The 56133-nt window shown below is 66.5% G+C and carries 54 protein-coding genes, 1 tRNA gene and 1 riboswitch (2 of these 56 cut by a window edge); of the genes, 28 read left to right on the forward strand and 27 right to left on the reverse strand.

From position 1 onward, the window contains the following. Positions 1-883: the start of an indolepyruvate ferredoxin oxidoreductase family protein gene (locus CAL26_RS24260; RefSeq protein WP_094849220.1), read on the reverse strand. Its footprint begins 2834 nt before the window's first position; only the first 883 of its 3717 coding nucleotides appear in the window; its start codon is at positions 881-883; the stop codon falls past the left edge of the window. A 228-nt stretch (positions 884-1111) separates the two neighbouring features. On the opposite strand from CAL26_RS24260, the gene mutY reads away from it, so the two are divergent. Continuing rightward, positions 1112-2185, forward strand: coding sequence for an A/G-specific adenine glycosylase (mutY, locus tag CAL26_RS24265; protein WP_094849221.1), 1074 nt, complete (start codon positions 1112-1114; stop codon positions 2183-2185). Here mutY and rodA read toward each other — a convergent pair. The 5 genes from rodA to CAL26_RS24290 form a co-directional block, all read right to left on the reverse strand. After that, the gene (gene rodA, locus CAL26_RS24270) at positions 2175-3311 is read right to left on the reverse strand and encodes a rod shape-determining protein RodA (RefSeq protein ID WP_094849222.1); all 1137 of its coding nucleotides are present in this window, start codon (positions 3309-3311) and stop codon (positions 2175-2177) included. The genes mutY and rodA overlap by 11 nt on opposite strands. Next, positions 3308-5425, reverse strand: a complete 2118-nt coding sequence (gene mrdA, locus CAL26_RS24275) for a penicillin-binding protein 2 (RefSeq protein WP_094849223.1) — start codon at positions 5423-5425, stop codon at positions 3308-3310. The genes rodA and mrdA overlap by 4 nt, the downstream gene beginning before the upstream one ends. A gap of 15 nt (positions 5426-5440) precedes the next feature. Beyond that, positions 5441-5908: a rod shape-determining protein MreD gene (gene mreD, locus CAL26_RS24280; protein WP_179283525.1), complete on the reverse strand. Its 468-nt coding sequence runs from the start codon at positions 5906-5908 to the stop codon at positions 5441-5443. Positions 5909-5981: 73 nt separating this feature from the next. After that, positions 5982-6881, reverse strand: coding sequence for a rod shape-determining protein MreC (mreC, locus tag CAL26_RS24285; RefSeq protein WP_094849224.1), 900 nt, complete (start codon positions 6879-6881; stop codon positions 5982-5984). Positions 6882-6964: 83 nt separating this feature from the next. Further along, positions 6965-8008, reverse strand: coding sequence for a rod shape-determining protein (locus CAL26_RS24290; RefSeq protein ID WP_057653883.1), 1044 nt, complete (start codon positions 8006-8008; stop codon positions 6965-6967). A 216-nt stretch (positions 8009-8224) separates the two neighbouring features. Between CAL26_RS24290 and gatC the strand changes: the two genes are divergently transcribed. From gatC to gatB, 3 genes are read left to right on the forward strand one after another with little or no spacing between them, the layout of a single operon-like run. After that, a complete protein-coding gene (gene gatC, locus CAL26_RS24295) occupies positions 8225-8533 on the forward strand; it encodes an Asp-tRNA(Asn)/Glu-tRNA(Gln) amidotransferase subunit GatC (RefSeq protein ID WP_094849225.1) in 309 nt (102 codons plus the stop codon). A 2-nt stretch (positions 8534-8535) separates the two neighbouring features. Then, entirely contained in the window at positions 8536-10095 is a 1560-nt protein-coding gene (gene gatA / locus CAL26_RS24300) for an Asp-tRNA(Asn)/Glu-tRNA(Gln) amidotransferase subunit GatA (RefSeq protein WP_094849226.1), read from the forward strand. 1 nt (position 10096) lies between these two features. Beyond that, positions 10097-11551, forward strand: coding sequence for an Asp-tRNA(Asn)/Glu-tRNA(Gln) amidotransferase subunit GatB (gatB, locus tag CAL26_RS24305; RefSeq protein ID WP_094849227.1), 1455 nt, complete (start codon positions 10097-10099; stop codon positions 11549-11551). Between the two features lie 42 nt (positions 11552-11593). Here gatB and pyrE read toward each other — a convergent pair whose 3' ends face one another. Continuing rightward, complete coding sequence (gene pyrE, locus CAL26_RS24310; RefSeq protein WP_094849228.1) at positions 11594-12274, reverse strand: orotate phosphoribosyltransferase; 681 nt, start codon at positions 12272-12274, stop codon at positions 11594-11596. Between the two features lie 127 nt (positions 12275-12401). Between pyrE and CAL26_RS24315 the strand changes: the two genes are divergently transcribed. Then, complete coding sequence (locus CAL26_RS24315; RefSeq protein WP_094849229.1) at positions 12402-13184, forward strand: exodeoxyribonuclease III; 783 nt, start codon at positions 12402-12404, stop codon at positions 13182-13184. Between the two features lie 70 nt (positions 13185-13254). Here CAL26_RS24315 and CAL26_RS24320 read toward each other — a convergent pair whose 3' ends face one another. The 6 genes from CAL26_RS24320 to metX all read right to left on the reverse strand — a co-directional run bounded on the left by CAL26_RS24320 (position 13255) and on the right by metX (position 20696). Further along, complete coding sequence (locus CAL26_RS24320) at positions 13255-15345, reverse strand: putative bifunctional diguanylate cyclase/phosphodiesterase (RefSeq protein WP_094849230.1); 2091 nt, start codon at positions 15343-15345, stop codon at positions 13255-13257. 246 nt (positions 15346-15591) lie between these two features. Then, entirely contained in the window at positions 15592-16437 is an 846-nt protein-coding gene (locus CAL26_RS24325; RefSeq protein WP_094849231.1) for a universal stress protein, read from the reverse strand. Between the two features lie 99 nt (positions 16438-16536). Next, complete coding sequence (locus tag CAL26_RS24330; protein ID WP_094849232.1) at positions 16537-17418, reverse strand: universal stress protein; 882 nt, start codon at positions 17416-17418, stop codon at positions 16537-16539. 98 nt (positions 17419-17516) lie between these two features. After that, on the reverse strand, positions 17517-18755 hold the full coding sequence (locus tag CAL26_RS24335) for a muropeptide transporter (RefSeq protein WP_256988682.1): 1239 nt from the start codon (positions 18753-18755) through the stop codon (positions 17517-17519). 37 nt (positions 18756-18792) lie between these two features. Beyond that, a complete protein-coding gene (metW, locus tag CAL26_RS24340) occupies positions 18793-19395 on the reverse strand; it encodes a methionine biosynthesis protein MetW (protein ID WP_086067131.1) in 603 nt (200 codons plus the stop codon). Further along, on the reverse strand, positions 19392-20696 hold the full coding sequence (metX, locus tag CAL26_RS24345) for a homoserine O-succinyltransferase MetX (protein WP_094849234.1): 1305 nt from the start codon (positions 20694-20696) through the stop codon (positions 19392-19394). Before metX ends, metW begins: the two co-directional genes overlap by 4 nt. Beyond that, a riboswitch (SAM riboswitch) is annotated at positions 20686-20764 on the reverse strand. (Overlaps the previous gene by 11 nt.) Before the next feature lie 219 nt (positions 20765-20983). Here metX and CAL26_RS24350 point away from each other — a divergent pair. Next, positions 20984-21214, forward strand: coding sequence for a helix-turn-helix domain-containing protein (locus CAL26_RS24350; RefSeq protein ID WP_094849235.1), 231 nt, complete (start codon positions 20984-20986; stop codon positions 21212-21214). Positions 21215-21230: 16 nt separating this feature from the next. Here the strand turns inward: CAL26_RS24350 and CAL26_RS24355 are convergent, their stop codons facing one another. After that, on the reverse strand, positions 21231-21791 hold the full coding sequence (locus CAL26_RS24355) for a hypothetical protein (RefSeq protein ID WP_094849236.1): 561 nt from the start codon (positions 21789-21791) through the stop codon (positions 21231-21233). Between the two features lie 187 nt (positions 21792-21978). Between CAL26_RS24355 and gshA the strand changes: the two genes are divergently transcribed. The 3 genes from gshA to CAL26_RS24370 all read left to right on the forward strand — a co-directional run bounded on the left by gshA (position 21979) and on the right by CAL26_RS24370 (position 24708). After that, positions 21979-23547, forward strand: coding sequence for a glutamate--cysteine ligase (gene gshA / locus CAL26_RS24360; RefSeq protein ID WP_094849237.1), 1569 nt, complete (start codon positions 21979-21981; stop codon positions 23545-23547). 298 nt (positions 23548-23845) lie between these two features. After that, a complete protein-coding gene (locus CAL26_RS24365) occupies positions 23846-24232 on the forward strand; it encodes a DUF6152 family protein (protein WP_094849238.1) in 387 nt (128 codons plus the stop codon). Then, on the forward strand, positions 24229-24708 hold the full coding sequence (locus CAL26_RS24370) for a DUF2214 domain-containing protein (protein ID WP_094849239.1): 480 nt from the start codon (positions 24229-24231) through the stop codon (positions 24706-24708). The genes CAL26_RS24365 and CAL26_RS24370 overlap by 4 nt, the downstream gene beginning before the upstream one ends. Positions 24709-24761: 53 nt before the next feature. Here CAL26_RS24370 and leuB read toward each other — a convergent pair whose 3' ends face one another. The 4 genes from leuB to CAL26_RS24390 form a co-directional block, all read right to left on the reverse strand. Next, positions 24762-25838, reverse strand: coding sequence for a 3-isopropylmalate dehydrogenase (gene leuB / locus CAL26_RS24375; protein WP_094849240.1), 1077 nt, complete (start codon positions 25836-25838; stop codon positions 24762-24764). A 25-nt stretch (positions 25839-25863) separates the two neighbouring features. After that, positions 25864-26469: a 3-isopropylmalate dehydratase small subunit gene (gene leuD, locus CAL26_RS24380; RefSeq protein WP_094849241.1), complete on the reverse strand. Its 606-nt coding sequence runs from the start codon at positions 26467-26469 to the stop codon at positions 25864-25866. 3 nt (positions 26470-26472) lie between these two features. Beyond that, a complete protein-coding gene (gene leuC / locus CAL26_RS24385; RefSeq protein WP_094849242.1) occupies positions 26473-27897 on the reverse strand; it encodes a 3-isopropylmalate dehydratase large subunit in 1425 nt (474 codons plus the stop codon). Between the two features lie 76 nt (positions 27898-27973). After that, positions 27974-28933, reverse strand: coding sequence for a Bug family tripartite tricarboxylate transporter substrate binding protein (locus CAL26_RS24390; protein WP_094849243.1), 960 nt, complete (start codon positions 28931-28933; stop codon positions 27974-27976). Between the two features lie 228 nt (positions 28934-29161). Between CAL26_RS24390 and gcvA the strand changes: the two genes are divergently transcribed. Beyond that, on the forward strand, positions 29162-30070 hold the full coding sequence (gene gcvA / locus CAL26_RS24395) for a transcriptional regulator GcvA (RefSeq protein ID WP_179283472.1): 909 nt from the start codon (positions 29162-29164) through the stop codon (positions 30068-30070). A 31-nt stretch (positions 30071-30101) separates the two neighbouring features. Here the strand turns inward: gcvA and CAL26_RS24400 are convergent, their stop codons facing one another. Then, on the reverse strand, positions 30102-31091 hold the full coding sequence (locus tag CAL26_RS24400; protein ID WP_094849245.1) for a Bug family tripartite tricarboxylate transporter substrate binding protein: 990 nt from the start codon (positions 31089-31091) through the stop codon (positions 30102-30104). Positions 31092-31122: 31 nt separating this feature from the next. Beyond that, positions 31123-31599, reverse strand: a complete 477-nt coding sequence (locus CAL26_RS24405; RefSeq protein ID WP_094849246.1) for a MaoC family dehydratase — start codon at positions 31597-31599, stop codon at positions 31123-31125. Positions 31600-31657: 58 nt separating this feature from the next. Between CAL26_RS24405 and CAL26_RS24410 the strand changes: the two genes are divergently transcribed. From CAL26_RS24410 to CAL26_RS24425, 4 genes are all read left to right on the forward strand, one after another. Next, positions 31658-32554 carry a LysR family transcriptional regulator gene (locus CAL26_RS24410; protein ID WP_094849247.1) on the forward strand — a complete coding sequence of 299 codons (897 nt, stop codon included), beginning with the start codon at positions 31658-31660 and terminating at the stop codon, positions 32552-32554. Positions 32555-32798: 244 nt separating this feature from the next. Further along, positions 32799-33545 (forward strand): SDR family oxidoreductase, encoded by a 747-nt coding sequence (locus CAL26_RS24415; protein WP_094849248.1) that lies wholly within the window; start codon positions 32799-32801, stop codon positions 33543-33545. Positions 33546-33648: 103 nt separating this feature from the next. Further along, positions 33649-33918 carry a helix-turn-helix domain-containing protein gene (locus CAL26_RS24420; protein ID WP_094849249.1) on the forward strand — a complete coding sequence of 90 codons (270 nt, stop codon included), beginning with the start codon at positions 33649-33651 and terminating at the stop codon, positions 33916-33918. Further along, complete coding sequence (locus CAL26_RS24425; protein ID WP_094849250.1) at positions 33908-35128, forward strand: type II toxin-antitoxin system HipA family toxin; 1221 nt, start codon at positions 33908-33910, stop codon at positions 35126-35128. The genes CAL26_RS24420 and CAL26_RS24425 overlap by 11 nt, the downstream gene beginning before the upstream one ends. Positions 35129-35406: 278 nt before the next feature. Here the strand turns inward: CAL26_RS24425 and CAL26_RS24430 are convergent. Then, a tRNA-Arg gene (locus tag CAL26_RS24430) sits at positions 35407-35481 on the reverse strand. 249 nt (positions 35482-35730) lie between these two features. Between CAL26_RS24430 and CAL26_RS24435 the strand changes: the two genes are divergently transcribed. Continuing rightward, a complete protein-coding gene (locus CAL26_RS24435) occupies positions 35731-36648 on the forward strand; it encodes a c-type cytochrome (protein WP_094849251.1) in 918 nt (305 codons plus the stop codon). A gap of 360 nt (positions 36649-37008) precedes the next feature. Here CAL26_RS24435 and CAL26_RS28415 read toward each other — a convergent pair whose 3' ends face one another. Then, positions 37009-38244, reverse strand: coding sequence for a hypothetical protein (locus CAL26_RS28415; RefSeq protein ID WP_179283473.1), 1236 nt, complete (start codon positions 38242-38244; stop codon positions 37009-37011). 83 nt (positions 38245-38327) lie between these two features. Here CAL26_RS28415 and CAL26_RS24445 point away from each other — a divergent pair, with 83 nt between their 5' ends. Then, on the forward strand, positions 38328-38789 hold the full coding sequence (locus tag CAL26_RS24445; RefSeq protein WP_094849252.1) for a helix-turn-helix domain-containing protein: 462 nt from the start codon (positions 38328-38330) through the stop codon (positions 38787-38789). Positions 38790-38871: 82 nt separating this feature from the next. Here the strand turns inward: CAL26_RS24445 and CAL26_RS24450 are convergent, their stop codons facing one another. Beyond that, positions 38872-39525 (reverse strand): SecDF P1 head subdomain-containing protein, encoded by a 654-nt coding sequence (locus CAL26_RS24450; protein WP_094849253.1) that lies wholly within the window; start codon positions 39523-39525, stop codon positions 38872-38874. 306 nt (positions 39526-39831) lie between these two features. On the opposite strand from CAL26_RS24450, the gene thiC reads away from it, so the two are divergent. Then, entirely contained in the window at positions 39832-41745 is a 1914-nt protein-coding gene (gene thiC / locus CAL26_RS24455; protein WP_094849254.1) for a phosphomethylpyrimidine synthase ThiC, read from the forward strand. Between the two features lie 135 nt (positions 41746-41880). Continuing rightward, positions 41881-42726 carry a DUF1444 family protein gene (locus CAL26_RS24460; protein ID WP_179283474.1) on the forward strand — a complete coding sequence of 282 codons (846 nt, stop codon included), beginning with the start codon at positions 41881-41883 and terminating at the stop codon, positions 42724-42726. Here the strand turns inward: CAL26_RS24460 and CAL26_RS24465 are convergent. The 3 genes from CAL26_RS24465 to CAL26_RS24475 all read right to left on the reverse strand — a co-directional run bounded on the left by CAL26_RS24465 (position 42714) and on the right by CAL26_RS24475 (position 45288). Continuing rightward, positions 42714-43550, reverse strand: coding sequence for a helix-turn-helix transcriptional regulator (locus tag CAL26_RS24465; protein WP_094849256.1), 837 nt, complete (start codon positions 43548-43550; stop codon positions 42714-42716). The genes CAL26_RS24460 and CAL26_RS24465 overlap by 13 nt on opposite strands. A gap of 68 nt (positions 43551-43618) precedes the next feature. Beyond that, positions 43619-44284 (reverse strand): RraA family protein, encoded by a 666-nt coding sequence (locus tag CAL26_RS24470; RefSeq protein WP_094849257.1) that lies wholly within the window; start codon positions 44282-44284, stop codon positions 43619-43621. A gap of 26 nt (positions 44285-44310) precedes the next feature. Then, the gene (locus CAL26_RS24475; RefSeq protein ID WP_094849258.1) at positions 44311-45288 is read right to left on the reverse strand and encodes a Bug family tripartite tricarboxylate transporter substrate binding protein; all 978 of its coding nucleotides are present in this window, start codon (positions 45286-45288) and stop codon (positions 44311-44313) included. Positions 45289-45358: 70 nt separating this feature from the next. Between CAL26_RS24475 and CAL26_RS24480 the strand changes: the two genes are divergently transcribed. From CAL26_RS24480 to speB, 10 genes are all read left to right on the forward strand, one after another. Further along, complete coding sequence (locus CAL26_RS24480; protein ID WP_094849259.1) at positions 45359-46030, forward strand: GntR family transcriptional regulator; 672 nt, start codon at positions 45359-45361, stop codon at positions 46028-46030. Next, complete coding sequence (locus CAL26_RS24485; RefSeq protein WP_094849260.1) at positions 46027-46947, forward strand: DMT family transporter; 921 nt, start codon at positions 46027-46029, stop codon at positions 46945-46947. Before CAL26_RS24480 ends, CAL26_RS24485 begins: the two co-directional genes overlap by 4 nt. Before the next feature lie 224 nt (positions 46948-47171). Then, entirely contained in the window at positions 47172-48002 is an 831-nt protein-coding gene (locus tag CAL26_RS24490) for a transporter substrate-binding domain-containing protein (RefSeq protein ID WP_094849261.1), read from the forward strand. 10 nt (positions 48003-48012) lie between these two features. Further along, a complete protein-coding gene (locus tag CAL26_RS24495) occupies positions 48013-48726 on the forward strand; it encodes an amino acid ABC transporter permease (protein WP_094849262.1) in 714 nt (237 codons plus the stop codon). Beyond that, positions 48723-49379 (forward strand): amino acid ABC transporter permease, encoded by a 657-nt coding sequence (locus CAL26_RS24500; RefSeq protein WP_094849263.1) that lies wholly within the window; start codon positions 48723-48725, stop codon positions 49377-49379. Before CAL26_RS24495 ends, CAL26_RS24500 begins: the two co-directional genes overlap by 4 nt. A gap of 46 nt (positions 49380-49425) precedes the next feature. After that, complete coding sequence (locus tag CAL26_RS24505; protein ID WP_094849264.1) at positions 49426-50250, forward strand: amino acid ABC transporter ATP-binding protein; 825 nt, start codon at positions 49426-49428, stop codon at positions 50248-50250. After that, positions 50247-51680, forward strand: coding sequence for a M20 family metallo-hydrolase (locus CAL26_RS24510; protein ID WP_256988579.1), 1434 nt, complete (start codon positions 50247-50249; stop codon positions 51678-51680). The genes CAL26_RS24505 and CAL26_RS24510 overlap by 4 nt, the downstream gene beginning before the upstream one ends. An 11-nt stretch (positions 51681-51691) precedes the next feature. Then, positions 51692-52393 (forward strand): DUF1989 domain-containing protein, encoded by a 702-nt coding sequence (locus CAL26_RS24515; protein ID WP_094849265.1) that lies wholly within the window; start codon positions 51692-51694, stop codon positions 52391-52393. A gap of 9 nt (positions 52394-52402) precedes the next feature. After that, positions 52403-53005: a cupin domain-containing protein gene (locus CAL26_RS24520; protein ID WP_094849266.1), complete on the forward strand. Its 603-nt coding sequence runs from the start codon at positions 52403-52405 to the stop codon at positions 53003-53005. Positions 53006-53013: 8 nt separating this feature from the next. Next, complete coding sequence (gene speB / locus CAL26_RS24525; protein WP_094849267.1) at positions 53014-53964, forward strand: agmatinase; 951 nt, start codon at positions 53014-53016, stop codon at positions 53962-53964. Positions 53965-54565: 601 nt separating this feature from the next. Here speB and metH read toward each other — a convergent pair. Next, positions 54566-56133, reverse strand: the end of a protein-coding gene (gene metH / locus CAL26_RS24530; RefSeq protein WP_094849268.1) for a methionine synthase. 2209 nt of this gene lie beyond the right edge of the window; only the last 1568 of its 3777 coding nucleotides appear in the window; its start codon lies off the right edge, out of view; it ends in the stop codon at positions 54566-54568.

Raw genomic sequence — 56133 nt, forward strand, 5'->3', positions numbered from 1 at the left:
ACGTCATGATGCCGAAGCGCGCGGCTTCCGCCGGCACGTGCCATAGCTCGCGATTCAGGCCGTTGGCCCGCGCATAGGCCAGGGCGGCATACAGTTTGTAGTCCAGCAGGCGCGCCTCCTGTTCCAGGGGCGTATCGGGCATGCGGATGTTCAGGCCGTCCGCCGGCATCCTGAAATCTTCCGGCAGGAGGATACGGACGCGCTCGGGGTCGACCTCCACCGACGCGGAGACTTCCACGATGTCGGTGATGCATTTCATGCCGACCCATACCCCCGCGTAGCGGCTCATGGCCCAGCCATGCAGGCCGTAATCCAGGACTTCCTGGACGGTGGACGGGAACAGCACGGGAATCAGGCAGGCCTTGAGCAGATGGTCGCTTTGATGCGGCAGCGTCGACGACTTGGCCGGGTGATCGTCGCCGGCCACGACCAGCACGCCGCCGTGGCGCGAGGTGCCCGCGCCATTCGCATGCTTGAAGACATCGCCGCAGCGATCCACGCCCGGGCCCTTGCCGTACCACATGCCGAACACGCCATCGTAGCGGGCGCCGGGGAACAGATTCACCTGCTGGCTGCCCCACACAGCGGTGGCGGCCAGGTCTTCGTTCAAGCCGGGCTGGAAGACGACGTGGTGGGCTTCCAGGTACTTGGCAGCCTTCCACATGTTCAGGTCCACCCCGCCCAAGGGCGAACCGCGATAGCCGGAGATGAAGCCCGCCGTGTTCAGTCCGACCCGCATGTCCCGCGTGCGCTGCATCATGGGCAGGCGCACCAGGGCGTGGATGCCACTCATCCAGGCACGGCCGGTTTCCAGGGAGTATTTGTCGTCCAGCTGGACGGATTGGAGCGCGGCGCGCTGCGCCGGCGTCAGGGGGGCGTTCATGCAGTCTCCGTTTGTCTTGGATGGCTCACGCCGGCTGGGCGTTTGCCTCTTGTGAAGGCGTGCCTGCCGGCATAAACAGTGAACCAGGCTTTTTCATCCTTGCCTGTACCGGTCTTTTACTCCTGGCGCCGCGGCGGCGCAATTGGTGTTCCCGCCGAGATCCGGCCCAGGTTCCGCCCGCGGGCTCGCATTCGGACGTTTACCCAGGGCGGAATGCAATAATCGCGCATGGACTTTGCAACCCGTATTGCGACCTGGCAACAGCGCCATGGACGCCACGACCTGCCCTGGCAGAACACCCGCGATCCGTACCGCATCTGGCTGTCGGAAATCATGTTGCAGCAGACCCAGGTGAGCACGGTCATCCCCTACTACCAGCGCTTCCTGGAACGCTTTCCCGACCTGCAAGCGCTGGCCGGCGCCGAACAGGAAGACGTCATGCCCTATTGGGCGGGCCTGGGCTACTACGCGCGCGCCCGCAACCTGCATCGCTGCGCGCAGGAGATCGTGCGCGACTGGGGCGGGCGCTTCCCGCCCGATGCGGCGGCCATCGCGACGCTGCCCGGCATCGGCCGCTCCACCGCGGCCGCCATCGCGGCCTTCGCCTACGGCGAACGCTCGCCGATCATGGACGGCAACGTCAAACGGGTGTTCGCGCGCCATTTCGGCATCGACGGAGACCCCACCCGCCGCGAGACCGAGATCCGCCTGTGGAACCTGGCGGACGCGCAACTGGCGGACGGCGCGGGGCATGAGGTCGACATGGGCGCCTATACCCAGGGCCTGATGGACCTGGGCGCGACGCTATGCGTGCGCGGCAAGCCCTTGTGCGACCGCTGCCCCGTCAGCGAGACCTGTATCGCGCGCCGCGAAGGGCGCCAGGCCGAGCTTCCCACGCCCAGGGCGCGCAAGGCGTCGCCGGAGCGCAGCACGGGCATGCTTGTGCTGCAACACCGCGATCGCATCCTGCTGCAACAGCGCCCGTCGCCGGGCATCTGGGGCGGATTGTGGAGCCTGCCGGAATTCGATCCCGCGCTGAACGCGGCGGCGGCCTGCCGCGAGCTGGGCGCGACGCCGGCCACGGTCTACGAACTGGCGGCGTTCGCGCATACCTTCACGCACTTCCGGCTGCACGTGCGGCCCTGGTACGTCGTCGTGGCGCAAGCGCCCGATCTGGACGGCAAGCCTTGGCAGTGGGTCGACGCGGCCGGCCTGGCCGCGGTGGCCCTGCCGGCGCCGGTGCGCAAACTGGTCGACGGTCTGTTCGCGGCCGACCTGGCGGCGCTGGCGCCTAGGTCTTGACCGAGCGATGGCGGTTGATGCTCATCAGCATCCCGCAGGCGATGCCCACGGTCAGCAGCGCGGTGCCGCCATAGCTCATGAAGGGTAGCGGCACCCCCACCACGGGCAGGATGCCGGTCACCATGCCGATGTTCACGAACACGTAGATGAAGAACATCATCGTCAGCGAACCGCTCAACAATCGCCCGAACTGCGAGGTGGCGCGGGTCGCGATGGTCAGGCCGCGGGCGATCAGCAGGCCATACAGCACCAGGATCAACACCCCGCCGTAGAGCCCGAATTCCTCCGCATAGACGGCGAAGATGAAGTCCGTCGTGCGTTCGGGAATGAAGTCCAGGTGGGTCTGTGTCCCCTTCATATAACCCTTGCCGTACAAACCGCCGGAACCCACCGCGATCATGGACTGGATTGTATGGAAGCCCTTGCCCAGGGGATCGGTACTGGGATCCAGCAGGGTGCACACGCGGTGCTTCTGGTAGTCGTGCAGGACGACCCAGTCGACTTCCGGCTGGCACAGCTGGTCTTCATAACTGACCAGCGTTCCGATGCCGATGACGGCCGCCAGCACCACCGGTATCAGCAGCTTGAACGACAGGCCGGCGAAATAGATGACGCAGAAACCCGCGCCGAACACCAGCAGCGCGGTGCCCAGGTCGGGCTGGCGCACGATCAGCAGGAAGGGCACGCCCAGCAGCAGGCCGGCGAACAGGAAATCGCGTATGCGGACCTGGCCTTCGTGGCGCTGGAAGTACCAGGCCAGCATCAGGGGCAGCGCGATCTTCATCATTTCCGAAGGCTGGATGCGCGTCACGCCCAGGTTCAGCCAGCGCGTCGCGCCCTTGCTGGTTTCGCCGAAAAGCTCGACGGCCAGCAGCAGCGCCACGCCCAGCACGTAGGCCGGCGGCGCCAGCTTCATCAGCCACTTGGGAGGCATCAGCGCCACCGCCCACATGGCGAAGAACGCGATGACGAAGTTGCGCGACTGGTCCGCGAAGCGCCAGTCGGTGCTGCCCACCGCCGAGTGCATCACCGTCAGCCCCAGGGCCGTCAACAGGACCAGGATGCACAGCAGGGGCCAGTCGAACGCCGTCACGACGCGCAGGAGGATCAGGGCCAGGCGCTTCATCGATCGGTCCCCGTGGTCGGCGTGGCTTCCGTGCGGACCGCGACCACCGGTTGGCGCGGCGGCGCGTCCGCCTGGTTGCGCGAGGCGTCCGGCCGGCGCGGCGGCGTGTCGGGCTGCCTGCCGGCGACGCGGGATGTGGCGGGAGGCGTGACGGGAGGCGTGGCGAGCGGCTTGGCGGGAGCCGCGGCGGATGGTTTGGCGAGAGGCGCGAGGGCCGGCGCGCCGGTCTCATTCGCCGCGACGCTGGGCTGTTTCGGGGGCATGTCGGGTTGATCCTGAAGCAGCCACGCATCGAATACCTTGCGTGCGATCGGTGCGGCGGCGCTGGCGCCCCAGCCGGCGTTTTCCACGATCAGGGCGACCGCGATGCGTGGATGATCGGCCGGCGCGAAGCCCATGAACAGGGCGTGGTCGCGCAGCCGCTCGTCCACGGCGCTGGCGTGATAGCGCGCGCCACGCAGGCTGTAGACCTGCGCGGTGCCGGTCTTGCCGGCGGCCTGGTAGGCCGCGCCGCGAAAAGGCTGCCGCGCCGTGCCCACACGCACCACGTCGGCCATGGCGCCCTTCACCACGTCCAGGTTGGCCTGGTGCAACGGTATCTGGTAGTTCGGCGTGCTGGGCGTGGTGACGAACAGGCCCGTGCGCGGATCTTCCACCGAGTGCACCAGGTGCGGCTTGCGGTACAGCCCGTTGTTCGCCAGCGTCGACGTGGCTTGCGCCAGCTGCAGGATGGTAAAGGCGTTGTAGCCCTGACCCACCGCCACCGACACGGATTCGCCGGCATACCAGCGCTGCTTGTCCTTGTCCTTGTACGCGCTGCGTTTCCAGGCCGTGGACGGCAGCACGCCGCGCTTTTCGCCGTCCAGGTCGATGCCGGTGATCTGGCCGAACCCGAACTGCTTGGTGAAGTCGTGCAGCGCGTCCACGCCGATTTCAGGCCCGAGCGAAAAGAAATAGGTATCCGACGACACCACCAGTGCCTTGTGCATGTCGGTGGGACCGAAGACCGCGCCCGCCGCGTTGCGGAATTTCTGTCCGCCGAATTCGAAATAGCCGGGATCCGGAATGCGATCGGTGGCGCGGCGCTTGCCCAGCTCCAGCGCGGCCATGGCGACGAAGGGCTTGTAGGTGGACCCGATGGGATAGGTGCCGTAGATGGGCCGGTTGATCAAGGGATGATCCGGCGATTCGTTCAGCATGCGCCAGTTGTCGACGTCGATGCCGTCGACGAAGAGATTGGGATCGTAGGAAGGCTGCGACACGAAGGCCAGCACTTCCCCGGTGTCCGGGTCGATCGCCACCAATGCGCCGCGCTGGTCGCCGAAGGCTTCCTCGGCCACCTTCTCCAGCCGCATGTCGATGGACAGCTTGATGTCCGAACCCGGCACGGGATCGATGCGGCGCAAGGTGCGCACGGGGCGCCCGCCGGCGGTGACTTCCACTTCCTCCAGCCCGGTGCGGCCGTGCAGCTGCGTTTCCCAGCTTTTCTCTATGCCTTTCTTGCCGATGACGTCGGTGCCGCGGTAATTGCCCAGCTGGCCGCTGGCCTCCAATTCCTCGATATCGCCATCGGAAATCCGGCCGATATAGCCGACGACGTGCGCCGCCGCCTTGCCTTCGGGGTATTCGCGCACCCAGCGGGCGCGCAGCTCCACGCCGGGAAACTGGAATGCGTGCGCGGCGAACCAGGCGGCTTCGGTGTCGTTCAGGTTGTCGCGCAGCGTCAGCGTGGCGTACCGGCTGTTTTCCGCGATGCGCCGCTTGAGCCGGCGCTGGTCGGTCGGGCTCAGGTACACCACCGGCGTCAGGGCCTTGAACAGCGCATCGATATTGCCCACCTGCGCGGGCACGATGTCCAGCGTATAGGTGCGGTAGTTGCGCGCCAGCACGACGCCGTTGCGATCCAGGATCTCGCCGCGGCGCGGCGGGATGGGCACCACCGCGATGCGGTTGCGGTCGGCGCGCTCGGACAGACCTTCGTAGCGGTCCACCTGCAGCATCCAGAAACGGCCGACCAGCAGGCCGAAGCACAGGATGGCGGCCGCGCCGCCCACCCATGCCCGCAACCTGAAGCGCTGTTTCTGCTGAGCGCCGGTTTTTTTGAATTCAAACATGTCGAAAAAAAACGATCAGACCGATGCCGACTCGGCATCGTCGGCACCGCGCGTCGGCAGGTGCAGCAGCCAGCCCGCGACGGGCCACAGGGCCGCGGTAATGGCCGCGCCCACGGCCCAGTCCCAGCCCGGCCATTTGCCGGCTATCCAGGCTTTGATCAGAACGGTCACGAGACGCGCGATCAGGAAGATGGGCAGCATGTGCATGGCCTGGCTCAGCAGGTCGAAGCGCTGCAGCCGGCGATGGAGAATGACGGCGCCATAGGCAACCAGGGTATAGGAAAGCGCATTGCCGCCCAGCACGCCGGCGTCATGCACGTCCATCAACAGGCCGAACACGAACGCCGTCACCATCCCGATGCGGCGCGGTTCGTGCACGCACCAGAACGCGATGACCAGGATCAGGATGTCGGGCGCCTGCCCCCACAGCCGCCAGGGCAGCAGGGAAATCAGCCAGACCAGCAGCACCGAGCCCCACACCATGACGGCGTGCGCCGGACGCGCGACCCGTTCGGGCTCCACCGTCCTGCGCGGGCGCAGCACCCCGCTTTGGGGTTCACTCCGGTTTATCGGACTCACTGGAGTCTGCCTCCTGGCGGTTGACTTCGGCGCGCTTGACGTCGACCTGCAGAACGAGGAAATGGCGATACCGCTCGGGGTGGGCCAGCGGTTCGCACAGCGCGCGGGCGAAGCCCGAGGCGGTATCGCGCTCCACCTTGGTTACTTTCGCCACCGGCAGGCCCGCGGGGAACAGACCGCCCACACCGCTGGTGATAATAGTATCGCCCTCTTTGATGTCGGCGTTGGCGGCAAGGTAGCGCACTTCCATCTTGCCCGGCTGATTACCGCCGAAGGCAATCAGGCGCAGGCCATTGCGCAGGATCTGCACGGGGATGGAGACCTGCTCGTCGGTGACCAGCGCGGCCTCCGCCGTCATGGGCGTCGTGCGCACGATCTGCCCGACCACGCCGCCTTCGTCGATGACCGGCATGCCGGGGGCCAGGCCCTGGCTGCTGCCCTTGTTGAAGACCAGGCGCTGGTTGAAGGCATTGGGCGGCTCGTACAGCACCTCCACCACCACCGCCTGTTGCGACAGGGTATCCGTCACGCCCAGCAGGCGGCGCAGCTGCGCGTTTTCGGCAGCCATCTGGGCCGCATGCGTGGCCACCTGCGCCAGTTCGATGCGCTGGCGCTGCAGCGCTTCGTTTTCCGTGCGCACCAGGTTGGCGGCGTTGTACCACTCGTTGACCTGCTGGACCATGTCGCGCGGCAGCAGGACGGCGCGCTGGAAGGGATACAGGGCGACGGAAACGTAGCGCCGCACGGGCTCCAGCACGCGCCACTGCGAATCGCCCACCAATAGCGCCAGGGCCAGAACGACCAGGATCGCCAGCTTCGCCTCGGCGGGCAGGCCGTGTCGGAACAGCCGCGGTGTGGTGGCGTTAAGTTGAGGCATGGATACTCACGGGCGTAAGGCGCCCGGTGCCGGCCGCCCACCCGTAGCCACCATGATGCGGCGGCCGCGGCCAGGCGTAGGAATCAGTCGTTGATGAAAATGGCGCCGAGCTTTTCCAGATGCTCGAGCGCTTCGCCGCAGCCCCGCACCACGCAGGTCAGCGGGTCATCCGCCACCACTACGGGCAGACCGGTTTCCTCTTGCAGCAGGCGGTCCAGATCGCGCAACAGCGCACCGCCCCCGGTCAGCGCAATGCCCTTGTCGGTAATATCCGCGCCCAGTTCGGGCGGGGTTTGTTCCAGGGCTATCTTCACCGCCGACACGATCTGGTTCAACGGATCGGTCAGCGACTCCAGGATTTCATTGGACGATACCGTGAAACTGCGCGGCACGCCTTCGGCCAGGTTGCGGCCCTTGACTTCGATTTCACGGACTTCCGAACCGGGGAAGGCGGAACCGATCTGCTTCTTGATCAGTTCGGCCGTCGGTTCGCCGATCAGCATGCCGTAGTTGCGGCGGATGTAGTTGACGATGGCTTCGTCGAACTTGTCGCCGCCGACACGGACCGAACCCTTGTACACCATGCCGCCCAGCGAGATGACCGCGACTTCGGTCGTGCCGCCGCCGATGTCCACCACCATGGAGCCGCTGGCGTCGGAAACCGCCAGGCCGGCGCCGATGGCGGCGGCCATGGGTTCTTCGATCAGGTAGACATGCGAGGCGCCCGCCCCCAGCGCGGATTCGCGGATCGCGCGCCGTTCCACCTGGGTCGAACCGCAGGGCACGCAAACGATGATACGCGGGCTGGGCGCCAGCATGTTGCGGGGGTGCACCATGCGGATGAACTGCTTGAGCATCTGCTCGGTGACGGTGAAGTCGGCGATCACGCCGTCCTTCATGGGACGTATGGCTTCGATGTTGCCGGGCACCCGGCCCAGCATCTGTTTCGCTTCATGGCCAACGGCCTGGATGATTTTCTTGCCGTTCGGGCCGCCTTCATGGCGGATCGCGACTACCGATGGCTCATCCAGCACGATGCCTTTGCCGCGAACGTAGATCAGCGTATTGGCCGTGCCGAGATCGATCGCCATATCGCTGGAAAAATAACTACGCAGGAATCCGAACATGGATATAGGCTCAGCTAGATCAGAGAATTTGGGACATGACTGCGACCGGACGCCAGCCAAGAACGGCGCGCCTGCGGGTGCAGCGATTAAACCGTGAATGATAACTTATAATTTCAGGGGAAATAGACCCCAATTCCCGGCTATTCCAGGCTTTGTAACCACTGCTGGCCTGTCATGTAACGGCATCACCAGCAGCTCCACATTTTTTACACTCCCATGGCGCTAAACGAAGAAGACGTGGCCCGCATTGCCCGGCTGGCCCGAATCGAGCTCACCCCGGAACGCCGCGCGCATGCGCTGCAGGAGCTCAACGGCATGCTCCACATCATCGAGCGCCTGCAGCAGGAAGACACCGCGGGTGTCGAGCCCATGGCGCATCCCCTGTCCGCGCTGGACGAGGTCGAATTGCGCCTGCGTGAAGACAAAGTGACGGAATCCGGCTCCGAAGCCGAGCGCGTGGCCCTGATGAGCAACGCGCCGGAAGCGCAGGCCGGCCTGTTCCTGGTCCCCAAGGTGTTGGAGTAACCATGAGCAAATCCGCCTTGCACACACAATTCGCCGACATCGCGGCCCTGCGCCAGGCGCTGGACCGGCGCGACGTCAGCGCCGTCGAACTGGCGTCCAGCGCGCTGGACGCCGCCCAGTCGGCCGCCAGCCTCAATGCCTTCCTGCACATCGACGCGGAACTCACCCTGGACCAGGCGCGCGCCGCCGATGCCGCCCTGGCGTCGGGCACGGCCGGGCCCCTGACGGGCGTGCCCATCGCGCACAAGGATGCCTTCGTGACGCGCGGCTGGCGCACGACCGCCGGCAGCCGCATGCTGGACGGCTACGTCAGCCCCTTCGACGCCACCGTGGTCGAGCGCCTGCAACAGGCCGGCGCGGTGTCCATCGGCAAGCTGAACTGCGACGAATTCGCCATGGGGTCCGGCAACGAGAACTCCGCCTACGGCCCGGTACGCAATCCCTGGGACACGGATGCCGTGCCCGGCGGTTCGTCGGGCGGATCGGCGGCCGCGGTGGCGGCGCGCCTGGTGGCCGCGGCCACCGGCACCGATACCGGCGGCTCGGTGCGGCAGCCCGCCGCGCTGTGCGGCGTCACCGGCATCAAGCCCACCTACGGCACGGTATCGCGCTTCGGCATCGTGGCCTTCGGCTCCAGCCTAGACCAGGCCGGTCCGCTGGCAGCCAGCAGCCGCGACGCCCTGGCCCTGCTGGACGTTATGGCGGGCTTCGATCCGCGCGATGCCACCAGCGTCGAACGCTGCGGCAAGGACACCAACGAACCGGGCCGCGTGCGGCGCGACTTCGATACGGCCCAGACGGCCTATGACGCCGCCGGCGCCCGGCCCTTGGCCGGCTTGCGTATCGGCGTGCCGGCGGAATACCTGGGCGACGGCCTGGCCGACGACGTCCGCGCCGCCGTGGAAGCGGCCCTGGCGCAGTTCGTCGCGTTGGGCGCGCAGCGCGTGGATATTTCGCTGCCGCGCACCGAACTGGCGATTCCCGCCTATTACGTCATCGCGCCGGCCGAAGCGTCCAGCAACCTGGCGCGCTACGACGGCGTGCGCTATGGCCATCGCGCCGCGCAGTACGGCGACCTGACGGAAATGATCAGCCGTTCGCGCGCCGAAGGCTTCGGCGACGAAGTGCGGCGCCGCATCCTGATCGGCACCTATGTGCTGTCGCACGGCTATTACGACGCCTATTACCTGCAGGCCCAGCGCCTGCGCCGCCTGATCGCGCAGGACTTCCAGCGCGCACTGACGCAGTGCGACGTCATCATGGGCCCGGTGGCACCCACGGTGGCGAAGAACATTGGCGACAACCGCGACGATCCCACGGCGGACTGGCTGGCGGACGTTTACACCCTGGGTGTCAGCCTGGCCGGACTGCCCGCGATGTCGGTGCCTTGCGGCTTCGGCGCCGGCGTGCACGCCAGCCGGCCGGTGGGCCTGCAGATCATCGGCAACTACTTCGACGAAGGCCGCCTGCTGGCGATCGCCGATCGCTATCAGCAGGCAAGCGACTGGCACCGCCGGTCCCCCGGCGATCAGCGCGCCGGCAGCACGGTGGAGCACAACTGACATGAACTGGGAAATCGTCATCGGACTGGAAACGCATACGCAGCTTTCCACCGAATCGAAAATCTTCTCCGGCAGCAGCACGCGCTTCGGCGCGGCGCCGAACACGCAGGCCAACCTGGTCGACCTGGCCTTGCCGGGCAGCCTGCCGGTGATGAACCGCGCGGCCGCGGAGCGGGCGATCCGCTTCGGGCTCGCCGTGGGCGGGCGCATCGCGCCGCGCTCGATCTTCGCCCGCAAGAATTATTTCTACCCCGACCTGCCCAAGGGCTACCAGATCAGCCAGTACGAAATCCCGGTGGTCAGCGGCGGCTCGATCTCGTTCTTCGTCGGTGAAACGGCCAAGACCGTGCAGTTGACGCGCGCGCATCTGGAAGAAGACGCCGGCAAGTCGCTGCACGACGAGTTCCACCTGGCCAACGGCGCGCCGGCCAGCGGCATCGACCTGAACCGCGCCGGCACGCCTCTCCTGGAAATCGTCAGCGAACCGGAAATGCGCTCGGCCGCGGAAGCCGTGGCCTATGCCCGCGCCCTGCACAGCCTGGTGGTCTGGCTGGGGATCTGCGACGGCAACATGCAGGAAGGCTCGTTCCGCTGCGACGCCAACGTGTCGGTGCGCCCGGTCGGGCAGAAGGAATTCGGCACCCGCGCGGAGATCAAGAACGTCAACTCTTTCCGCTTCCTGGAACGCGCCATCGTCTACGAAGCGCGCCGCCAGATCGAACTGATCGAGGACGGCGGCACGGTGGTGCAGGAAACCCGCCTGTACGACGCCGACCGCGACGAAACCCGCAGCATGCGCAGCAAGGAAGACGCGCACGACTACCGCTACTTCCCCGATCCGGACCTGCCGCCGCTGGTGATCGCATCGGCCTGGGTCGAAGAAGTACGCGCCACCATGCCCGAACTGCCGGCCGACAAGCGCGCCCGCTTCGAAACGCAGTATGGGCTGTCGGCCTACGATGCGGCGCAATTGACCACCAGCCGCGACATGGCGGACTATTTCGAGGCGGTCGCCCGCGCGCTGCCGGAAGGCCAGGCCAAGCAGGCGGCCAACTGGGTGATGGGCGAACTGGCCGCGGCACTGAACCGCTCGGAAATCGACGTCGCCGCGTCGCCCGTCGCCGCGCCCGCGCTGGCGGCGCTGATCGCGCGCATCCTGGACGGCACGATCTCCAACAAGATCGCCCGTGACGTGTTCGCGGGAATGTGGGCGGGCGAACAAGGCGGCCAGGCCGACGCGATCATCGAGGCGCGCGGACTCAAGCAGATCAGCGATACGGGCGCCATCGGCGCCATGATCGACGAGGTCCTGGCGGCCAACCCGGCCGTGGTCGACGAGTATCGGGCGGGCAAGCAGAAGGCCTTCAATTCCCTGGTGGGGCAGATCATGAAAGCCGCCAAGGGCAAGGCCAATCCGCAGCAGGTCAACGACCTGCTGAAGCAGAAGCTGGGATAGCGGGCGGGCGCCGTCTTGCGCCGCCATCCCGCGGCGCCGGGCTCAGCCCGTCACGCCGTACTTCTGCCGGTATGCCAGCACGGCCTGCCGGTGTTCGGCGAATTCCGGCGCGTTTTCGAGCAGGGCCAGGATATCGGTCAGCGACGCGATGCTGACCACGGGGATGCCGTAGGTGCGCGCCACGTCCTGCACCGCCGAATGCGTGGACAGGGCGTCGTCCGGCCCCGCGCGTTCCATGCGATCCAGCGCGATCAGCACCGCCGCGGGCTCGGCGCCGGCGGCGCGGATGATGTCCACGGATTCACGAACCGACGTACCCGCGGTGATCACATCATCGATGATGACGACCTTGCCCTTGAGCGGCGCGCCGACCAGCGTGCCGCCTTCGCCGTGGTCCTTGGCTTCCTTGCGGTTGTAGGCAAAGGGAATGGCGCGGCCGCCGCCGCGCGGGTCGGCCGCCAGCGCCATGGCCGTCCCGGTGGCCAGGGGGATGCCCTTGTACGCGGGCCCGAACAGCATGTCGAAGGACAGTCCGGAATCCAGCAAGGCGCCGGCGTAGAACGCCCCCAGCCGGTTCATCGACGCACCGTCGCTGAACAGGCCGGCATTGAAGAAATAAGGACTCATGCGTCCCGACTTGACCTTGAAGCTGCCGAAGCGCAACACGCCCTGATCCAGGGCGAAACGGACGAATTCGACGGACGGAGCGGCAGTAGCGGTCATACGGTCACCGGGAAGCAAAGGGATAACGGGGCAAACCGGAATTATGCCTGCTCCCCGCCGGCGCCGCCGAGCACGTCCGCCCCCATTTCTAGTACCCTAGCGGCCATCCCCAGATCGACAGGCAGCCATGCTCCGCATCATTTCCGCCAACCTGAACGGTATCCGGTCCGCCGCCAACAAGGGCTTCTTTCCCTGGATCGCCAAGCAGAACGCCGATTTCATCTGCCTGCAGGAACTCAAGGCGCAGGCCGCCGACATGACCCTGGAAATGCTCAATCCGCCGGGGCTGTACGGGTACTTCCACTACGCCGAGAAAAAAGGCTATAGCGGCGTGGGCGTCTACGCCCGCACGCAGCCGCTGCAGGTGATAGAAGGCCTGGGCGTGCCGGAAATCGACAGCGAAGGACGCTACCTGGAACTGGTCTACGACCGGCTCTCGATCATCTCGGTCTACCTGCCATCCGGGTCCAGCGGCGAACACCGGCAGACCGCCAAGTTCGCCTTCATGGAGCATTTCTACAGCCACCTGGCCTCGCTCGTGAAGTGCGGCCGGCAGGTCGTGCTGTGCGGCGACTGGAACATCGCGCACAACGAGATCGACCTGAAGAACTGGAAAGGCAACATGAAGAACAGCGGCTTCCTGCCGGAAGAACGCGCCTGGCTGACCAAGGTGTTCGCCGACCTGGGCTGGACCGACGTCTATCGCGGCCTGCATCCCGAGACCACGGGCGAGGCCTATACCTGGTGGAGCAACCGCGGCCAGGCCTGGGCCAAGAACGTCGGCTGGCGCATCGATTACCAGATCGCCACGCCGGACATTGCCGGCACCGCCAGGGCCGCGTCCATCTACAAGGACGAACGATTCAGCGACCACGCGCCGCTGACGATCGACTACGACACCACGCTGTAGGCGCCGCGCGCCTCCTGCCCCGTCCTCCCCCGTCCAAGCCCCATCCTGCCCGCCTTGCCGGCGTCCTGTCCTAAGCCAGGCGCAGGCCCTGCTGCACCCCGACGGTTTCCATGAAGCGATCGGGCGACACCGGCCGGCCCAGCAGGAAGCCCTGCAGCGAGTTGCAGCCCAGGCGCGTCAGGAACTCCTGCTGTTCGCGGGTTTCGACGCCTTCGGCGACGATCTGCAGGTTCAGCGTCTGCCCCAGCGCGACGATGGCCGACACGATGGCGGCGTCTTCCGTATCGTTCTGCAGTTCGCGGACGAAGCCGCGGTCGATCTTCAGCTCGGTGGCGGGCAGGCGCTTCAGGTACATCAGGCTGGAATAGCCCGTGCCGAAATCGTCGATCGATATCCGCACGCCCATCTCGTGCAGCTGGCGCAGCGTGACCAGCGTGCTTTCCACATCGCGCATCGCGGTGGACTCGGTGATCTCCAGCGTCAGGCTGCTCGCCGCCAGGCCATGCCGGGCCAGGGCGCCGGCCACCGCCTGCACCAGCCCGGCGTGATTGAACTGCTGCAGGGACAGGTTCACCGCGACGGACCATTCGGTATGGCCTTCGTCGTACCAGATCTTCATCTGCCGGCAGGCTTCATCGAGCACCCAGTCGCCGATCTGGATGATCAGGCCGGTCTTTTCCGCCAAGGGGATGAACACCGCCGGCTGCACCAGGCCACGCGCCGGATGCTTCCAGCGCAGCAGCGCTTCGGCGCCAATCACAGCGCCCGTGCCGGCATCGAACTTGGGCTGGTACTGCAGCAGCAACTCGTCACGGGCCAGGGCATGGCGCAGGTCGCGCAGCAGCTCGACCTGGTTCTGCACGTCGCGGTTCATCGATGCTTCAAAATAGCAATACGTGTTGCGCCCCGACGATTTGGCGAAGTACATCGCCGCGTCGGCGTTGGCCAGCAACTGCTGCTGGTTGTCGCCGTCGCCGGGGTAGACCGCGATGCCCATGCTCGCGGACACATGCAACTGGTGGCCGTCGATATCGAAGTCGTTCTCCATGATCCTGACCAGCTTGGCCGCCACCGTCGACGCATCGGCGGGCTCGTCGATCTGGGCGATCAGCACGAATTCGTCGCCGCCCAGCCGCGCCACCGTATCCTGGGCCCGCACGTTGGCGCGGATGCGCGCCGCGACTTCGATCAGCAGGCGGTCGCCGGTGTGATGCCCATAGGCGTCGTTGACCGCCTTGAATCCATCCAGGTCCATGAACATCACGGCGAAATACCCGCGTTCGCGCGTCGCGGTGTGGATGGCCTGCTGCAGCCGGTCCTCCAGAAGCAGGCGGTTGGGCAGCTTGGTCAGGTTGTCGTGCAGCGCCAGATAGGTCAGTTCCTCGTTGGCTTCCGCCAGCGACGACGCCAGCACGGACGTGCGGGCCTCCATGCGCAGGTCCAGCACGGACGTGATCAGGGCGATGGCGATCACGGCCAGCGTGACGACGATGATTACGATGGCCAGCCAGTTGTTGTCCAGGCCGCGTTCGGCGCCGCCGGCGGCCAGGCAGATGCTGCCCAAGGGGAATCGGGCGGCCGCCATGCCCGTATAGTGCATGCCGACGATCGCGCCGCCCATCACCAGCGACGCGCCCGTCCGCAGCAGGTGCGGGTGGCGTCGGTCATGGCGCAGCCGGAAGCCGATCCACATGGCGCAGCCCGATGCCACGACCGCGATCAGCACGGAAGCGATCACCAGCAAGGGCTGGTAGTCGATACCCGGCGACATGTGCAACGCGGCCATGCCGGTGTAATGCATGCCCGCCACGCCCGCCCCCATCAACAGCGCGCCGCCGGCCAGGCGCCCCCAGGACAGCGTGGCCTGGCAGATCTGCCACAGGGCAAAGGCAGCCGACACGATCGCGATAAGCAGCGACAGCGCCGTCAGGCCGGGCGCGTAGTCCAGGGGGATGGGCAGGCTGAAGGCCAGCATGCCGACGAAATGCATGGACCAGATGCCGACGCCGATCGCGACGGCGCCGCCCGCCAGCCACCAGCGCGCGGCCGCGCCGCGTGCCGACGCGATGCGGGCGGTCATGTCCAGTGCCGCGTAGGAGGCAAGGACCGCCACCACCAGCGAACATAGCACCAGCGCGGTGTTATAGCTGCCCACGTACATTTCCGATCCCTTTGAGAAACGGCTTGCAGCGTCCCGGGGCGCGCCCTCCGCACGCTTGGCGGGGATTACCGTTTACGGGATATCGGATGGAATCATGAAGAATTAAGGCGAATTTACAGAATGTAGTAATTCAGGCCGGCCCGGGAGCGGGTCACGGCGCGGGGTTCGCCTGCCGCGGCCCGCTGTCGGGCGCTGTGCCGGGCGCCGGGCGCTGCCGGGATCCGTGGCGGGTACGCGGACCGAGGCCTAGCGCGCGGGCTGCCGCACCACCAGGACGTCGCACGGCGCCTTCTCCATCAGTGCATCCGCCACGCTGCCGATCGCCGTGCGGATCAGGCCGGTGCTGCCGTGCGTGCCGGTGACCAGCAGATCGCAATCCGTCTGCTCGGCATAGGCGATCAGGACCCGCTCCGCCAAGCCGGCCGCGACCTGGATCTTCGGCTTTTCGGCGCCATGCAGCTCCGGCGTGTCTTCCAGGAACTGGGCCGCCGCCTCCTCCGCCGTCCGCTGGAAGCCCTTGGAATTCAGGTCGTCCCTGCGATTCCCCGGCAGATCGAAGGCATGGAACAGGGTCAGCCCCGACACCGGCAACAGCGACAGGGCCGCGCGCAGGGCCGGCCGCGAGGCCTCGGAAAAATCACTCGCGACCACCGCGTCGCGATACGGCCGCCGCGCGCGCCGCCTGACCACCAGCACCGGGGTCGGCGATTCCCGCACCAGCCGTTCGACCGTGGTCCCCAGCAGGATGCGGCCCAGGGTTTCGTCGCGCGCCACGCCCGCGACGATCAGGGAGCAGGCGTTTTCTTCCGCGGCCTGTCGCAGCAGCCGGACCGGTTCGCCGCAGCGCACCACGACGTCGACGTCGACATCGACGTCTTCCATATCCCTGAGCAGGGCGCGACGCGCCTGAGATTCACGCTGGGTGACGGAAGGCTGCGACGTCAGCCGCGCGCGGGACTGCGACTCGATGACGTGCAAGGCGATGACGGACGTTTCGAACTGGCGCGCCAGCAATATCGCGCGATCCAGGGCGCGGTCGCCACGCGCGCTCAGGTCCGTGGCAAGCAGGATAGGCCCCGCAAAGGTGTGCATGATTGTCTCCCGGAATGGAATAATCCCCGCCCCCGCGTCCATTCTCGTTTTTTGTCGCGCGGCGCCTGCCGTGAGCACGCCGCGCGCCCGGCACGCCTGCTAGGGTGCCGTCTGGCCACGCACCAGCATGACATCGCTAGGCAGCGACTCCAGCAGGCGTTCCGCCACGCTACCCACCATCGCGCCCATGATGCCCTTCATGCGCTGCGCCCCGGCGACCACCAGATCGCAGCGCTGCTGGAAAACATACTCCGACAAGACGGTTTCGGGCTCTCCGTACTGCACCACGGTGTCGGCCGGCACGCCGGGCGGCAGATCGCCATGGGCCTCGAGAAACCGGTGCATCTCGTTGTCCAGGTCCCGCTGCAGCGCCTCCGGCGCATGGGCGGCGTCGCCGGGCATGCCCAGCACCGTGTCGCAGGCGTGGAACAGCGTGAGCGGCGTGCCGGGCAGCAGCCCCGCCGCCAGCCGCAGCGCATGGCCCGATTCGGGCGAAAAGTCGGTGGCGACGATGCCCTTCGGATACGGTCCGTGCGGACGGTTCTTCACCACCAGCACCGGCGCGGCCGATTGGCGCACCAGCTTGCGCACGGTGGAGCCGAGCAGCAGCTTGCCCAGCGATTCGTTGCGCCCGACGCCGGTGACGACCAGGCCGCAGGACGATGCCTGCGCCGCCGCCAGTATCTGTTCCGCGGCATCGCCGCTTTCCACGCGGATATCGCAGTCGATGCCGGCGGCATCCAGGTCCAGGCCCAGGCGATAGCGTGCCCATGCCCGATGGTCTTCGCTCAGCCGATGCCAGGCCGGCGCGCCGCCGGCGCCAGCTGGCATGCCGGGCTCCATCACGTGCACGGCGATCAGGCGGGCGCCCTGTATCCGGGCCAGCGCCACGGCGCGATCCAGGGCACGATCGCCCTGGGCGCTGAGGTCGGTAGCCACCAGGATGGGGGCGGCGGGCTGGGAATGCGCATACGTCGACATGAATGGCCTCCGTGAGCAACGAAGCCATTATGACCGCGCAGGAATCAAAACGACAATGCGCCGAAGGAATCGGGGTGCGCGAAAAACCGATAGGGAGGCTAGGCCTGGTCCAGCGCCTGGATTTCACGCCGGCGCAGGTACAGCAGCACCAGCCCGGGCAGCGCGATCAGCACCGTGACCAGGAAGAACGGCGCCCAGCCCATCCGGTCGACCAGGACCGGCGTCAGCGGTCCGGCCAGATAGGTGCGGCCCACCGCCGCCATCGCCGACAGCAGCGCGAACTGCGTGGCCGAAAATTCCTGCTTGCACAACGCCATGACCAGCGCCACGAAGGACGCCGTGCCCAGCCCGCCGCACAGGTTTTCCAGGCCCACGGCGGCCGCCATCAGGGGCAGGCTGCCGGGCTTGAGCGCGACCAGCCAGTAGCCCAGGTTGGACACCGCCTGCAGCACGCCGAACAGCATCAGCGACCGGTAGAGGCCCATGCGGGCCATGATGGATCCGCCAGCCAGCGCGCCCACGATGGTGGCCGCCAGACCCAGCAGCTTGTTCACCGTGCCGACTTCGGTCGGCGTGAAGCCGCCCCCGCGCAGCAGGAAGGTGGTGGACAGGGCGCCGGCGAACGCATCGCCCAGCTTGTACAGCACGATCAGGACCAACAGGCTGATGGCGCCGCGGCGCGAGAAGAACTCCCGCAGGGGCTCCACCACCGCCTCCAGCAGCGAGGGCGGCGACGGCGCGGGACGCTCGGGCTCCGGCGCCCATAGCGTGGCCAGCACGCCGATCGCCATCAGGCCGCCCATCAGCACATAGGTATTGCCCCAGCCCAGCCAGCCATCGGCCAGGATCAGGGCCAGGCCGCCCGATACCAGCATGGCGATGCGGTACCCCAGCACCTTGACGGCCGCGCCGCCGCCCCGCTCGTCCTTATGCAGGACGTCGGTGCTGTAGGCGTCGAAGGCAATGTCCTGCGTCGCCGACAGAAAGGCGACCACCACCGCCAGCAGGGCCAGCGGCATCAGCGCGCTGTCCGGCGACAGCATGCCCATGGCGGCGATGCCCACCGCCAGGGCCAATTGCGTCGCAAGCATCCAGCCGCGCCGGCGTCCCAGGATGGGTACGGCATAACGATCGATCAGGGGCGCCCACAGGAACTTGAGAGTGTAGGCCGTGCCCACCAGCGTCAGGAAACCGATGTCCTGCAGCGATACGCCGGCCACCGTGGCCCAGGCCTGCAGCGTCCCGCTGGTCAGCGCCAGCGGCAGTCCGCTGGAAAAACCCAGCGCCAGCATGGGCGCGACACGGCGGCTTGTGTAAAGGCGGGCGGCGGACGAAATACCTGGTCTCCGTGACAGCGGGCCTGCCGGCCGGCATTCAACCGGCGGCGAAGCGATAGACCGCCAGCGTGCTGCGCCATCCGGGCAACAGCTTGACTTCGCGGTCGTCGTTGAACGTGGCCCGCTGCAGAATGCGCAGCCCCAGCTTGGCGGCCAGGTCCTCGAAATCGCGCAGCGTGCACAAATGAATGTTGGGCGTGTTGTACCACTCGTAAGGCATCTGTCCCGTCACCGGCATGCGCCCGCGCAGGATGGACCAGCCGTGCGGCCAATAACCGAAGTTGGGGAAGGATACGACGCCGTACTTCGCCACGCGCGCCATTTCCCGCAGGATATGCTCGCTGCGATGCATGGACTGCAGGGTCTGCGACAGGACCACCGTATCGAACTGGCCGGCGTCGAACAGCGCCAGGCCATCTTCCAGGTTTTGCTGGATCACGTCCACCCCGCGGCGCACGCATGCGATCACGTAATGGTCGTCGATTTCGACACCGGCGCCGCGCACCTGGCGCTGATCGCGCAGCCACGCCAGCAATTCGCCGTCTCCGCATCCCAGGTCCAGCACGCGCGAACCCGGGTTGATCCAACTGGCGATGCGCGCCAGGTCGGCGCGCAGTTCCGTGCGGGCACCCGCTATCATTCGGCCCCCCTGGGTTCGAGCGCGCGGGGCGGCAAGCCCAGCTCATGCGCGATCCGGTCGTAATAGGCGCGCACCACCGCGTGATAGCGCGCGTCGTCCAGCAGGAAGGCATCGTGGCCGTGCGGCGCGTCGATCTCCGCATAGGTGACCGGGCGGTTGTTCTTCAGCAGGGCCCGCACGATCTCGCGCGATCGCTCCGGCGGGAAACGCCAGTCCGTGCTGAAGGACACCAGCAGGAAGCCCGCGCTCGCCGCCGCCAGCGAACGCGCCAGGTCGCCGCCATGCGTGCGCGACGGATCGAAGTAATCCAGGGCGCGCGTAATCAGCAGATAGGTGTTGGCGTCGAAATAGCGCGAGAATTTTTCGCCCTGGTAGCGCAGATAGGATTCGACTTCGAATTCGACGTCGTAACCGTAGCGGTACTCGCCATTGGCGCCGGGTTCGCGCTGCGTGCGGCCGAACTTCTCCGCCATGTCGTCCTGCGACAGATAGGTGATGTGCCCGAGCATGCGCGCGACCGCCAGGCCCCGATGCGGCACCGTGCCATGGGCGTAATAATCGCCGCCATGGAAATCGGGGTCCGTGATGATGGCGCGGCGCGCCACTTCGTTGAACCCGATGTTCTGCGCCGACAGGCGCGGCGTGCTGGCGATGACCACGCAATGCGCCACGCGGTCGGGACATGCGGTGGCCCAGCTCAGGGCCTGCATGCCGCCCAGCGAACCGCCCATGACGGCGGCGAACCGGCCGATGCCGAAATGGTCGGCCACGCGCGCCTGGGCGTGCACCCAGTCTTCGACCGTGAGCACCGGGAAGGCGGCGCCCCAGGGCTTGCCGGTTTCCGGATTGATGCTGGCCGGCCCGGTCGAACCGAAGCAGGAGCCCAGGTTGTTGATGCCGATCACGAAGAAGCGCTCGGTATCGACGGGCTTGCCCGGACCGACCATGTTGTCCCACCAGCCGATATCCTTGGGGTCGTCCGCCGAGATGCCGGCCACGTGGTGCGAGGCGTTCAGCGCGTGGCATACCAGCACCGCATTGCTGCGCTCGGCGTTCAAGGTGCCGTAGGTTTCCACCGCCAGTTCGTAGCTGGGCAGGGACTGGCCGTTGGCCAGCAGCAGGGGCTCGGTGAATTTCAGGAAGACGGGCGCCACCACTCCGACGGAATGGGACGCCGGGGGCGGCGCGGCGGGCGGGACGCCGGCGGCTACGGCCGACGTGGATACGGGGGCGGCAGCGCGTTGACCGGCAGGTTGCGCGGATACGCCCGCGCCAGCGGATTGCTCGATGGTTGCAGTCATGCAGACCTCTTTAGCTGGATTTATCAGGCGCCCGCAAGCGGATCAGGCAAATCGGCGCCACCGAAATGAAGGGCTGATTCTAGCACTCGGCCGGAACCCTGCAGACCCAAGGGGCCCCGGTCGGCCGCGGGCCGCGCCCTCGGACCTGCCGCCACGGTCCCGCCGGAGCGGAATCGCCGCCGCAATTCCCATTCGGGTCATCGCTGGGCCGCGGCCGACGGCTATCGCACCATCGCCGGCATTCCCGCCTTCCCGCTTCATCCCGCCGTCACGGCAACGATGCACCGATGCCAGAAAAGAAGTTGTCAGAACGCGAGGCTGCCTGCCTGCAATGGGCGGCAGCCGGCAAGACCAGCCGGGAAACCGCCATGATCCTCGGCGTTACCGAGCGGACCGTGAATTTCCACCTGCAGAACGCCTGCCGCAAGCTGTGCGCGCGCAACCGCCGCGCCGCCGTGGCCACGGCGCTGACCTGCGGCCTGCTGGCCGCCTGCCGCGTCGACGGCGGCGAGCACTGAGCGGGCGCCCGGCCGTTCAACGGCCATTGAAACGCAGCGAGCCGACGAACTCGCGCGCCTGCGCCTCCGGCAGTCCCCGTTCCGACCCGGTGGCGACCGCTTCCACCAGCATCCCGTCGTGGACCCACACCCGCGCCAATGCCCATACGGGGTGGCCGCCCACCTGGCCGCGGACCGTCACGTCCACGCCATAGTCCGGCGCCACGGCCGGCGGCGTGGCGTGCAGGTTCTCATGCAGGGATCTCACCAGGTCCGCCGCCAGCGCGCGCTGGCCGGCCGGGTCGCCGGCCAGGTCCGGCGGCAAGGGGGCGTATCCCACGGCGAACACCGCGTCGTCCACCCTGGCCGACGTCAGGGAAAAGCGCAGCATGCGGCCGCCCAGGCCGATGCTGCGCGTATCCGTGTCGGGACGCGCGGGAAAATTGGCGCGGGCCGCGCCGTCGGCGATCTGCACTTCGCGCCAGTTGTAGGTCGGCGTGCAGGCGCCGAGCAGCGTCAGGCACAGCGCCACCAACGCCACGGACCAGCAGCCCTGCCCGGCCGGAAAGTGGCGCCTGTTGTATCGTCCTCGCGGCATCGTTGTATCGCTCCCCCGACCGATCGGCGTATAACGGTCATGCGTCATTGTCGCCCAAGCCCGGGACCGGGCCGCCGCCAGCGGGCGCCAGGATAGGCCCTGGCCGGCACGGGTTACTCGACGCACCCATGGACGCAACCCGTAAAATCAGCCTCCATCAACCTGGATCATAAGAAAGAAGCCTGCCGTGACCGATATTTCCGCCCGTCGATACGCCCGCCTGGACGCCAACCGGGATCTGCTTACCCGTACCCTGCGCGGCATCGAAAAAGAGGGCCTGCGGGTCGACGACCACGGGCATCTGGCGCGTACGCCGCATCCGGTCGCGCTGGGTTCGGCGCTGACCAACGAACACATCACCACCGACTATTCCGAAGCGCTGCTGGAGCTGATCACCGGCACCCACCGCGACATCGGCAGCCTGTTGGGCGAACTGGCGGACATTCATCGTTTCGTCAACGCCAACCTGGGCGGCGAACTGATCTGGAACCAGTCCATGCCGGCGGCCCTGCCGTCCGAGGCGGACATTCCCATCGCCTGGTACGGCAAGTCCAATACCGGCATGCTCAAGCATGTCTACCGCCGCGGGCTGGCGCATCGCTACGGCAAGACCATGCAGTGCATCGCCGGCGTGCACTACAACTTTTCGCTGGACGACGGCATCTGGACCTTGCTGGAGCCGCCGGGCGCCAGCGAGCAGGAACGCCGCTCGGCCGGCTACATCGGCCTGATCCGCAATTTCACGCGCTATTCCTGGCTGTTGATGTACCTGTTCGGCGCCGCGCCGGCCCTGTCCAAGGACTTCCTGCGCGGCCGCGAACACCCCTTGCAATCGCTGGACGCCGATACCCTGTACCTGCCCTACGCCACCAGCCTGCGCATGGGCGACCTGGGCTATCACAATCCGGCGCAGTCCCAGCTCAAGCCCTGCTACAACGATCTGTCGACCTTCCTGCAACGCCTGTACGCGGCGGTGACGATGCCCTGGCCCGCCTACGAGGCCATCGGCACCAAGCGCGACGGCGAGTGGATCCAGCTGAACACCAACGTCCTGCAGATCGAAAACGAGTACTACTCGAGCATCCGGCCCAAGCGCGCCACCGGCCGCTGCGAGCGCCCCATCACCGCGCTGGCCGAGCGTGGCGTCCAGTACGTGGAAGTCCGCTGCCTGGACATCGATCCCTTCGAGCCCGTCGGCATCGCCGCCGACACGGCGCGGTTCGCCGATGCCTTCCTGCTGTTCTGCGCCACCAGCGACAGCCCGTATTTCGACGACGCCGGCTTCTGTAGCACCAGCGCGGGCAACTTCAACCGTGTCGTCAACGAAGGCCGCCGGCCCGGACTGGAACTGGTGCGCGAAGGCGCGTCCGTGTCCCTGCGCATCTGGGGCAAGGAACTGCTCGACCGCATCCTGCCGTATGCCGAATTGCTGGACGCCGCGTATGGCGGGACGGCCTACCGGCAGGCGGTGGCCGCGCAAGCCGGCAAGCTGGACGAACCGCAGTCCACGCCGTCGGCGCGCCTGCTGGATGAGCTCAAGCGCAGCGGCGCCAGCTTCCTGGAATACACCTTGCGGCAGAGCCGCCAGCATGCCGATACCCTGCTGGCCTCGCCGCTGGAATCCGGCAAGGCGGCGCGGTACGCCGAAACGGCGCGCGCCTCGCTGGCCGACCAGGCCGCGATCGAGGCCGGCGACACGATGGATTTCGATACATACGTCGCACGCTACCACCAGGCCCTGAAGCCGCCCAAGTGACCCGCGCGGGCAGCGACATTCCGCGCGTATGATCGGAACCGGCGCCGGACGTTTCGTCCTGGCGCGCCTGCATCCTGGGCAAGTGGTACGAAATCGCCCGACTGCCTACGCCGCAGCTTCCCACGGCGGCGCTGGACAAGGCCAGGTCGATCGCCCGCGCCGAAGGCTATCCGGTTGATGAACTGGTCTACACCACGCAAAGCGACGCCAGGCTGAACGCCCGGTAAGCGGCGCGTCCCCAGCGGCCGCCACGTCGCGGGCGTGGCCGGCCACCATAAAAAGCAGAGGAGTCAGCCCCATGAACCGCTATTCATCCATCGCCACCGGCATCACGGCGCTCGCATTGCCGCTCGTGTTTTCCGCTTCGGCGCACGCCCATCACGGCTGGTCGTGGGCCGATACGGAGCAGATGACCCTGACCGGCGTCGTGCAGAAGGTGGTCGTCGCGCCGCCGCATCCCTATCTGGACGTGCAGACGCAGAATGACGGCGTGTGGCGGGTCGAACTGGGCAACCCCACGCAGACGCGCGAATCCGGCTTCAATGACCAGTCCGCCAAGGCCGGACAAACCATCAAGGCCGTCGGCAACCGTGCCAGGGACCACGCGGAAAAGCGCATGAAGGCCGTGCAGATATCCGTGGGCGGCAAGACCTACGACATCTATCCCGAACGCATCGGGCGATGACGCCGGACGACCTGGCGTCGTGGCTGGCCGGCCTGCCGCCCGCGCTCTTCCTGCGCGAATCGGCGCTCGGCTATCTGCTGGTGAATGCCGCGCACATCGCAGCCCTGGGAGTGCTGATCGGCGCCATCACGGCGCTGGACCTGCGCCTGCTGCGATCGCGCGCAACACCGCCGCTGCGCGAGGCCGGCCCTTACCTGTCGCACCTGGCGGCTGGCGGGCTGGCCGGTGCGGCCCTGACGGGGCTGCTGCTGTTCTCGGTGAAGCCCGACGAGTACCTGGGCAATCGGGCTTTCCTGATCAAGCTTGCAGTGATCGCCGCGGGCATCCTGAATGCGCTGTGGGTCCACGCCGGACCGCACTGGCGCGCCGCGCTGCAAGGCGCGGGTGTCCCGCGCAGGCTGCGCGCGCATGCCGCGGCATCCCTGGCCTTGTGGCTGGGCGCCGTGGTGGCCGGCCGCTGGATCGGCTTCCTGTAGTGCCGCTTCCGCCGCCACGCCACCCGTCGCCGTGACACCCGTCATCGCGCGTATCAGCCCGACTTCTTCACCGCCATTGCCACGGCATCGCCCATCTCCTCCGTGCCGACGCGCTGGCAGCCGGGCTGCATGATGTCGGGGGTGCGCAGGCCATCGGCCAGCACCTTGCGCACGGCGGCCTCGACACGCTCCGCGTTGGCGGCCTGGTCGAAGCTGTAGCGCAGCATCATGGCCATGGACAGGATCGATGCAATCGGATTGGCCAGGTTCTTGCCGGCGATGTCCGGCGCCGTGCCGTGCACCGGCTCGTACAGCCCCTTCTGGCCATAGCTCAGCGACGCCGACGGCAGCATGCCGATCGAGCCGGTCAGCATCGCCGCCGCGTCCGACAGGATGTCGCCGAAGATATTGCCGGTGACCATCACATCGAACTGCCTGGGATTGCGCATCAGCATCATCGCCGCCGCGTCGACGAACAGATGCGTCAGTTCGACGTCGGGGTACTGCTGGCCCACCTTGATCACTACCTCGCGCCACAGCTGGCCGACCTCCAGCACATTGGCCTTTTCGACCGAGCAGACCTTGCGGCGCCGGCCGCGCGCCGCCTTGAAGGCGACGTGGGCGATGCGCTCGACTTCCGACTCGCTGTAGCGCATGGTGTTGTAGCCTTCGCGCTCGCCCTTCTCGTTCACGCGGATGCCGCGCGGCTCGCCGAAATACGCGTCGCCATTCAGCTCGCGCAGGATCAGCATGTCCAGGCCTTGGATCACTTCCGGCTTCAGCGTCGACGCGTCGATCAGTTCGGGGAACAGGAATACGGGGCGGAAATTGGCGAAGATTTCCAGCTCCTTGCGCAGGCGCAGCAGGCTGGCGCCGGGCCGCATCGCATAAGGGATGGCTTCGTCACCGGGGATGCCGGCGGCGCCGAACAGGATCGCATCGGCCTTGCGCGCGATTTCCGACGTCTTCGCCGGCAAGGGATCGCCGGCGGCCTCCACGCCGGCGCCGCCGATCGCGGCTTCGGTCAATTCGAGACTGGCGCTGGAGCCCAGCACGGCATGCAGTACCTTGACCGCCTGCGCGGTGACTTCCTGGCCGATGCCGTCGCCCGGCATGACTGCGATTTTCATGGATTTTCCTTCAGTGGTAAGCGTGTCAGCCCTGCGCGGCGGGCGTGGCGAGCCGGCGTTCGAAATCGGCGATGCGATCGCCCAGCGTCAGGGTGTAGTCGAGTTCGTCCATGCCTTCCAGCAGGCACTGCTTGGGGAAGGCATCGATCTGGAACGAGTAGATGCCGCCGTCCGGCGCGGTCACGGTCTGCGCCACCAGATCGACGACGATGTGTACGCCGGGCTGATCCTGGATCTGCTGCAGCAGCGACGCGACCGTCGTGTCGGGCAGCACGATGGGCAGCAGGCCGTTCTTCAGCGAATTGGAATAGAAGATGTCGCCGAAGCTGGGCGCGATGACTGCCCGTACGCCATAGTCGTACAAGGCCCACACCGCATGTTCGCGCGAGGAACCGCAGCCGAAATTGCGCTGCGCGACCACGATGCGCGACGCCCTGTAGGGCGGCTGGTTCAGCACGAAATCCGGGTTCTCCGAACCATCCTTGTTGAAGCGCATATTGCTGAACAGGTACGCGCCGAAATCGTCGCTGCGCGGCTTCTGCAGATAGCGCGCCGGCACGACCTGGTCCGTATCGACATTGCTGCGCAGCACCGGCAGCGCCACGGCGTCGAGTCGTTGGAAGGCTTCCATGGATCAGCTCCTGTCCAGCAAGGGGCGCGGGTCTGCCAGATGCCCGCTGACGGCGGCGGCGGCCGCCATGGCGGGGCTCATCAGGTGGGTGCGAGACCCCGGCCCCTGGCGGCCCACGAAATTGCGGTTCGAGGTGGACGCGCAGCGCTGTCCCGGGGCGACCTGGTCGCCGTTGGTGCCCAGGCACATCGAACAGCCCGCGAAGCGCCATTCGAAACCCGCGTCACGGAAAACGCGATCCAGTCCTTCCTGCTCGGCCTGCAGCTTGACCTGCTGAGAACCCGGCACGACCCAGGCCTGCACGCCGGGCGCGACGCGCTTGCCGCGCGCCACCGCCGCGGCCTGGCGCAGGTCCTCGATGCGGCCGTTGGTGCAGGAACCGATGAACACGCGATCCACCGTCACGTCGGTCAGCGGCATGCCCGGTTTCAGGCCCATATAGTCCAGCGTGCGCGTCATCGCGGCGCGCCGACCCGCATCGGCGGCGCTGTCCGGATCGGGCACGCGGCCGGAGATCGGCAACGCATCCTCGGGGCTGTTGCCCCAGGTGACCATGGGTTGCAGCGCCGATCCGTCCAGCACCACTTCACGATCGAAGCTGGCGCCGGCGTCGGTGGGCAGCGTGCGCCACTGCGCCACCGCCTCGTCCCACGCGGCGCCGGACGGCGCGTAGGGCCGTCCGTGCAGCCAGGCGAAGGTCGTATCGTCCGGCGCCACCATGCCGGCGCGCGCGCCGGCTTCGATGGACATATTGCACACCGTCATGCGGCCTTCCATCGACAGCGCCGTGATGGCCGGCCCCGCATATTCGATGACATGCCCCGTGGCGCCGGCCGCGCCTATCCTGGCAATGATGCCCAGGATGATGTCCTTGGCGGCCACGCCGGGCTGCAGGCGACCTTCCACGACGACCCGCATCGTCGGCGGCTTGCGTTGCCAGATGGATTGGGTGGCCAGCACATGGGCGACTTCGGACGCGCCGATGCCGAAGGCGAACGCGCCCATGGCGCCGTGCGTCGCCGTATGGCTGTCGCCGCACACGATCAGCATGCCCGGCAGGCTGAGTCCCTGTTCGGGACCGACCACGTGGATGATGCCCTGGCGGGGATCGTCCAGGCCGAAGAACTGCATGCCGGCTTCCTTGGCGTCCTGCTGCAAGGCATTCGCCATGGCGCGTTTCTCGGGATCGGCGATGGTCGACAGTTCACGCGTATCGGTGGGCACGTAATGGTCGGGCGTGGCGAAGCTGCGCTGCGGACTGCGCACCTTCAGGCCGCGGTCGCGCAGCATGGCGAAGGCGGGCGCCGAACCGTCCTGGACCAGATGGCGGTCGACGTAAAGCAGGCTGGTGCCGTCGTCGCGCTGCAGGATCTGGTGCCTGGACCAGATCTTGTCGAACAGCGTGCGAGGCGCGGAGGCATTGGACATGGATGTCGGCGGGTAAGTTGAGTGGTGGGTGGCTTCGAACGCTGTCTGCTGCCTTTTGTCGGGATGGCCTTGGCGCTCAATCCAGCTTGGCGCCGGACAGCTCCACGATGGGCTTGTAGCGAACGATCTCGTCGTTGATGAACTTCGTGAAATCGGCTGGCGTACCGCCGCCGATCTCGGCGCCGTAGTCCAGCATGCGCTGGCGGATCTCGGCATTCTTCAGCACCGCATTGGTGGCCTTGTTGAGCTTGTCGACGACGTCCTGCGGCATGCCCTTGGGACCCATCAGGCCGTACCACGACGATGCGTAGACGTTCTTCACGCCCAATTCGTCCAGGGTCGGCACGTCGGGCAACTGGTCGTTCCGCTGGCGCGACGCCACGGCCAGCGCGCGCAGCTTGCCGGCCTTGACCAGCGGCAGACAGGTCGTCGTGTCCAGCATCAGCGACACGTGGCCCGCCATCAGGTCGGCTTCCGCCGGCGACGTGCCCTTGTACGGAACGTGGACGATGTTGATCTTGGTGGCATCCATGAACTGCACCGCCGCCAGGTGCTGCGACGAGCCCACGCCCGCCGAGCCGTAGTTCAGCTTGCCGGGATTCGCCTTGGCGTAGGCGACCAGTTCCTGCATGGTCTTGAAGGGCGACGATGCCGGCACCACCAGGATGTTGGGCACGGCCGACACGTAGGTGATGGGCGTGAAATCCTTGACCGGGTCGAAACCCAGATGCGAGTACAGATAGACGTTGATCGCGTTGGGGCTGATCGACCCCATCAGCAGGTTGTAGCCGTCGGCGGGCTGGCGCATGGCCAGTTCGGTGCCGATGTTGCCGCCCGCGCCCGAACGGTTGTCGACGATGACGGGCTGGCCGAGCTCCTGCGACAGGCCCTGCGCGACCAGCCTGCCCATGGTGTCCACGCCGCCGCCGGGAGGCCACGGCACGATCATCTTGATGGGGTGGTCGGGATACTCGGCCTGGGCCACGCCGCAGGCGGCCAGCATCATGGCGGCCACCCAGACATGCAGTTTTTTCATGAATGTCTCCGTATTTTTGGTTTTGAATACGGCGCTATTCTTGGCTCGCCGCTCTCCGCGGGCAAGGCAAATTAAGGCATGTCAGCTATGATTAATAGTCATGCCTTGGGCCAGCCGGCGTTTCCGCGATTCTCTTCTGGCGTCCGGTGCAGCAGGCGCGGCCGGCACGGGCGCGGCCCCAGCCCGCCGCGCCCCGGCGCCTGCGCCCAAGCCGATCAGGAGCAGCAAATGACTCGTCGACTGCCACCATTGAACGCGCTGCGCGCTTTCGAAGCGTCCGCGCGCAACGCCAGCTTTACCCGCGCGGCCGAGGAGCTCTGCGTCACCCAGGGCGCCGTCAGCCGCCACGTGGCCACGCTGGAAGACTGGACCAAGGCGCGGCTGTTCGTGCGCGGGCGCCACGGCATCGAGCTGACCGGACCGGGCCAGGCCTACTTCCGCACCATCAAGGCCGCGCTCGACCAGATCGAACAAGCCACCCGCCAGTTGCAGCAGCAGCCCGACGAACGCTGCCTGCGCATCAAGCTGCCGCCGACCTTCGCCATCAAATGGCTGGTGCCGCGCCTGGCGCGCTTCCACGCCGCGCGCCGCGACATCGACGTGCAGATCACCACATCGCACCTGCGCGCCGATTTCGACCGTGAAGACGTGGACATCAGCATCCATTCGGAAAGCCAGCCGCCCACCGGCCCCGGCTATCGGCGGCTGTTCGGCGAAATCCTGCTGCCGGTCTGCGCGCCGGGCCTGCTGAACAAGGAGCCCCGCCTGGAAACGCCTGATGACCTGGCCAACCACGTGCTGCTGTGTTCGTTGAACCGGCCCAAGGACTGGCCTACCTGGCTGGCGGCAGCCGGCGTCGGGCATATCGACGGCAACAGCGGACTGAAATTCGAAAACGCCGCGCTGGCCTACCAGGCCGCCATCGACCAGCTCGGCGTCATGGTCGCGCAACTGGCTTTCGTCAGCGACGACCTGCTCGCCGGCCGCCTGGTCGCCCCCCTGCCCCAGCGCACCGACACCGGCGGCGCGTACTACCTGGCGTACCGCAGCGACCGGCCCAAGCCGGAGCGCGTGCAGGCGTTTGAAGAATGGATCGCGAAGGAAGCGGAAGAGATGGAGTCGCGGCTGCTGCTGTGATCCGGCGTCCCGTTTACGAGAACACCAGGGGTCAATCCGGCCGGATGGCGGCCTCCCGGATCACCTCACCCCAACGCAGATATTCCTGATGGATGTATCGCGCGTATTCGTCCGGCGTCGATCCAAGCACGTGTGCGCCGCGCGCGGCCAACTGCTCTTGCATATCCGGCAGCATCAATGCCTGCAGGATTGCGGTATTCAGGCGTTGGACGACGGCAGCGGGCGTGCCCCGCGGAACCATCACGCCTTGCCAGGCCTGCACCTGAAATGCCGGGATGCCGTACTCCGCGATAGTGGGTACATCTGGCAAGGCGACGACTCGTTCCCGAGAGGTCACCGCCAGTGCCCGCAACCGGCCGGCACGGATATGCGGCAGCGCATCACCGACCGGGTTGACCATGAAGTGAGTCTGCCCGCCGTTCAAGCCGGCCAAGGCAGGCGCGCTTCCCCGATACGGTACGTGCATGGCCCGGACGTCCAGCGCTTGCAGGAGCAGAACCGCGGCCAGGTGCGTCACATTGCCACCCCCGGCTGAGGCGTACGCCAGGTTCCCCGACATCTGCCTGCCATACGCCACGAAGGCGTGAAGATCCGTCACGGGTACGTCGGAACGCACGAGCAACACCAAGGGCATCGCCACGGTGGAAGTCACCGCATCGAAATCCCTGCCGGCTTCAAAACCAGGATCCAGGTACAGGTGGGGAGCCAGGACCAGAGACGAGGTGTTGTAGAGAATGGTGTACCCATCCGCCGTCGCGGCGGCCACGCCTCGCATGCCGACGATCCCGCTGGCGCCTGCCAGGTTCTGCACCACCACCGCCTGCCCAAGGAAGCCAGCAAGGCGATGGGCCAGCATCCGCGCCACCATATCGGTCGGTCCACCCGCTGGGAACGGCACGACCATGGTGATCGGTCCAGTTGGCCATTCCGCGCCGGCCGCGGCATGGCCATCCCACGGACATGTCATTGCCGCCGCGCCTGCGAGCGCCGCAATGAAGACCTTGCGCCGATGATTCCCCATGAGATACGGACTCCTTTGTTATCCGACGCCGCTACTGGCGGCTGTCCGGTTTGCCCGCCAACAATCGAACGGCGATATAACGCATCACCTCCGCGCCGCGCTGGTTATTGACGCTGACCGCCGACGTCACGACGGCCCGGCCGCTCTTGGCGGTGCGCCGTATCCCCACGACTTCAACTTCCGCGCCGATGGTGTCTCCGGCAACGACAGGCCCCACTATCTTTTTGTGGACTTCCAGCAGGGCCAGCCCGGTGCCTTGCACCATGGACTGCATCAAGATGCCCTCTATCAGCCCATAGGTGAGTCCGCCGGGAACCGGTCGACCTTTGATGGCGCCGCCACGGAACGTCGTGTCGGTAAAGATCGTTTCCAGCATGCCGGTGGTATTGATGAAATTGATGATGTCGGCTTCGGTGATCGTACGGCGGAACGTCTGGAACCGTTGACCGAGCTTGAGTTCCTGCCAGTAAAACCCGCGACCCAAGGTGGGAAGTTCATCTGCGCTCATGATGTCGTCTCCTGGTTGATCCTTGCCACATACCGGCAAGTCCTTTGATCGTGATCCCATGCATCTGGACCTTCGTCAGTTACGCCAATTCGTCACTATCGTCGAGCTGGGCGGCTTCGGTCGCGCGGCGCAGGCGCTCCATATCGCGCAGCCGGCCTTATCCGTATCCATACGGAAGTTGGAGCTCGCGGTAGGCGTCACGTTGCTCGAGCGACTTCCAAGGGGAGTAAGGCCCACGGCTGCTGGCCAGGCATTGCTCGTCGATGCCAGGCGAAGCGTTTTCCATGCGGATCAAGCGCGCATTTCAGCCCGGCGGATAGCCTTGGGAGAAATGGGCACCCTGCGTCTCGGTTTCGTCGGTTCGGCGACCTATTCCGTTCTGCCACAGAGGTTGCCGCGATTCCGGTCGCGCTACCCGGACGTACGAATCTCTTTACGCGAAGAGACCAGCCTGGGTTTACTGCGCATGCTGAACACGAACGAACTCGACGCAGCGCTGGTACGAGGCACTCTCTCCCAGCACCCGGAGTTCGAATCGAACATCGTCGAGACCGACAACCTCGTTCTGTCGGTGCCCGCATCTCATCCGCTTTCGCGTCGGAGGCGGGTACGGCTCATCGACCTGAGGGATGAGTGCTTCATCATGCACTCCGAAGAGGAAGTTCCGGGCCTGTATCACCTTGCAAGGAGAACGTGTGAGCAAGCCGGATTCACGCCTCGAACAGGTCAGCAAGCAATCCAGGTTCAAACCATCATTAGCGTCGTGGCAAGCGGCATGGGGATCGCCCTGGTGCCTGGCGCGGCTCGCGCGTACCCTAATCCCCACGTGCGCTTCATCGACCTGGCCGACCGACACGCTCGGGACGCCCTGCACTTGTCGCTCGTAGTGGCTCGTGGCTTCGGCAACCCAACGATCAAGAGGTTGCAGGACGTCATGCATCCTTTGGCGGAATAGAAACCCGCAGCACATGCTTGTCTCACAGGCAAAAACGATGAGACGCACTATGCCGAGGATGTTGATCGCCGTCCAATAGGGATTTAGCCTTCACTGATAGCAATTCATTATCGATGCGTCGGCTTGGCGGGCGCCGCGTTGCTGGTGTCCTCGGTGCTGGTGCCGCTGGTGTGGCTTGCGCGGCAGCGATCACGGCGTGGGGTATAACGCTCAACGGCCCGCATCCGGGCCTCCGGGAGTTCATATGAAAAAAGTCATGATCGTTACCGGCGGCGGGCGCGGCATAGGCGCGGCGACGGCCAGGCTGGCGGCGCAGCGCGGCTACGCGGTGGGCGTCAACTACCTGAGCGACGAGGCGGCCGCGTCGTCAGTGGTGGCGGCGATAAGAGATGCCGGTGGCGAGGCGGTCGCCTTGCAGGCGAACGTCGCGGTGGAAGCGGACGTGGTGGCGATGTTCCAGGAGTCGGACCGCAGGCTCGGCCCGCTCTCGGCCCTGGTGAACAACGCCGGCATGCTGCAACAGCAGATGCGCCTGGAGGACATGGACGCGGAACGCCTGCGGCGGATGCTGGACACGAACGTCGTCGGCGCATTCCTGTGCGCGCGTGAAGCGGTGCGCCGCATGTCCAGCCGTCATGGCGGCTCAGGTGGCGCGATCGTCAACGTATCCTCGGCGGCCGCCCGGACGGGATCGCCAGGTGAGTACGTGGACTACGCGGCCTCGAAGGGTGCGCTGGACACCATGACGATAGGACTGGCGCATGAGGTCGCGGCGGACGGCATACGCGTGAACGGCGTTCGTCCCGGGTTCATCTACACCGACATGCACGCCAGCGGCGGCGAGCCCGGACGCGTGGATCGCGTCAAGCAGTTTGTTCCGCTGAAACGTGGCGGCACGGCGGAAGAAGTCGCGGCTGCGATACTTTGGCTGCTGTCGGACGAAGCTGCCTATACGACCGGCGGCTTCATCGACGTTGCGGGGGGAAGGTAGAGCCGCCCACAAAGGGAAAACCCAGAGCCGACGGGCGGCCCGAAAAGTGCAGGATATTGCTCATACTCGCGCCATTCCACTCAGAAAGTGCTAAATTACGCACATGACTCCAGACGAAATCGGCCATCTCATCGCTGAGCGGCGCCGCGCGCTGCGACTCACCCAGACCGACCTCGCCGCCCGCGCCGGCGTGGGACGCCGGACGCTGATCGAGCTGGAAAGCGGTTCTGGAACCACCGACATCGGCTTTCGTAAATTTGAGCGTATCCTCAACGCGTTAGGCCTGACCCTGGCAGTCACGGAAGCGCATCGCCGCCCAACCGAAGACGAACTGCGCAAGATCTTCGACGACGAGGATAGCGATGTCGACTGAGCGCCGAGCGCAGCAAAAATCCTTGGCGCGGCTCAAGCATCTTTACGTCCATACGTCTCAAGGCTTCGCTGGCATCCTCTCGCGAGAATCACAGATAGTCTTCGGCTACCGCACCGACGACCCCGCATGCGAAATCAGCCTCGTCTTGCCACTGCGCGCGCAGACATACTCGTCCAACATCTTGCCGGGTGTATTCCGGCAGAACTTGCCCGAAGGGTATTTGCTGAGTTGGATGCACGACCATTTCGGCAAGACGATGAAGATCGACGACTTCAACTTGTTGGCGCTCACGGGCGCGGACACCATTGGGCGTGTGAACGTAAGCGTCCAGGAGAAGCAGGTCGAGCCGGTCAAGCCGGAAGACCTTGGTGCGCTTCTCGCCTGGAAAGGCAGCGAGAGCCTGTTCGACCACCTGGCGGAAAGGTATGCGTCTTCTTCGGGCATTTCCGGTGTCCAGCCGAAGGTGCTCGTCCCGGCCACGGTGGATGAGGGCGCCAAGGACAAGGACACGGTCGAACGCGGTCATTTGAAGGACCGCAATCTGATCATCAAGGCCGGCGGCGCCGAATATGAAGGGCTCGCGGAAAACGAGTTCCATTGCATGACCATTGCCAGACAGGCGGGGCTGCAAGTTCCGCGCTTCTGGATTTCCGACAACAAGGAGCTGTTCATCGTCGAGCGGTTCGATATCGACCAAACGACAGGCCAGTACCTGGGCTTCGAAGACATGACGGCCCTGACTGGGAGGCAGAACCAGGAGAAGTACGATTCGAGCTACGAGAACGTCGCCAAGGCGATCAGCCTGATGGCCAGCCCGAGACGGAAGTCCGCGTCGCTGGCAGCATTCTTCAAGGCGCTGGCGCTTTCCGTGGCTGTAGGCAATGGCGACGCACACCTGAAGAACTTCGGGCTCCTGTACACGACGCCGCAATCCGACGACGTCCGGCTTTCTCCGTTGTATGACATCGTGTGCACGACCACATACATTCCGAAGGACACCCTAGCCCTCAAGTTGAACAAGACGAAGGCCTGGCCAACTCGCGATGAACTAGTTGCATTCGGAAAGGCACATTGCCAGCTGGATCATCCCGCTGAAATCATCGATCAGATCGTGACGGCTGCGATCGAATATCGTCCGGCGGCGGACCCGGGAGCAATCTGGGCGGACATGCGCGTGGAAATCGAAAAAGGGGTTCGGCGATTGCAATAAGCCATCCCGGGTAGCGCTGGTACGGCGGTACCACGGAAGTGCTACAGGCAGCAGCCAACGAAGCGCGGCATTCCGGCGCTGATGTGGTTGCGAATGTGAAGTCCGGCCATCGTATTGGAACATTGGCATGGGCACGCCCGGTCGCTACCGGAGACAGCTATCGCCTCGACGAGGGTGTCACTATCGATTGCGTGAAGTTGGGCGGCACGCTGCGGTAGCGTCTGACGTGGATCGCCGGCACCGCGTGGGTACCGACAACACCTAACCTGCTGATATTCTGGCGCGCCCGACAGGAATCGAACCTGTATCAAGAGCTTCGGAAACTCTCATTCTATCCATTGAACTACGGGCGCGAAGAGGCGGTATTGTACCTAAAACAGGAATCCCCGCTTGGCGCTGCTCTGGGCTCGTCTCGCCGCCCGATTGTTGCGCTGCGAAGGGACGCGCCGACCGTGGGCAGGGCCATCGTGATAAAGGCCCGCACCCCTACGTTATATAATCCAGCGTTTGCACGCGCGCAGGTGGAGAGCTGAGGAGGTCTCCGCCCGCCGTAGTACTTTATCCGCCCCAGGCGCCCCGGTACCCGACAGCAGGATTAGGTTATGAGCAAAGAGCAGGAATACGTACAAGAACACGCCTCACTCATCAAGACCCCGAAGCAGTTGATCGTCACGGTCGTTCTGGCATTTCTAGTACCGATCATCATCATCCTGATGCTGGTCAATATGGTGGCCTCGTACGGCCGTGCCGGCGTCGGGTCCAACGCCCTGACGCCGGAATCCATCGACAAGCGGATCGCCCCGGTCGCCGGGTTCGAACTGGTCGACGCCAACGCACCCAAGGTATTCAAGACCGGCGAACAGGTTTTTAGTTCCGTCTGTACGTCCTGCCATACGGCGGGCGTGGCCGGCGCCCCCAAGGTCGGCGATACGGCCGCCTGGGCGCCGCGCATCAAGGAAGGCCTGGAAACGATGTTCAACATCGCCCTTCACGGCAAGGGCGCGATGCCGCCCAAGGGTGGCAATCCTTCGTTGAGCGATTACGAAGTGGAACGCGCGGTCGTGTTCATGGCGAACAAGTCCGGCGGCAACTTCAAGGAACCCGAAGCCCCCGCCCAGCCGGCCGGCAATCAGGCCCAGGCTGGCGCAGCGCCGGCTGCGGCGGCTGCCGCGCCCGCGCAAGCCCAGGCGGCTGCACAGCCTGCCGCGCCGGCGCCGCAAGCCCAGGCCCAAGCTCAAGCCCCCGCCGCTGCCGCACCCGCCCAGCAGGCGGCCGTGAATCCGGCGGGCGAAAAGCTTTACAAGACCACCTGCTTCGCCTGCCATGCCGCGGGCGTGGCTGGCGCGCCCAAGTTCGGCAGCAAGGCGGATTGGGACAAGTACATCCAGACCGGCATGGATACCATGGTCAAGACGGCCATCACGGGCAAGGGCGCGATGCCGCCCAAGGGTGGCGCGGCGAACGCGTCCGAAGCCGATATCCGGGCTGCCGTGGAATATATGGTGCAGGCCGCCAAGTAAGGCACTGGCAGGCGGCAGTCATTGGCGGCAATCATCAGCGGCGATTGCAAGCCACAAACGAGCCGTTGACTCGCGCAAGCTTACCGATCCCTACCCGGCGTAGTCGCCCGGTAGGGATTTGTATTTTTGGGCTCGGGAATAGGCAACGAAGAAAAGCGGACGGACCGCCAGAGGACTTATGATCACGATCGTGGTTAAACAGCTGCTCGCGCGTGCGGTAATGCGTGCGGCAATGGGCCGATGAGGCGGCGGGCTAGCGGTAGGCGGGTGGGGAAACGGGCAGGCAGGAAGGAAAGAGGGGGCAACACTGGAAAACGGCAATAAGACGGGCGAGGCCGAGGACGGTGCTGACGGCGCTGATCAGGCAGCAAGCAACTGGTATACGACCTCGTGAACGCTGAGATCGCATTGCAGGTCAGCATCGCGACAATACGGGCGATGCATGCGCCCGCTGTCCTCCAGCTTGTAAGGCGGACGCTGGATGGGCGGCAAGGTGACGGGTTTCGCTGCGGCATGCGGTTTCAGGTTGCCGGCGGCGCGGGGGGCGGGGGCTGATGGGGTTACCGTCAGGCATTCCGAGAACAGATAGCCGCAGCCCCGCACCGCCAGCAAGGGCAGTTCGATTCCGGCGCGCCGGGCCTTGCGGCGCAGGCGCGAGACCAGGACGTCCATGCTGCGGATGTCCATGGGCTGCGTGCCATGATCTTCGCCTTCTGCGGATGGCGCGGCAGGCGTGGGTGATGTTGGTGACGCTAGACCGCGCTGGCGGCGCAGCAGTTGGCCTTCGCAGGCGGCGATGCGCATGAGAAAGCTGTTTTCGGCTGCCGTTACGAACAGGGTGCGGTCGTGGGGGCAGACCAGCACACGGCAGTTCGCATCCAGGCGCCATCCGCTACCAAGACGTGCGGTGCGTGGAATGCAGGGAGGCGGCGGCTGGACAATGGAGAGCGAGGACGGTGCCGACTGCGAGGCGGCCCGGGCCCGGCGCAGCACGTCGAAGGCTTGGTCGCTGGCAGCGCGGCCGAAGTCGCTGTCATGGCGACGATCGAGATCATCTCCGTCGTCGTCATCGTCGCGATCATGGTCCCCCGCATCGTCCGCAAGTTCAGCAGGTGCGTCCGGCAGAGCGGGTGCTGGAGAGAAGCCATGTTCGGCACGGGCATCGAAGCCACTGCCGAGCACACCGCCGAGGGCACGCGCATGGACAGGCAATTCAACGCTGAATCCACGCACCGCCTGGCGGCCCCAGGCCAACAGGATGGCCATCAGCTCGGCGATGTCGATGGATGCCGAGTGGCAGGCATCCGCGCCCGCCGCCATGACGTGCGTGCGCCACGCCGTATCGGCCGACGTGCCCAGCGCGATGATGATGGCCGACGGCGCGGCCAGGCGTGCGCTCTGCGCATCGCAGGCCAGGTCGTCGGAGTCGCCGGTCAATACCAGCAGCGGCGCCGGCTGGGTGGCATACAGATGCCGCAACCCCGCCAGGCTGCCGCAAGAGCGCACCGCGAAATCCCGCTTGGCGAGTTCTTCCGCCAGGTTGTCTCTTACCGCGCGCGCATCCTGCAGCACGATGACGTCCAGGTAATCGATCATGTTTTTCCTCCTGCAAACGACAAAACCACGAATGTGATTCATATAAACACCAACGTGGCATCCGTGCAAGCTTCAATCGTCTCGTGAAGAAATTTTCAGACCGTTTGAGGCACGCCCGCGCCCTGCGCGGCTACACCCAGGCCGAATTGGCGCGCCTGGCGGGTTTGTCGCAAAGCGCGGTGGCCAGCTACGAGAGCGGTGAGCGCAAATCCAGCCGGGGCCTGTTCAAGCTGGCGGCGGCGCTGCGGATAGAAGCGCAGTGGCTGGATACCGGCAAGGGCCCGATGGAGCGCCCCGCGGACCTCTACGCCAACGCCATGGCCGGCCAGCGCTACGCCTTGATGGAAGACGGCGCGCAAGCGTCGTTCGGGCTGTCCGGCAAGGACCTGGACTGGCCCTTCCCCAACATTCCGCGCGGCCGCTACGAAGGCCTGGCCACGCGCGACAAGCGGCATCTCGAAAACATGGTCGCGGCGTTCATCGACGCCTGCCACAGCAACTACACGCTGTCCAAGCCCAAGCCGCGGACGCGACGCGGCGACTGATCCCGCCGCGCGGCCCGACCCGCGGCTAGGCAAAAGCAAAGCGCCCCGTCTGGGGCGCTTTGCTTTTCAACACTGCCAGCGATCAGCGCGCCGGCGCCGCGGTGCCGGAAGCCGGCGCCGCGCGATCCGAAGCGGGCGGCACGGCCGGCGCGCCATTGGCCGGAGAAGCGGGCGGACGCGCGCCAGCCGCGGGCGCGTCGCCGCGCACGCGGGCGGCGATCTCGGTCGCGGTCTGCGCCGAATCCACGCCGAAGGCGAGCACGCCGCGGTTCAAGGGCTCGGCGATACGCGGCGCCGCCACCAGTTGTCCGTTGATGACCAGCACGAGCAGCTTGCCGACGTTCTGCGAGCTGACCTGCGCCAGCTTGCGCGCGCCTTCCGGGCTGAAGCGCAGGCCGACGAAGTTCTGGCCCTGGCGATCCACCAGGGCGGCGGCTTCGGTCAGGTCGGCGCGCGACAGGACGGGCTGGCGCTGCACGTAGACGGTGGCGTCGCTGAGCTTGACTTCCATCAGGTCCGGGGCGGACTCGGTCTGCGCGATATAGAAGCCGACGGAGGACGCCGCGGGCGTAGCCGACGGCGCCGGCGTGCCAGGCGTGGCGGCGGGCGCGGCGGTGCCGGCGCCATTGGCGGGCGTGGATCCTGTACCGCCCTTGTTGCCAGGCGTCTGGCACCCCGCCAGGAGGATCGTAGCCATCAATACCACTGGTGCGATCGAACGGAAGCTGATGTGCATAACAGGTGTTCCTATTGGTGGAGGTTGCAAAAAAAGTGTACAGGGCGCGCAAGGCGGGGCACAACGCAGACTGCTTCCAGATGTAATGGAGTCATCCTGTCTCCGTCTTCTATACTGTCGCATGCACGCAGGGGTACTTCACGGTCCAGCCAGCGTTCCGCCAATTCGAACGAACTGGCGGCGGCCGCACCAGAGGTTGAGAGAGTCCCTTCGTACCAGTACGGATAATGCCGATGCTGGGAGCGTTCCGGTGGAAGCCGCCGGAATTCGACCCTATTCGGCTCCAAACCCTCGCTTGGAGCTTTCATGAACGCCAATCCGAAATTCCTGGCCGCCACGGCCGAAGTCGACGCCGCCGCGGTCGCCCCGCTGCCCAAATCCCGCAAAGTCTATCAGCAGGGATCGCGCCCGGACATCCGCGTGCCGTTCCGCGAAATCGAGCAGCAGGATACGCCCACCATGTTCGGCGGCGAAAAGAATCCGCCGCTCACGGTGTACGACACCAGCGGTCCCTACACCGACCCGTCGGTGAAGATCGATATCCGCCGTGGCCTGCCCGAACTGCGCCGCGGCTGGATCGAGGAACGCGGCGATACCGAACTGCTGTCCGGACCGTCCAGCGCCTACGGCCGCGAGCGGTTGGAAGACCCCAAGCTGACCGCCATGCGCTTCGACCTGCAACGGCCGCCGCGCCGCGCCAAGGCGGGCGCCAACGTGACGCAGATGCACTACGCGCGCCGCGGCATCGTCACGCCGGAAATGGAATTCGTCGCCATCCGTGAAAACCTGCGCCGCGAGCAATACCTGGAATCGCTGCGCGCCAGCGGTCCGGAAGGCGAAAAGCTGGTCAAGCGCATGCTGCGCCAGCATCCGGGGCAATCCTTCGGCGCCGCCATTCCGTCTTCCATCACGCCGGAATTCGTGCGTGACGAAATCGCGCGCGGCCGGGCCATCATTCCGGCCAACATCAATCACCCGGAACTGGAGCCGATGGCCATCGGCCGCAACTTCCTGGTCAAGATCAATGCCAATATCGGCAACTCGGCGGTCAGTTCGGGCATCGGCGAAGAAGTCGAGAAAATGACCTGGTCCATCCGCTGGGGCGGCGACACGGTCATGGACCTGTCCACCGGCAAGCACATACACGAAACGCGCGAATGGATCGTGCGCAATTCCCCGGTTCCCATCGGCACCGTGCCCATCTACCAGGCGCTGGAAAAAGTCGACGGCAAGGCCGAGGAACTGACGTGGGAAATTTTCCGCGACACCCTGATCGAGCAGGCGGAACAAGGGGTGGACTATTTCACCATCCACGCCGGCGTGCGGCTGCCCTTCATTCCCATGACCGCGGATCGCATGACCGGCATCGTGTCGCGCGGCGGTTCCATCATGGCGAAATGGTGTCTGGCCCATCACCGCGAAAGCTTCCTGTACGAGCGCTTCGAGGAAATCTGCGAAATCATGAAGGCCTACGACGTCAGCTTCTCGCTGGGCGACGGCCTGCGTCCGGGTTCCGCCTACGACGCCAATGACGAAGCCCAGTTCGCCGAATTGAAGACGCTGGGCGAACTGACCCAGGTGGCCTGGAAGCACGACGTGCAGGTGATGATCGAAGGCCCGGGCCATGTCCCGATGCAGATGATCAAGGAAAACATGGATCTGCAGCTGGAGCACTGTCACGAAGCGCCCTTCTATACGCTCGGGCCGCTGACCACCGACATCGCGCCCGGCTACGACCACATCACCTCGGGTATCGGCGCCGCGCTGATCGGCTGGTACGGCACGGCGATGCTGTGCTACGTGACGCCCAAGGAACACCTGGGCCTGCCGAACAAGAAGGACGTGAAGGACGGCATCATCACCTACAAGATCGCCGCGCATGCGGCGGATCTTGCCAAGGGCCATCCGGGCGCGGCCATCCGCGATAACGCCCTGTCGAAGGCGCGCTTCGAGTTCCGCTGGGACGACCAATTCAACCTGGGCCTGGATCCGGACACCGCCAAGGACTTCCACGACGAAACCTTGCCCAAGGATTCGATGAAGGTGGCGCACTTCTGCTCCATGTGCGGCCCGCATTTCTGCAGCATGAAGATCACGCAGGACGTGCGCGACTACGCCGCCAGCCAGGGCGTGGCCGAACAGGAAGCGCTGAAAAAGGGCATGCAGGAAAAGGCGGTGGAGTTCGTGCGCAAGGGCGCCGAGATCTATCATCAGACCTGACGCGGTGGCCGGTCGCGCGGAGACCGGCCGCTTGCCTGGACATCGGCGCGCCGGACATGGACCGGCGCGTCTTTTATGCACCGGCGGCCTGGCCTGGCCGCCCGGCCGCCGCGCCGGCCGTCGATGGACGATGCGATGAGCTTATTGAAACGCCTGTTGACCCCGCGCACCTCGCGCACGCTGGACGCCGCACAGTTCGCCCAGGCCTATGCCGAGGCGGCACGCGCGCGCTTTCCCAAGGACGGCGTCAGCGTCGAGCCTGACGTGGCCGGCGATGCCGTCCAGGTGCGCTGGTCGCTGCCCGGGGGCGCGCAGGTGACGCAGTCGCTGGGGAATGCCTACACGGCCTATACCAAGGCGCCGGCCGATCTGGATGCCATCCTGGCGGCGCACCTGGACGCCGCGCCGGCGGCCGCCAAGCCGGATGCCGCGAGCCGCCGCGCCGCCATCCTGCCGGTGGTCAAGACCAGGATGTGGCTGACCGCCAGCACGCGCCAGCTTCAGGCAGCCGGCGCTGGAGACGGCGATCGTTTCGTCGCCGAACCCTTGACGGACGAATTGATGACGGTCTACGTGGAAGACCGTCCCGACGCGATGAGCTACGTCGCGCCGGATCACCTGGCGGACCTGGAAGTGGCGCGCGACGCGCTGATGCCGCTGGCCCGGGAGAACCTGCGCCGCCTGCTGCCGCAGCTGACCATCGAAGGCGACGAAGGCTGCTACGGCGTGCGCCTGGACGGCAACTACGACGCCAGCCTGGTATTCCTGACCGAGGACTGGCGCGACCGCGTGCGGATCGACGGCGAACCGGTGGTGGCGATACCGGCGCGCGAGGAACTGCTGGTGTGCGGGTCGAACGATCGCCACGGCCAGAACCGTATCCGCAACATCGCCGCCCACATCATGGCGCGCTCGCCCTATGGCTTGTCGGCGTTGCTCTACGTCTGGCGCGACGGCGTGCTGACCCGTTACGATGACTGACCGGGCGGCTCGGCCAGCAACATGATCAGCTTCAGGTCGGCGTGCGTCGCCAGCCTGAAGGTCACTTGCTGGAAGCGCAGCAGCCCCTGGCGCGGATGCTGGAATTCGCGCAGGCCGCCTTCGCGCTCGACCACCGCGTGGCGTGTCCACCAATGCTCGAAGGCGGAGCTGTCCCGCAACAGCGGGTCCAGCAGGTCGCGCACGTCCTGTTCATCCAGGTGCGGGCCGGCGTCGTGGCGGAATTCGGCGACGGCGCGGCGCGCGCGCTGCTCCCAGTCCACCACCAGTCCGCGGGCCGCCGGGTCCAGGAAGATATAGCGCAACAGATTGGGCGCCGGGTCGACCACGGGCCAGTTGTCGAACAGGTCGCGCATGGCTTCGTTGTAGGCCATGACGTTCCAGGCGCGGTCCAGCACATAGGCCGGCGCATCGATGGCGTCCACACAGGCCGCCAGGATGCCGGACACGCCGGACGGTTCATCGCGGGGATGCTGCGGATCGGCGCATTCCGCCAGCTCGAACAGGTAGGCGCGTTCCGCGCGCGCCAGCTGCAGGACGCTGGCGATACGCGCCCACACGGCGGGCGACACCGAGACCTCGCGGCCCTGTTCTATCCAGGTGTACCAGGTCACGCTGATGCCGCAGAGCTGGGCGACCTCTTCCCGCCGCAGGCCGGGCGTGCGGCGACGCAGGCCGGCGGGCAGGCCGGCCATCTGCGGCGTAATGCGCGCGCGCGCGTTGCGGACGAAATCGCCCAGGGTGCGGCGCCGCAGCGTGGCGCCTTCGGCGGCCGTGACGGAGTGAGCAAGGGTGGCAGGCGTCATACCAGGATAAGTAAGGGCGGGTACCTGTATCGAACGCCCTATCTTACCCGGGTGCCTGCCCGGTCGGTTCAGTACTTCGGGCTCTGCAGGTCGTGATACCGGTACTTCTTGCGCGCCTCGTCCATGCGCATGCCGCCGCGGATGGCATCGCGCAGCTGCTTTTCCTGGCTGGCGATGTGCTCGGCCACGTCCAGCAGCTCGTTTTCGCGCACCTTGGGCAGGACCACCACGCCGTCGGCGTCGCCGCGCAGGATGTCGCCCGGATTGACCACCACGCCGCCGATGATGACGGGGACTTCCAGCGCCTTGAGCTGGATGCGGCCCTTGCCGGTGCGCATCCAGGTGTCGTGGCTGAAGATCGGATAGCCCAGTTCGCGGCACAGGGCGACGTCGCGGTTGTTGCCGTCGATCACCGTGCCGGCCATGCCGCGATGGTGCGCCAGCTCGGTCAGGATGTTGCCCCACGTACCCATCTCGTCGCGGCCGCGGTTGTCGATCACGATGACGCGCCCGGGCGGCACGTCGTCCATGTACTCGCCGACGTTGCCGGTTTCGATGGTGGTGGGCTCATACAGCACCGTGTAGGCGCGGCCGGCCAGCCGGAACGACGGATCGCACGGCTTGATCTTGTAGCACTGCCCCACGATGCCCAGGCGATCCAGCGCATCGCTCAAGGCGCCGCAGTCCAGCCTGGAGGCCCGTACGACATTGGCGTCGTTGGTATCGATATTCATGCATGACTCCCTGGGCGTCTCGCCCGCTATTCAATGGTGATGTTGGCTTTACGGATGACCGGCTGCCAGTAATCGATGTCCTTGCGGACCTGCTGGTCCAGCCCAGGAGGGTTCAGGTACCAGGCCGAGACGCCGGCGGCGGCCAGCGCATCCTTGACCTTGTCGGTCTGCAGCGACTTGCGGGCGGCGTCGCTCAGGGCCGCGACCACGTCCTGCGGCGTGCCGGCAGGGGCGAACAGCGCGACCCACGCTTCCAGCTCGAACCCCGGGAAGCCGGCCTCCGCGGTGGTCGGCACATCGGGCAGCATGGGGATGCGGGACTTCGCGGCGATGGCCAGCGGACGCAGGCGGCCGTTCGTGACGAAACCGGCCAGCGACGGCGGCGTGGCCACGGTCATTTGCACGTTTCCGCTCAGGACGTCCTGGATGGCCGGGCCCGCTCCCTTGTAGGGGACGTGCGTGATCTGCACGCCGGTGCGCTGCTTGAACAGCTCCATCCCGATGTGGGGTACCGATCCATTGCCCGATGTCGCGTAGTTCAGCTCATTGGGATGGGCCTTGGCATAGTCGACCAGTTCCTGCAGGGTCTTGACCGGCAGCTTGGGATTGACCGCGATGACGTGCGGCGAAGACACCAGCATGGCGACCGGCGCGAAATCCTTGACGGGGTCCCAGTCCAGCTTGTGGAACATGACCGGGTTGCCGACGTGGAACATGGAGTAGCCCGCCAGCATGGTGTAGCCGTCGGGCGTGGAGCGGGCCACGAAGGACGCCGCGATATTGCCGCTGGCGCCCGGGCGGTTTTCGACGACGATGGGTTGTTTCAGCATTTCCGCCATGGGTGGCGTAATGATGCGGACGACCTGGTCGATAATGCCGCCCGGGGGCACTGGCACGACGATGCGGATCGGCCGCTCGGGAAAGGCCGCGTAGGCGGCGGTGGGCGGCAGGCTGCCCAGTAAGGCAGCAACGGCCGCCACGGCCGTGGTCAGGGCGCGTCTCATCTTGTCTCCTCGTTTGGTAATAATTTATGTGTTTTTCATAATTATGAAGTCGGGGTCTAAAATTATCAACATGGAGCAAACCCACGGTCCCGCGGTCAACACCCCCGAGCGCATCCGTGCGCTGATCGAGCGCGATATCGCCGAAGGCGTTCTGCCGCCGGGCATGCCGCTGGACGAAAAAGCCCTGGCCGCCCGGTTCGAGGTGTCCCGCACCCCGATCCGGGAAGCCCTGCTGATGCTGGCCGCGCGTAAACTGGTAGCCATCGTTCCGCGCGCCGGGACCTTCGTCTACAAGCCGGACGCCGCCGAACTGATCGCGCGGCTGGAATACCTGGGCGAACTGGAAGGGGTGGCGGCGCGGCTGGCCGCGCAACGCATGAGCGCGGCGCAGCGTGATGAATTGGGCGCGCTGCACGAGCGCGCGTCCGCCCAGGCTGGCGACAATGACCGGCCGGGCTATGAGGAGACCAACCTGGCCTTGCATCAGCTGATCTACGCCGGCAGCGGCAATACCATCGTGCGCGATGAAATCGAGGACGCGCGCCTGCGGCTGGCGAACTTCCGCCGCAACGTCTTCGACCAGCCGGGCCGGCTGCGCGTGTCCTGCGCCGAGCACGAAGCCGTCGTGCGGGCGATACGCGCGGGCGACGGCGAGGCCGCCGCGCAGGCGATGCGGGATCACATCATAGGCAAGGGCAAGGCCTACGCCGATCTGGTGCTGGGGCCGGGCCCCCGCCCATGAACGCGCGCCTGTTCCTGGCCCTGCTGATCCCGCCTTTCCTGTGGGGCAGCAACGCCATCGTGGGCAAGATGGCGGCCGGCCATATCCCGCCGGTCACGCTGAATACCTTGCGCTGGACGATGGCGCTGTTTGTGCTGCTGCCCTTCGTCGCGCGCCGCGTGGCGCGCCATCGCGAGGTGCTGCGCGCGGAGTGGCGGGACATCATGGTGGCGGGCTTCTGGGGCATCACCTGCTACAACGCGCTGCAATACCTGGCCCTGACGACCTCCAACCCCATCAATACGTCGCTGATCGGCTCGTCCGCGCCGGTCTTCATCCTGCTGCTGGGCCGCCTGCTGTTCGGCGCGCCCATCGGCGTGCGCAGTGCCTGCGGCGCCGCGCTGTCGGTGATCGGCGTCGCCTGGGTGATGCTGGGCGGCCGGCTGGGCGGCCTGGACGCCATCCATTTCGTGCGCGGCGACCTCTTCATGCTGGCCGGCACCTTCGCGTGGAGCCTGTACACCTGGCTGCTGAAACGGCGTCCATCGCGGCTGCCGACCGATGTGCTGATGTGCGTCCATATAGTCGCGGGGCTGGCCTGGAGCCTGCCCTTCGTGCTGGCCGAACAGGCGTGGGGCGCCTACGCGCCTATCGTGTTCGATTGGAAGACGGCCGCCATCGTCTGCTACATCGGCATTTTTCCGTCGCTGGTGGCGTTCTTCTGCTGGCAGACGGCGGTGGCGCGCACCAATCCGCAGCTGCCGATCTTCTTCATGAACCTGACGCCGATTTTCACCGTGCTGTTGTCGGTGCTGATGCTGGGCGTGGCGCCGCAGCCCTACCATGCCGTGGGGCTGGTGCTGATCCTGGCCGGGATCTTCCTGGCACGGCCGCGCGCCGCGAAGCCCGCATCGGCCGCGGCATCGCCGGCCGAGTAGCCGGACGCGCCGCCGCGCCCAGGATGGTGCACGACGCACCGTCTCGGCGCATCCCCCGCCCACCGCGGGGCATCGCCGGATCATCCCCGCCCCTTCCCCCAAAGGCGCAAAGTTGGCATGCATGTTGCTTGCTATGCATGCAAGTGACTTGCATGGAAAACATGCCACTTGCACCAACTAACGTCTCCCGCCCGTCGGCGGGCATCGCTATCAAGGGGTTACTCATGCTGCGCAGTCGTTCGATCCTGGCCATGCTGGCTTTCGTCGCGGCCGGTGCCGCGCACGCGGACCTGCTGGACACCGTCAAGCAGAAGAAGGAAATCGTCATAGGCACCGAAGCGCAATTCGCGCCCTTCGAGTATCTGCAGGACGGCAAGATCGTCGGCTACGGCCCCGATCTGATGAATACCATCATGGCCGGCCTGCCCGGCGTCAAGGTCAAGCAACTGGACGTGCCCTTCCAGGGCATCCTGCCCGGCCTGGCCACGCGCAAGTTCGATTTCATCGTGACCTCGGTGACGATGACGAAGGAACGCGCCGACAAATTCGCCTTCACCGTGCCGATCGCCGATGCCACCACCGCCCTGGTCAAGCGCAAGGCCGATACCGGGCTGACCAGCACCGATGGCATCGCCGGCAAGACGGTGGGCTCGCAGACCGGCTCGGCGCAATTGAAGGCATTGCAGGCCTACGCCGAGAAGCTGAAGGCGGCCGGCAAGCCGGCGGTGAACATCCGCGAATACGTCAGCTTCGACGAAGCCTACGCCGACCTGGCGGCGGGCCGCCTGGATGCGGTGGCGCAATCCCTCGCCAACCTGGCCACGCTGGTCAAGACGCGCGGTGACGTCTATGCGGTGATGGACGGCCCCATCGGTCCCAAGACCTACTTCGGCTGGGTCGGCCGCAAGGACGCCGACAGCGCCAGCCTGGTGAAGTTCTTCAGCGACGGCATCGCCCGCGCGCAGCAGAGCGGCGAACTGCAGAAGCTGCAGATGAAGTGGTTCGGCTTCACCATGGACGTGCCCACCGACAAGGTTCCCACGCCCGAGATGTGAGCACGCGGCGATGAACGGTCCCACCCTGCTCGAGCGCCTGGCCGCCTATGCGCCCATCCTGGGCCACGGCGCCGCCACCACCCTGCTGGTCGCGGTGGTGGCGATCGTCGGGGGCTTCCTGCTGGGCGCCCTGCTGTTGGGGTGCACGCTGACGGGCGGCAAGCGCAGCCCCCTGCGCCTGGCGGTCATCGCCTATATCAGCTTCTTCCGCGGCACGCCCATGCTGGTGCAGATGTTGATGCTGTTCTACCTGCCCAGCGCGCTGGGCGTGGACCTGCCGCCGCTGCTCGCGGCCATGGCCGCGATGGCGATGAATTCCGCGGCATTCCAGTGCGAGATCCTGCGCAGCGGGCTGGCGGCGGTGAGCCGCGGCCAACTGGAAGCGGGCGCGGTGTTCGGGCTGACGCCGCGCCAGGTTTTCCGCCATATCCAGCTGCCGCAGATGGCCCGCGCGGTCTGGCCCGCGGTGGTGTCCGAAGCCATCGACGTGATCAAGAACTCCGCCATCGTATCGGTGATCGCCGTCGCCGACCTGGCGCGCGGCGCGCGGCAGATCGTGGCCGGCAACTACCGGCCGCTGGAAGTCTACGTGACTACCGGCGTGGTGTACCTGGCCCTGACGACCGCCGTGTTCTTGCTGGGAACCTGGCTGGCGCACCGCATGGCGGGTAGCGGCCACGCCAGCCGCGCCATCATCCGCCGCAACGCCATCCGGAAGACATGATGGATATCGACCTGATGCTATCGCTGCTGCCGGACTTCGGCGCGGGCGTCCTGCACACCATGGGCCTGGTGATCGCCGCGCTGGCGGGCGGCCTGGCGTGCGGGTTTATCGCGCACATGCTGCGCGAAACGGGACGGCGGCCCTTCGTCTGGCTGTACTGGGCCTACACGGTGGTGTGGCGCGGGGTGCCCTTCCTGATCCATCTGTTCATCGTCTATTTCGGCCTGCCCAGTATCGGGGTCTCGCTGGATCCCTATGCGGCGGCCGCCATCACGCTGTCGATCTACAGCGGCGCCTATTTCGCCGAGATCTTCCGCGCCTGCTGGGAATCCATCCCGCCCGGGCAGATCGAGGCCGCGCAGGTGATGGGCATCGATCGCCGCCGGATCTTCCGCCATATCCAGCTGCCGCAGGCGCTGCGCGCGGCCGTGCCGCTGGTCGCGCACCAGACCGTGCTGCTGGTGAAGGAATCGGCGCTGGCCTCGGTGATCACCTATCCCGAACTGACGCTGACGGCGTCGCGCATCGTGTCCGCGCAATTCGTCTACGTCGAACCATACATCCTGCTGGCGGGCTGCTACTGGCTGCTGGCCCTGGCCATCGGCCGCATCGGCAGGCTGCTGTCGCGACGGCTGGCGCGGGGGCTGGCATGAAGGCGCCCATCCCATCCATGCACGCTTCATCCACCCGGATCTATCCATGACCGACACCACTCCCACCGGCGCCGCCCTGCCGATGATCTCGCTGCGCGGCGTCGGCAAATCCTTCGGCGACCATCGCGTGCTGTCCGGCATCGACCTGGACATCGCCCGCGGCGAAGTCGTCACCCTGATCGGCCCGTCCGGCTCGGGCAAGACCTCGCTGTTGCGATGCATGAATTTCCTGGAAGTCTATGACGAGGGCGAAGTCGATATCCGCGGCGCGCTGCTGGGCTACCGCCGCGCCGCCGACGGCACGCTGGTGCGCGACAGCGATCGCGCCGTCGCCGAAGTGCGCGCGCCGCTGGCGATGGTGTTCCAGCACTTCAACCTGTGGCCGCATATGACGGCGCTGGCCAATGTGATGGCGCCGCTGACCCTGGCGCGCGCCAAGCCGGCCAGCCAGGCGCGCCAGATCGCCCTGCAGGCGCTGGAACGGGTCGGCCTGGCCGACAAGGCCGACGCCATGCCGGCCAGATTGAGCGGCGGGCAGCAGCAGCGCGTCGGCATCGCCCGCGCGCTGGCGGTGTCACCCGAGGCCATGCTGCTGGACGAGCCGACGTCGGCGCTGGATCCGGAGCTGGTGGACGAAGTGCTGGAAGTCATCAAATCGCTGTCGCGCGAGGGCATGACGATGGTCATGGTGACGCACGAAATGAGTTTTGCCGCGGAAGTGTCGGATCGCATCGTGTTCATGGAGCAGGGACGCATCCTGGCGACCGGCGGGGCCGACGACATCATCCGCCGGCCCACCCATCCGCGCATCCGCGCCTTCCTGCAACCCTGGATACGGCGCAGCCTGGCGCCGGCGGGGGCCGAACGATGAGCGATCCGGGCCACCCCAAGCGCGAATCGCCCCCCGGGGAGGGAGTCACGCAGCGCCAGGATGGCACGCGCATCGCCAGCCTGGCCATGCGCGCGGCCCAAGCCGTCGACCCCGAGCGCCTGCAGGCGCGCTTGCGGGGGTTGGCGTCCTTTGGCGCCGCCCGTCCCGGCGACATCCATGGCGGTGTCGCGCGCCAGGCGCTCACGCCGCAGGAGTTGCTGGCGCGCCGCTGGCTGGCCACCGAATTCGCCTGCCGCCCGGGATACTCCGTGGGCATCGATGCCGCGGCCAATGTCTACATCCGGCGCCATGGCGAGAACGCCAACGCCGCGCCGGTCCTGACCGGCAGCCACGTCGACACGCAGCCGCTGGGCGGCTGGCTGGACGGCGCCTTCGGCGTGGCCGCCGGCCTGGAAGTCTTCGCCGCGCTGGACGCCGCCGGCCTGCGCACCCACCGTCCCATCGACACCGTCATGTGGACCAACGAGGAAGGCTCGCGCTTCGCGCCCGGCCTGATGGGCTCGGCCTCCTATACCGACCCGGCGCGCCTGGCCACATTCCGCGATACCGCCGACGCCCAGGGCGTGACCTTCCTGCAGGCCTGCAACGACGCCCGCGAGGACTTCTCCATGGCCGCGCGCGAGGCCGGCTGGCGCTGGTTCGACGCACCGCTGGCGCGCCCGCTGCACGCCTATATCGAAGCCCACATCGAACAAGGCCCCATCCTGGAAGCGCGCGGCCTGCAGGTCGGCTGCGTCACGGCCATACAAGGCGTGCGCTGGTACCGCGTCACGGTGCCGGGCCGCAGCGCGCACGCCGGCACCACGCCGGATGCCGCGCGCGACGACGCGCAGGCCAAGGCGATCGCGCTGGCGCACGCGCTGCTGGAATACGGCCGCGCCCAGGACGACGCCGCCCTGCGCCTGACCATAGGCCGCTGGCAATGCCGGCCGGACTCGATCAACACCATCGCCGACCAGGTCGTGTTCACCATCGACGCGCGCCATCCCGACGCATCGGTACTGGACGCGCTGCACGCCCGGCTGCAGGCCCTGCTGCCCGCCGGCGCCGCGATCGAGGTCCTGCAGCACAAGCCGACGGTGGCCTTCGACCTGGGCCTGGTCGAACTCGCAAGGCAGGCCTGCCGGTCGCTGGCGCTGCCGCACGCGGACATGCTGTCCGGCGCCTTCCACGACGCCATGCCGCTGGCCGGCTTCTGCCCCACGGCCATGCTGTTCGCGCCCAGCATCGGCGGCGTCAGCCATCACCCCGACGAGCACACCGGCATCGAGGACCTGGCCGCGTGCACGCGGGCGCTGGCCTGGTGCCTGGCCGAACTCGCGCAGGACGGCAATGTCGGCGCCGCCGATGGAGCCGACGCCGGATCGCCCGCTATCCCTACCCCCGATTTATCCACCCCCACCCGCTAGGAATCAACACGATGCAAACCGCAACCAGCATCCCGCAGGTGGCCGACAACGGCGAACCGGTCGGCCTGAACAACACCCATCTGGAACCCATCTCGGCCGATGGCCGCGCCGAGCCGGGCAAGGTGTACGAAGTCCCCGCCCGCAACGGCCGCGCCGTCCGCCTGTCCAAGGGCCAGGTCATCCGCATCATCAACACCCATGGCAGCCAGGTATGCGACACCTGGGCTTTCAAGGCCGACGACCTCAGCGAGTTCATGTCCATGGAACATGCGCGCGCCATGATCGACCGCATCATCCCGAAAGTGGGAGACCCGCTGGGCAGCAACCGCCGCCGCCCCATCATGACCCTGACGGCCGATACCTCGCCGGGCGTGCACGACACCCTGATGGCGGCCTGCGACGCCTATCGCTACCGCAACCTGGGCGTCGAGCACTACCACGACAACTGCGCCGACAACATGCGCATGGCGCTGAAAGCCATCGGCCTGCGCGCGCGCGAAGTCCCGCAGCCGCTGAACCTGTGGATGAACATCCCCGTGAACGCGGAAGGCGGCGTGCAATGGCTGGCCCCCGTATCGAAGGCGGGCGACTACGTGGACCTGCGCGCGGAAATGGACTGCGTGGTCGTGATGTCGGCCTGCCCGCAGGACATCATTCCGATCAACGACAACCGTCCCGTCGAAGTGCACTTCCAGGTGCTCGACCAGGCATAGAATTCCGCCATGGCTACCCGCAGACCTTCCCCTTCGACTCCCGAGCGCGGGCTTGCCGCGCTGGGACCGCGCGTCAAGCATGCCCGCATGGTGCACAACCTGACGCTGAAGGCGCTGGCGGAGGCCGCCGAGTGCTCGGAAAGCCTGCTGTCACGCATCGAACGCGGCCAGACGATGCCATCGTTGAACACCCTGCACCGCCTGGCCCATGCGCTGGACACCAACGTGGCCGAGCTGACCGCCGCCGACGCCCCGCCGGCCTCGCCCGTGACACGGGCGGCCGACCGCCCCGTCCTGGCGTTCAGCCAGGCGCGCGGACGCAAGGGCGGCGTCAAGCTGGAGCGCGTCATCGTGCCGATGCGCGGCCAGTTGCTGCAGGCGGACATCCACGTGCTGGAGCCGCTGGCGGAAAGCCTGGAACAGATCGCGCACGCCGGCGAGGAAATGGGCTACGTGATCGAAGGCCGCTTCGAGCTGCGCCTGGGCGAGGAAATCCACCTGCTCGACGCTGGCGACTCCTTCTATTTCTCCAGCGATGTTCCGCATAGCTATCGCAATCCGGGCAAGACGGTGACGCGGGTGCTGTGGGTGAACACGCCCACCACCTTCTGAACGCCCCCATGCATTCCGCCACGGACACCCGCGCGCAGGCGCAGCCGCGCTACAGCGGCATCCCGACCTTCATGCGCGTCCCGTACACGACGCGGCTGGAGGATTTCGATATCGGCATCGTCGGCGTGCCGTTCGATGGCGGCGTCACGGCGCGGCCCGGCGCCCGCTACGGTCCCCGGGAAATCCGCAATATGTCGTCGATGACGCGCGCGATCCATCACGTGACCCGCTTCAACCCGTTCGCCGCCTGCCGGGTGGCCGACGTGGGCGACGTGCCGTTCACCGACGTGTTCCACCTGGAGAATTCGCACGCGGATATCCGGCGCTTTCTTGAGCCGATCTACGCGGCCGGCAAACGGACCCTGGTCGCGGGCGGCGATCATTCGATCACCTTTCCCATCTTCCAGGCCATGGCGCCGCGCGAGCCGCTGGGCATGGTGCATATCGATGCGCATACGGACACCTGGGATGATTTCATCGGCTCCAAGTTCAGCCACGGCTCGCCCTTTCGCCGTGCGGTGGAAGCCGGGATGCTGGATCCGAAACGGACCGTGCAGATCGGCATCCGCGGGGCGCAGAACTCCGACGAAGGCTGGCGTTATTCTCTCGAATCCGGCATGAGAGTGATCTTCATCGAGGAATTCGATCGCATGGGCGTCGAGGCCGTCATCGCCGAGGCGCGGCGCGTTGTCGGCGGCGGTCCGAGTTACCTGTCCGTGGACGTCGACGGGCTGGACCCCGTATACGCGCCGGGGACCGGGACGCCCGAGATAGGCGGCCTGTCCACGCGCGAGACCCTCACGCTGCTGCGCGGCCTGGAAGGCCTGGACCTGCGCGGCGCCGACGTGGTGGAAGTCGCGCCGCCGTATGACCCGAGCGGGAATACGGCGCTGCTGGGCGCGACCTTGATGTATGAGTGCCTCTGCTTGCTGGCGCGGGCTTGGGAGATGGGAAGGTAAGGCGGTGCTGGTGGTGGTGCTGGTAGTGCTTGTGTTTGTGCCGTCCGTCGGGGCGGTCACCCTGTCGTGTCCATCCCGCCAGACTCCGGTTTGCCTTATTCACGGACGCCGCAACCATCTGAGTGCTTGGCGCTTCGTGGCTCTGTAGTTTGAGTAGAGAAGGATTTGCTGCGGCCCGGCGTTGCGTGGCCGCCCAGCGCGGCCACGCAGCGCCGGGCACTGCACGATCCTTCTTGAGTCAGATCACTCAGCCACGAAGGGCCAAGAAAACCACCGTTCGCAGCATCCGTGAATAAGGCAAACCAGAGTCCGGCGGGGCGGTCACCCTGTTGGGTCCAGCCCGTTGAGGCCGCGCGAGGGCTGACGAAGGGAGGACGGCCGGGCAAAAAAGACGCAAGAACGCTGACGACGTTCGGCCGCCGGACGAGGCAGACGACGCGGGAGTCCGGCGCCCGCGCGCCGGACCGGCCGATCGGGATGGACACGACAGGGTGACTGCACCGACGGACGGCACCAGCACCATGACCGGCAAGAGCGCCATTACCACCGCCGGCTAAAGACCAGCCAGCCACCAACGCCAAACCCAACGGTCAGCGAAAACTCAGCCCAGCACCGGCCCCAGCGTGCGCTTGACGTCGTCCTCGCTGCGCCCGCTGCGGGCGATGTAATCGCGCAGCTGGTCTTCCCCTATCGTCCCGACGTTGAAATACTGCGAGTCGGGATGGCTGAGATAGAACCCGCACACGCTGGACGCCGGGAACATCGCATAGCTCTCGGTCAGGTCGATGCCGACCTCCGCCGCATCCAGCACCTCGAACATCTCGCGCTTGACCACGTGCTCCGGGCAGGCCGGATAGCCGGGCGCCGGCCGTATGCCGACGTACTTCTCGGCGATCAGCGCGGCATTGTCCAGGGTCTCATCCGCCGCATAGCCCCACAAATCCCGCCGAACCCGCGCATGCAGGCATTCGGCGTAGGCTTCCGCGAAGCGGTCCGCCAGCGCCTTCAGCATGATGCTCGAATAGTCGTCATGCGCCGCCGCGAACTCGGCTTCCTTCTTCTCGATGCCCAGCCCGGCCGTCACCGCGAACAGGCCGATATAGTCGGCCACGCCGCTGTCCTTGGGCGCGATGTAGTCCGCCAGGCACTTGTTCGCCACGCCTTCCCGCTTGGCCCCCTGCTGCCGCAGGTTGCGCCACGTGAACAGCACGCGCGTGCGGCTTTCGTCGGCATAGACCTCGATATCCTCGTCGTTCACCCGATTGGCCGGATAGAACGCGACCACGCCGTTGGCCGTCAGCCAGCGCCCTTCGACGATGCGCTTGAGCATGGCCTGCGCGTCGGCGTACACCTTGCGCGCCTGCTCGCCCACCACCTTGTCGTCCAGGATCGCCGGAAACTGGCCGAACAGGCTCCAAGTCTGGAAGAACGGCGTCCAGTCGATATAGGTGGCGATCTCCGCCAGATCGTAATGCTTGAAGGTGCGGCGGCCGATGTACTTGGGCCGCGGCGGAACGTAGCCCGACCAATCGATCGCCGGCCGCGCCGCCCGCGCCTCCGCCAGGGACACCAGCGGCGTCGCCTTGCGATTGGCGTGGCGGCGGCGCACGTCGTCGTATTCGCGCTTCAGGTCGGCGATGAAGGCGTCCGCCTGCTCGGACACCAGATTGGTCGCCACGCCCACGGCGCGGCTGGCGTCCGGGGTGTACACCACCGGCCCTTCGTAATGGGGAGCGATCTTCACCGCGGTATGCACGCGGCTGGTGGTGGCGCCGCCGATCATCAGCGGGATCTTCCGCTCGCGGAAATACTCGTCGCGCTGCATTTCGCTGGCCACGTAGGCCATTTCTTCCAGGCTGGGCGTGATCAGTCCCGACAGGCCCACGATATCCGCGTTTTCTTCCTTCGCCTTTTCCAGGATCTGCGCGCAGGGCACCATCACGCCCATGTTCACGACTTCGAAGTTGTTGCATTGCAGGACCACGGACACGATGTTCTTGCCGATATCGTGCACGTCTCCCTTCACCGTGGCGATCACCATCTTGCCCTTGGCGCGCACGTCGCCGCCCGCCGCCGCGATCTGGCGCTTTTCTTCCTCGATGAAGGGCACCAGATGCGCCACGGCCTGCTTCATGACGCGCGCCGACTTCACCACCTGCGGCAGGAACA

The sequence above is a fragment of the Bordetella genomosp. 9 genome, from assembly GCF_002261425.1.
Taxonomy (GTDB): Bacteria; Pseudomonadota; Gammaproteobacteria; order Burkholderiales; family Burkholderiaceae_B; genus Bordetella_C.

Coding starts and splice junctions, on each gene's coding strand:
- CAL26_RS24355 (WP_094849236.1), bottom strand. CDS start 21,791: ATGCCGCGAGGACGATACAACAGGCGCCACTTTCCGGCCGGGCAGGGC.
- CAL26_RS24480 (WP_094849259.1), top strand. CDS start 45,359: ATGGAGCAAACCCACGGTCCCGCGGTCAACACCCCCGAGCGCATCCGT.
- CAL26_RS24315 (WP_094849229.1), top strand. CDS start 12,402: ATGCTCCGCATCATTTCCGCCAACCTGAACGGTATCCGGTCCGCCGCC.
- CAL26_RS24420 (WP_094849249.1), top strand. CDS start 33,649: ATGACTCCAGACGAAATCGGCCATCTCATCGCTGAGCGGCGCCGCGCG.
- thiC (WP_094849254.1), top strand. CDS start 39,832: ATGAACGCCAATCCGAAATTCCTGGCCGCCACGGCCGAAGTCGACGCC.
- CAL26_RS24510 (WP_256988579.1), top strand. CDS start 50,247: ATGAGCGATCCGGGCCACCCCAAGCGCGAATCGCCCCCCGGGGAGGGA.
- CAL26_RS24435 (WP_094849251.1), top strand. CDS start 35,731: ATGAGCAAAGAGCAGGAATACGTACAAGAACACGCCTCACTCATCAAG.
- CAL26_RS24405 (WP_094849246.1), bottom strand. CDS start 31,599: ATGAGCGCAGATGAACTTCCCACCTTGGGTCGCGGGTTTTACTGGCAG.
- gcvA (WP_179283472.1), top strand. CDS start 29,162: ATGACTCGTCGACTGCCACCATTGAACGCGCTGCGCGCTTTCGAAGCG.
- metW (WP_086067131.1), bottom strand. CDS start 19,395: ATGATAGCGGGTGCCCGCACGGAACTGCGCGCCGACCTGGCGCGCATC.
- CAL26_RS24290 (WP_057653883.1), bottom strand. CDS start 8,008: ATGTTCGGATTCCTGCGTAGTTATTTTTCCAGCGATATGGCGATCGAT.
- CAL26_RS24330 (WP_094849232.1), bottom strand. CDS start 17,418: ATGTCGACGTATGCGCATTCCCAGCCCGCCGCCCCCATCCTGGTGGCT.
- CAL26_RS24410 (WP_094849247.1), top strand. CDS start 31,658: ATGCATCTGGACCTTCGTCAGTTACGCCAATTCGTCACTATCGTCGAG.
- CAL26_RS24425 (WP_094849250.1), top strand. CDS start 33,908: ATGTCGACTGAGCGCCGAGCGCAGCAAAAATCCTTGGCGCGGCTCAAG.
- gatB (WP_094849227.1), top strand. CDS start 10,097: ATGAACTGGGAAATCGTCATCGGACTGGAAACGCATACGCAGCTTTCC.
- pyrE (WP_094849228.1), bottom strand. CDS start 12,274: ATGACCGCTACTGCCGCTCCGTCCGTCGAATTCGTCCGTTTCGCCCTG.
- CAL26_RS24370 (WP_094849239.1), top strand. CDS start 24,229: ATGACGCCGGACGACCTGGCGTCGTGGCTGGCCGGCCTGCCGCCCGCG.
- CAL26_RS24505 (WP_094849264.1), top strand. CDS start 49,426: ATGACCGACACCACTCCCACCGGCGCCGCCCTGCCGATGATCTCGCTG.
- mrdA (WP_094849223.1), bottom strand. CDS start 5,425: ATGTTTGAATTCAAAAAAACCGGCGCTCAGCAGAAACAGCGCTTCAGG.
- CAL26_RS24500 (WP_094849263.1), top strand. CDS start 48,723: ATGATGGATATCGACCTGATGCTATCGCTGCTGCCGGACTTCGGCGCG.
- leuB (WP_094849240.1), bottom strand. CDS start 25,838: ATGAAAATCGCAGTCATGCCGGGCGACGGCATCGGCCAGGAAGTCACC.
- CAL26_RS24450 (WP_094849253.1), bottom strand. CDS start 39,525: ATGCACATCAGCTTCCGTTCGATCGCACCAGTGGTATTGATGGCTACG.
- metX (WP_094849234.1), bottom strand. CDS start 20,696: ATGACTGCAACCATCGAGCAATCCGCTGGCGCGGGCGTATCCGCGCAA.
- CAL26_RS24400 (WP_094849245.1), bottom strand. CDS start 31,091: ATGGGGAATCATCGGCGCAAGGTCTTCATTGCGGCGCTCGCAGGCGCG.
- CAL26_RS24365 (WP_094849238.1), top strand. CDS start 23,846: ATGAACCGCTATTCATCCATCGCCACCGGCATCACGGCGCTCGCATTG.
- CAL26_RS24390 (WP_094849243.1), bottom strand. CDS start 28,933: ATGAAAAAACTGCATGTCTGGGTGGCCGCCATGATGCTGGCCGCCTGC.
- gatA (WP_094849226.1), top strand. CDS start 8,536: ATGAGCAAATCCGCCTTGCACACACAATTCGCCGACATCGCGGCCCTG.
- gatC (WP_094849225.1), top strand. CDS start 8,225: ATGGCGCTAAACGAAGAAGACGTGGCCCGCATTGCCCGGCTGGCCCGA.
- speB (WP_094849267.1), top strand. CDS start 53,014: ATGCATTCCGCCACGGACACCCGCGCGCAGGCGCAGCCGCGCTACAGC.
- CAL26_RS24495 (WP_094849262.1), top strand. CDS start 48,013: ATGAACGGTCCCACCCTGCTCGAGCGCCTGGCCGCCTATGCGCCCATC.
- CAL26_RS24515 (WP_094849265.1), top strand. CDS start 51,692: ATGCAAACCGCAACCAGCATCCCGCAGGTGGCCGACAACGGCGAACCG.
- leuD (WP_094849241.1), bottom strand. CDS start 26,469: ATGGAAGCCTTCCAACGACTCGACGCCGTGGCGCTGCCGGTGCTGCGC.
- CAL26_RS24460 (WP_179283474.1), top strand. CDS start 41,881: ATGAGCTTATTGAAACGCCTGTTGACCCCGCGCACCTCGCGCACGCTG.
- leuC (WP_094849242.1), bottom strand. CDS start 27,897: ATGTCCAATGCCTCCGCGCCTCGCACGCTGTTCGACAAGATCTGGTCC.
- mutY (WP_094849221.1), top strand. CDS start 1,112: ATGGACTTTGCAACCCGTATTGCGACCTGGCAACAGCGCCATGGACGC.
- CAL26_RS28415 (WP_179283473.1), bottom strand. CDS start 38,244: ATGATCGATTACCTGGACGTCATCGTGCTGCAGGATGCGCGCGCGGTA.
- rodA (WP_094849222.1), bottom strand. CDS start 3,311: ATGAAGCGCCTGGCCCTGATCCTCCTGCGCGTCGTGACGGCGTTCGAC.
- CAL26_RS24320 (WP_094849230.1), bottom strand. CDS start 15,345: ATGTACGTGGGCAGCTATAACACCGCGCTGGTGCTATGTTCGCTGGTG.
- CAL26_RS24325 (WP_094849231.1), bottom strand. CDS start 16,437: ATGCACACCTTTGCGGGGCCTATCCTGCTTGCCACGGACCTGAGCGCG.
- mreC (WP_094849224.1), bottom strand. CDS start 6,881: ATGCCTCAACTTAACGCCACCACACCGCGGCTGTTCCGACACGGCCTG.
- CAL26_RS24465 (WP_094849256.1), bottom strand. CDS start 43,550: ATGACGCCTGCCACCCTTGCTCACTCCGTCACGGCCGCCGAAGGCGCC.
- CAL26_RS24490 (WP_094849261.1), top strand. CDS start 47,172: ATGCTGCGCAGTCGTTCGATCCTGGCCATGCTGGCTTTCGTCGCGGCC.
- CAL26_RS24520 (WP_094849266.1), top strand. CDS start 52,403: ATGGCTACCCGCAGACCTTCCCCTTCGACTCCCGAGCGCGGGCTTGCC.
- CAL26_RS24470 (WP_094849257.1), bottom strand. CDS start 44,284: ATGAATATCGATACCAACGACGCCAATGTCGTACGGGCCTCCAGGCTG.
- CAL26_RS24415 (WP_094849248.1), top strand. CDS start 32,799: ATGAAAAAAGTCATGATCGTTACCGGCGGCGGGCGCGGCATAGGCGCG.
- CAL26_RS24350 (WP_094849235.1), top strand. CDS start 20,984: ATGCCAGAAAAGAAGTTGTCAGAACGCGAGGCTGCCTGCCTGCAATGG.
- CAL26_RS24485 (WP_094849260.1), top strand. CDS start 46,027: ATGAACGCGCGCCTGTTCCTGGCCCTGCTGATCCCGCCTTTCCTGTGG.
- mreD (WP_179283525.1), bottom strand. CDS start 5,908: ATGGTGTGGGGCTCGGTGCTGCTGGTCTGGCTGATTTCCCTGCTGCCC.
- CAL26_RS24475 (WP_094849258.1), bottom strand. CDS start 45,288: ATGAGACGCGCCCTGACCACGGCCGTGGCGGCCGTTGCTGCCTTACTG.